General features: G+C 60.1%; 37 protein-coding genes and 4 tRNA genes (1 of these 41 only partly in view). 23 read left to right on the top strand and 18 right to left on the bottom strand.

Translation table 11 applies throughout. The features are described from left to right. Positions 1–244, top strand: a 244-nt coding sequence (locus BM131_RS01505) for a transposase (protein ID WP_139222571.1), incomplete at its 5' end; no start/stop codon positions are given. Between the two features lie 66 nt (positions 245–310). On the opposite strand, the gene BM131_RS01500 is transcribed toward BM131_RS01505, so the two are convergent. From BM131_RS01500 to BM131_RS01490, 3 genes are read right to left on the bottom strand one after another with little or no spacing between them, the layout of a single operon-like run. Next, the gene (locus BM131_RS01500; protein ID WP_090184545.1) at positions 311–970 is read right to left on the bottom strand and encodes a TadE/TadG family type IV pilus assembly protein; all 660 of its coding nucleotides are present in this window, start codon (positions 968–970) and stop codon (positions 311–313) included. Beyond that, entirely contained in the window at positions 961–1557 is a 597-nt protein-coding gene (locus BM131_RS01495; protein WP_090184543.1) for a TadE/TadG family type IV pilus assembly protein, read from the bottom strand. Before BM131_RS01495 ends, BM131_RS01500 begins: the two co-directional genes overlap by 10 nt. Beyond that, positions 1554–3116, bottom strand: a complete 1563-nt coding sequence (locus BM131_RS01490; protein ID WP_090184539.1) for a pilus assembly protein TadG-related protein — start codon at positions 3114–3116, stop codon at positions 1554–1556. The genes BM131_RS01495 and BM131_RS01490 overlap by 4 nt, the downstream gene beginning before the upstream one ends. Positions 3117–3466: 350 nt before the next feature. On the opposite strand from BM131_RS01490, the gene BM131_RS01485 reads away from it, so the two are divergent. Then, positions 3467–4906 (top strand): Glu/Leu/Phe/Val family dehydrogenase, encoded by a 1440-nt coding sequence (locus tag BM131_RS01485; protein WP_090184536.1) that lies wholly within the window; start codon positions 3467–3469, stop codon positions 4904–4906. Between the two features lie 105 nt (positions 4907–5011). On the opposite strand, the gene BM131_RS01480 is transcribed toward BM131_RS01485, so the two are convergent. Together BM131_RS01480 and BM131_RS01475 are read right to left on the bottom strand one after the other, a co-directional pair. Continuing rightward, positions 5012–6061: a quinone-dependent dihydroorotate dehydrogenase gene (locus BM131_RS01480; RefSeq protein ID WP_090184533.1), complete on the bottom strand. Its 1050-nt coding sequence runs from the start codon at positions 6059–6061 to the stop codon at positions 5012–5014. A gap of 3 nt (positions 6062–6064) precedes the next feature. Next, positions 6065–6400 carry a DUF952 domain-containing protein gene (locus BM131_RS01475; protein WP_090184652.1) on the bottom strand — a complete coding sequence of 112 codons (336 nt, stop codon included), beginning with the start codon at positions 6398–6400 and terminating at the stop codon, positions 6065–6067. A 213-nt stretch (positions 6401–6613) separates the two neighbouring features. On the opposite strand from BM131_RS01475, the gene BM131_RS01470 reads away from it, so the two are divergent. Both BM131_RS01470 and BM131_RS01465 read left to right on the top strand, forming a co-directional pair. Beyond that, positions 6614–8170, top strand: coding sequence for a bifunctional metallophosphatase/5'-nucleotidase (locus BM131_RS01470; RefSeq protein WP_090184530.1), 1557 nt, complete (start codon positions 6614–6616; stop codon positions 8168–8170). Positions 8171–8344: 174 nt separating this feature from the next. Further along, complete coding sequence (locus BM131_RS01465; RefSeq protein WP_090184650.1) at positions 8345–9007, top strand: SOS response-associated peptidase; 663 nt, start codon at positions 8345–8347, stop codon at positions 9005–9007. Between the two features lie 7 nt (positions 9008–9014). Here the strand turns inward: BM131_RS01465 and BM131_RS19895 are convergent, their stop codons facing one another. Then, positions 9015–9383 carry a hypothetical protein gene (locus tag BM131_RS19895; protein WP_139222569.1) on the bottom strand — a complete coding sequence of 123 codons (369 nt, stop codon included), beginning with the start codon at positions 9381–9383 and terminating at the stop codon, positions 9015–9017. Positions 9384–9523: 140 nt separating this feature from the next. Here BM131_RS19895 and BM131_RS01460 point away from each other — a divergent pair. From BM131_RS01460 to BM131_RS01445, 4 genes are all read left to right on the top strand, one after another. Then, positions 9524–9598 (top strand) — tRNA-Gly (locus BM131_RS01460). A gap of 125 nt (positions 9599–9723) precedes the next feature. Further along, positions 9724–11517 carry an ABC transporter transmembrane domain-containing protein gene (locus BM131_RS01455; RefSeq protein ID WP_090184527.1) on the top strand — a complete coding sequence of 598 codons (1794 nt, stop codon included), beginning with the start codon at positions 9724–9726 and terminating at the stop codon, positions 11515–11517. A 103-nt stretch (positions 11518–11620) separates the two neighbouring features. Beyond that, positions 11621–13507, top strand: coding sequence for an acyl-CoA synthetase (locus BM131_RS01450; protein WP_090184524.1), 1887 nt, complete (start codon positions 11621–11623; stop codon positions 13505–13507). A gap of 174 nt (positions 13508–13681) precedes the next feature. Further along, positions 13682–14104 (top strand): hypothetical protein, encoded by a 423-nt coding sequence (locus BM131_RS01445; protein WP_090184521.1) that lies wholly within the window; start codon positions 13682–13684, stop codon positions 14102–14104. Positions 14105–14116: 12 nt separating this feature from the next. On the opposite strand, the gene BM131_RS01440 is transcribed toward BM131_RS01445, so the two are convergent. Continuing rightward, complete coding sequence (locus tag BM131_RS01440; RefSeq protein ID WP_090184518.1) at positions 14117–14680, bottom strand: cupin domain-containing protein; 564 nt, start codon at positions 14678–14680, stop codon at positions 14117–14119. A gap of 211 nt (positions 14681–14891) precedes the next feature. Between BM131_RS01440 and gabT the strand changes: the two genes are divergently transcribed. From gabT to BM131_RS01390, 10 genes are all read left to right on the top strand, one after another. Further along, positions 14892–16298 (top strand): 4-aminobutyrate--2-oxoglutarate transaminase, encoded by a 1407-nt coding sequence (gabT, locus tag BM131_RS01435; protein ID WP_090184515.1) that lies wholly within the window; start codon positions 14892–14894, stop codon positions 16296–16298. A 149-nt stretch (positions 16299–16447) separates the two neighbouring features. Continuing rightward, on the top strand, positions 16448–17419 hold the full coding sequence (locus tag BM131_RS01430; protein ID WP_090184512.1) for a carbon-nitrogen hydrolase family protein: 972 nt from the start codon (positions 16448–16450) through the stop codon (positions 17417–17419). An 84-nt stretch (positions 17420–17503) separates the two neighbouring features. Continuing rightward, positions 17504–20272: an aminotransferase class I/II-fold pyridoxal phosphate-dependent enzyme gene (locus tag BM131_RS01425; protein WP_090184509.1), complete on the top strand. Its 2769-nt coding sequence runs from the start codon at positions 17504–17506 to the stop codon at positions 20270–20272. A gap of 13 nt (positions 20273–20285) precedes the next feature. Further along, complete coding sequence (locus BM131_RS01420) at positions 20286–21746, top strand: biotin carboxylase (RefSeq protein WP_090184506.1); 1461 nt, start codon at positions 20286–20288, stop codon at positions 21744–21746. Continuing rightward, positions 21747–22718, top strand: coding sequence for a C45 family autoproteolytic acyltransferase/hydrolase (locus BM131_RS01415; protein ID WP_090184501.1), 972 nt, complete (start codon positions 21747–21749; stop codon positions 22716–22718). 169 nt (positions 22719–22887) lie between these two features. Further along, entirely contained in the window at positions 22888–24018 is a 1131-nt protein-coding gene (locus BM131_RS01410; protein WP_425434296.1) for a Do family serine endopeptidase, read from the top strand. 175 nt (positions 24019–24193) lie between these two features. Beyond that, the gene (locus tag BM131_RS01405; RefSeq protein ID WP_090184644.1) at positions 24194–24865 is read left to right on the top strand and encodes a response regulator; all 672 of its coding nucleotides are present in this window, start codon (positions 24194–24196) and stop codon (positions 24863–24865) included. Continuing rightward, positions 24862–26226: a sensor histidine kinase gene (locus BM131_RS01400; protein WP_090184499.1), complete on the top strand. Its 1365-nt coding sequence runs from the start codon at positions 24862–24864 to the stop codon at positions 26224–26226. The genes BM131_RS01405 and BM131_RS01400 overlap by 4 nt, the downstream gene beginning before the upstream one ends. Before the next feature lie 170 nt (positions 26227–26396). Then, positions 26397–27650: an efflux RND transporter periplasmic adaptor subunit gene (locus tag BM131_RS01395; RefSeq protein ID WP_090184496.1), complete on the top strand. Its 1254-nt coding sequence runs from the start codon at positions 26397–26399 to the stop codon at positions 27648–27650. Further along, a complete protein-coding gene (locus BM131_RS01390) occupies positions 27647–30712 on the top strand; it encodes an efflux RND transporter permease subunit (RefSeq protein WP_090184493.1) in 3066 nt (1021 codons plus the stop codon). Before BM131_RS01395 ends, BM131_RS01390 begins: the two co-directional genes overlap by 4 nt. A gap of 170 nt (positions 30713–30882) precedes the next feature. Here BM131_RS01390 and BM131_RS20175 read toward each other — a convergent pair. Then, a tRNA-Tyr gene (locus BM131_RS20175) sits at positions 30883–30966 on the bottom strand. Positions 30967–31087: 121 nt separating this feature from the next. Between BM131_RS20175 and rlmB the strand changes: the two genes are divergently transcribed. Beyond that, the gene (gene rlmB / locus BM131_RS01385; protein ID WP_090184490.1) at positions 31088–31867 is read left to right on the top strand and encodes a 23S rRNA (guanosine(2251)-2'-O)-methyltransferase RlmB; all 780 of its coding nucleotides are present in this window, start codon (positions 31088–31090) and stop codon (positions 31865–31867) included. A 167-nt stretch (positions 31868–32034) separates the two neighbouring features. Continuing rightward, positions 32035–32496 carry a CoA-binding protein gene (locus tag BM131_RS01380; protein ID WP_090184487.1) on the top strand — a complete coding sequence of 154 codons (462 nt, stop codon included), beginning with the start codon at positions 32035–32037 and terminating at the stop codon, positions 32494–32496. 174 nt (positions 32497–32670) lie between these two features. On the opposite strand, the gene BM131_RS01375 is transcribed toward BM131_RS01380, so the two are convergent. Further along, complete coding sequence (locus tag BM131_RS01375; protein ID WP_090184485.1) at positions 32671–32982, bottom strand: phosphoribosyl-ATP diphosphatase; 312 nt, start codon at positions 32980–32982, stop codon at positions 32671–32673. After that, positions 32979–33740, bottom strand: coding sequence for an imidazole glycerol phosphate synthase subunit HisF (gene hisF / locus BM131_RS01370; RefSeq protein ID WP_090184482.1), 762 nt, complete (start codon positions 33738–33740; stop codon positions 32979–32981). The genes BM131_RS01375 and hisF overlap by 4 nt, the downstream gene beginning before the upstream one ends. Before the next feature lie 93 nt (positions 33741–33833). Between hisF and BM131_RS01365 the strand changes: the two genes are divergently transcribed. Continuing rightward, on the top strand, positions 33834–34280 hold the full coding sequence (locus BM131_RS01365; RefSeq protein WP_090184479.1) for a DUF302 domain-containing protein: 447 nt from the start codon (positions 33834–33836) through the stop codon (positions 34278–34280). Here BM131_RS01365 and hisA read toward each other — a convergent pair. Further along, positions 34277–34993 carry a 1-(5-phosphoribosyl)-5-[(5-phosphoribosylamino)methylideneamino]imidazole-4-carboxamide isomerase gene (gene hisA, locus BM131_RS01360; protein ID WP_090184476.1) on the bottom strand — a complete coding sequence of 239 codons (717 nt, stop codon included), beginning with the start codon at positions 34991–34993 and terminating at the stop codon, positions 34277–34279. The two genes, BM131_RS01365 and hisA, sit on opposite strands and share 4 nt — an antisense overlap. Before the next feature lie 138 nt (positions 34994–35131). Here hisA and BM131_RS01355 point away from each other — a divergent pair, with 138 nt between their 5' ends. Next, the gene (locus BM131_RS01355) at positions 35132–35521 is read left to right on the top strand and encodes a DUF2147 domain-containing protein (protein WP_090184473.1); all 390 of its coding nucleotides are present in this window, start codon (positions 35132–35134) and stop codon (positions 35519–35521) included. Positions 35522–35588: 67 nt separating this feature from the next. Here the strand turns inward: BM131_RS01355 and BM131_RS01350 are convergent, their stop codons facing one another. From BM131_RS01350 to hisB, 4 genes are all read right to left on the bottom strand, one after another. Next, complete coding sequence (locus tag BM131_RS01350) at positions 35589–36095, bottom strand: lytic transglycosylase domain-containing protein (protein ID WP_372806217.1); 507 nt, start codon at positions 36093–36095, stop codon at positions 35589–35591. A 115-nt stretch (positions 36096–36210) separates the two neighbouring features. Next, on the bottom strand, positions 36211–37122 hold the full coding sequence (locus BM131_RS01345; protein WP_090184469.1) for a glutaminase: 912 nt from the start codon (positions 37120–37122) through the stop codon (positions 36211–36213). A gap of 17 nt (positions 37123–37139) precedes the next feature. Next, positions 37140–37781, bottom strand: coding sequence for an imidazole glycerol phosphate synthase subunit HisH (gene hisH / locus BM131_RS01340; protein WP_090184466.1), 642 nt, complete (start codon positions 37779–37781; stop codon positions 37140–37142). Then, complete coding sequence (gene hisB, locus BM131_RS01335; RefSeq protein WP_090184463.1) at positions 37778–38368, bottom strand: imidazoleglycerol-phosphate dehydratase HisB; 591 nt, start codon at positions 38366–38368, stop codon at positions 37778–37780. The genes hisH and hisB overlap by 4 nt, the downstream gene beginning before the upstream one ends. 120 nt (positions 38369–38488) lie before the next feature. On the opposite strand from hisB, the gene BM131_RS01330 reads away from it, so the two are divergent. Continuing rightward, complete coding sequence (locus BM131_RS01330) at positions 38489–38728, top strand: Lrp/AsnC ligand binding domain-containing protein (protein WP_090184460.1); 240 nt, start codon at positions 38489–38491, stop codon at positions 38726–38728. Positions 38729–38775: 47 nt separating this feature from the next. Here BM131_RS01330 and BM131_RS01325 read toward each other — a convergent pair. From BM131_RS01325 to BM131_RS01315, 3 genes are all read right to left on the bottom strand, one after another. After that, positions 38776–38850 (bottom strand) — tRNA-Gly (locus tag BM131_RS01325). 137 nt (positions 38851–38987) lie between these two features. Then, positions 38988–39062, bottom strand: a tRNA-Gly gene (locus tag BM131_RS01320). A gap of 152 nt (positions 39063–39214) precedes the next feature. Next, on the bottom strand, positions 39215–40895 hold the final stretch of the coding sequence (locus tag BM131_RS01315) for a pyruvate carboxylase (RefSeq protein ID WP_090184638.1). Its footprint extends 1760 nt past the window's final position; 1681 of the gene's 3441 nt are visible here — the last part of the coding sequence; its start codon lies off the right edge, out of view; the stop codon is at positions 39215–39217.

The raw sequence follows: 40895 nt of genomic DNA, 5'->3' as shown, positions 1-40895 counted from the left end.
AGGGCCCAAACTGCGGGACGCGCTAAAGGCCCTCGGCCGATGGACCGTCCAGATCGTCAAACGCTCTGACACCGCGGAGGGCTTTGAAGTGCTGCCGCGACGGTGGGTCGTCGAGCGCACCTTCGCCTGGCTGAACCGATGTCGCCGCCTATCGAAAGATTGGGAAAAATCCATCGCAAGCGCAGAGGCTTGGATCCTCATCGCACACATCAGACGCGTCACACGGCATCTCGCAAGGGATTGAGAAGGTGCAGTTAGTTTTGAATCAGACTCTAAGACGCGGTTGGCCAACTTGGGTTTCACTGCCGCCTTAACAGTTGCGACTGTCCACATCAGCTGGCGTATTGCTAAAGCAGGTCTGTCCAAAGCGCGGCGCGTTGAAGACATAGGTCTGCATCACGATGTCTTTGATTTCCCCATCGCCCGAATTCCCGCCCCAAACGTTGCGCAAACCAAGGTTATAAGCGGACGAATAATGCGTCCAAGTCTCGACGAGGATAAGTCGATCCTCATTCCCCATCGTCGGCAGATTTGCGGTCATTGCTCTGGAGTCAGACGTGGTTAGACTGCTCTGAACGCCCGAGCCGCCACCATTGCGCGTTTCTGACCAGACAACGTGAAAGTGGTCGTCCGACGTTTCATTCGTTTCGCTGTCCTTGTCGTGATAGCGCAAGACGCTGACCCGCATTTCGGGGTTGGCATCGCTGTAGGTCAGGAATTTTAGCAGCCCATAGACCCCGTCAAGATAAGTGTCGCTGACGGCGTTCGTCTCGCGGCTCATCACGTCGGCGATCGTTATGGCGGCCTTTTCGCTGATCGCCTCGGCGCGATAGGCGTCGAAATAGGCAAGCGTGGCCAGAAACGTCCAGAACATGATCGGGGCCAAAATCAGAAATTCGATCGTCAGTGTGCCGTCTTCTTGCCGCCAGAGGCGGTAAAGCGCTGCGCGCAGGCGTGCCTTTAACTCCATTGGAATGGCTCCATCACATAGGCAGAGGTCGCGGTCAGCGAATAATAACCGCCATTGCCGTCTTGAATCAGCGCCTTCCCGAGGCCAGCAAAAGGCAGCAAAGGTTTGATCTGCATGCAGACACGCAGCATCATCAAATCGTTGTTCTTGCCGTTTACGATCTCGATTGGGCCCGGAGGGGACTCTTCTTTGTTGATGCAGGTGATCCCGCCAGCTGGTGCCGCAAATGCGGTCGGGCTGCTGGTGATCATTTCCAGCCGCAAGCTGGATTCGCAATCTACCATAATCAGCGCATTACTGCAGGTAGAGGCCACCAGTTTGTCGTGCGTTGGGTTTTCCATGATCCCCAGGCGCACTTCGCGTACCGTCAGGTCTAGTCCACGTTCCAGCATGACTTGCTGCATGGAATACATGCCCGCCTCGATCGTCATGCCAAACATCATCCAGATGGCTGGAAACAAGATGACGAATTCCACTGTCGATGATCCGGCCTCTGACCGGCGGAACCGGCGCAGAAGTCGCCCAAGGCGTGATGTTGGTGCCCCGCAATCGGTAGGGGCCGCGGTTTTGGGATGACGGCGCATCATTGTGTTAACCGCAGATCGGTGATCTGTTTTGCGATATTGGCAAAGATTTCGTCCAGCTCTTGCCCGGATGTCGCAAAAAAGTGGTTCGATGTGCTGGCGCAGTTTGCCATCTCGGTCCGGCCTGCCACAGCGTCGGCATCAGCGTCATCACCAGACATAGAGATCGTATAGATGATGATGCCTTTATCTTTGGCCGCTGTGCACATGCTTCGCATATATCCCACGCCCTGCGATGCCGTGTAGTATTCGCTACAATTAAGATAATTGCACTGTGATAGCCTTGGGCCGCTGTTTGAGGACTGCATTGCCCAAGAAAGGTTATGGTGCGCCCAGTAATACCGTTCGCTGGGATCATCGTAGTAATCATCGCGCATACGATAGGACCGATCATTATAGCCGTCGGTCATCAGCACAAGGTATTTCAGTGACCGAACCTTGGCGCTAGCCGCGTCACTCGCTTCATAGGGCTCTGGGCGGTCAGCAAAGGCAGCGTCGATGACACCGTTCGGCAGTCTGGCTGCCGTGGTCTGAAACGTAGGATCAAGCAGCGTTGTCCCCCATTTCAGCCCTAAAAAGATTGACGTACCTGCGCGCGGCTGGAATTGCCTAATCGCTGTGGTAATCTCGGAACTATTCTGGCTGATCGGAATAATCCGCTCAAATGTCTCTTTCGGGCAAACGGGTTGATCCAAGACGGGATTGGAACTGTCACGCGTGTAGCCCGATGCCGCTTTTGACGCACTACCAAACCCGTTAGCGTTGGTCTGGATGTTTTGTGTCTGCTCGTAGCCCACGCTTGCGCTGAACGACGTCGTTGTAAACGCCGAAGCTGGCAATTCGACGCAATGGGAAAAGTTGTGGGTCTGATCAACGTTCAAAAGATTGAACACATTCGGCCCAACATTCACATGTTCCGAATACGGCACGAGAGAGACCGAAATCCGGTCTTTGAATTCAGGCACCAGCAACGTTTCGACAAACTTTACCGCAGCGGTGCGCAGCTTGTCGATCCGGCGTGTGGTGGTGCCGTTGATGTAATAGTACATCGAGCCCGACAGATCGAGCACGAGGGACACTTCAACAGCGCCGACACCCTGAACAGCCGTGGAATTCGCAATGGCTGTCAGCGTTTTAAAGTCGTTTTCACTGTTGTTGGCGTAAAGGATATTGTTCAGGTGGCGCATAAAGAAGGTATCAAGTTCATAACGACCCTTCACCGACACCTCGCGCCGTTTAAAGCCTTGTTCAATAATTGGCGGGCCATCCATGCTGTCTGCCAAGCCTGACTTGGCAAAGTAGTCTGCCACGACGCTTGCCGGATCCTGCGACTGGTCCAGATTGGCCGCCGCCAGCGTGGCGCGGTCTGTCACGCCTTGCAACGTGGCGCGGCGGGATTCAAAGCGCATCAGGTCGACGGCAATGCCGCCCCATACCATCATGATAAACAGCATCGGCATAAAGACGAGGAAAAGGTTGCCGTCCTCGGACCGTACAAGGTGCAAGAGCCAGCCGCGCAAACGGTTGGATCGCTGGCTATGGGACTGGCCTGTGTGTCGCATCGTATCTTCCCCTTCAGGTGCCGTTTGGCGCATGGCAGGTCTGAAAACCCATTCCGCCAACCCGACATAAACACGGAAGGGGTGGCGAAATTACGGCAGAACTGCGCCGTCAAACTGGCTAAACCGCCGATTTGCGCCGACAATCGCGGGCAATGATGTCGATTGTGTTGACGCGCGCAACGCGATCACGCGCGCGGCAGGCGGTAAGCATGGTTGCGAACAAAGCTGCGTTAACTGTCTGTTGTGAAAGTAAGTGTTGTGTTGGGTTAAGGCTACGAATCGGTCTAGGCTTTCATCAGCCCCGTATTCACGCGGGTGGCCGTATGTCGGCGCAGTACAAGGATAGCATGATGGACCAGCAGACCCCTCCGGCAGAACCCGGCTTTCGCGAAAGCGTTGACATCATGTTTAATCGTGCTGTCAAACTGATGGACCTTAGCCCCGGGCTTGAGGAAAAAATCCGCATCTGCAACGCGACCTATGTGGTGCGGTTCGGTGTCCGCCTGCGCGGCGCGATCCATACCTTTACGGGCTACCGGTCGGTGCACTCTGAACACATGGAGCCTGTCAAAGGCGGCATCCGCTATGCCCTGAGCGTGCACCAAGACGAGGTGGAGGCGCTCGCCGCGCTGATGACGTACAAATGCGCGCTGGTGGATGCGCCCTTTGGCGGGTCCAAGGGCGGATTGTGCATCGACCCGCGCGCCTGGGACGAGCATGAGCTGGAACAGATCACCCGCCGCTTTGCCTATGAGCTGATCAAGCGCGACCTGATCAACCCTGCCCAAAACGTCCCCGCCCCTGATATGGGCACGGGAGAGCGTGAAATGGCGTGGATCGCTGACCAGTATAAGCGGATGAATACGACGGATATTAACGGCTCTGCCTGTGTGACGGGCAAGCCGATTAATGCGGGCGGTATTCAGGGCCGGACAGAGGCGACAGGCCGCGGCGTGCAATACGCCTTGCGTGAATTCTTTCGCCACCCAGAAGATATCGCCAAGGCAAACCTGTCAGGCAAACTGGCTGGCAAGCGCGTCATCGTGCAGGGTCTTGGCAATGTCGGCTACCACGCCGCGAAGTTCCTAAGCGAGGAAGATAATGCCATTGTCACCGGCATCATCGAACGTGACGGCTCGCTTTATGCCGAAGCCGGGCTGGACGTTGAGGATGTAAAGAAGTGGATCGCGACCCATGGCGGCGTGGCGAATTATCCGCACGCCACTCATGATGCCGACGGCGCAGCTTTGCTAGAACATGAATGCGACATCCTGATCCCCGCCGCGTTGGAAGGGGTCATCAACATGACCAACGCTGACCGCATCAAGGCCCCGCTGATTATCGAGGCTGCGAATGGTCCCACCACCGCCGGTGCCGACGAGGTGCTGCGCAAGAAGGGTGTGGTGATCATCCCCGACATGTATGCCAACGCGGGCGGTGTGACCGTGTCCTATTTCGAATGGGTCAAAAACCTGTCTCACATCCGCTTTGGCCGCATGCAGCGCCGCGCAGAAGAGGCGCGTCACGAGCTGATCGTGGCAGAGCTGGAGCGTCTAGACGAGATGCTAGAGCATCGCTGGTCGATGACGCCGAACTTTAAGGAAAAGTACCTGCGCGGCGCGGACGAATTGGAACTGGTGCGTTCGGGCCTCGATGACACGATGCGGACGGCCTATCAGGCGATGCGCGACGTTTGGCACAGCCGGGATGACGTGCCCGATCTGCGCACAGCGGCCTATCTGGTGTCGATCCGCAAGGTTGCCGATAGCTATCGCGCAAAGGGTCTGTAAGTCCTAACGCGCTGGGCGCAAAGGTTTTATGCCTTTGCGCCCAGCTGCGGTATTGTTGTTCGTTTGGCGAAAAGTCGGAGCAGAGCAAACGCCGCCGTAGCGGTGTTAAGTCCAGTCGCCGCGCCCAGTGCCGACGGCGTCGGCCACATTCGCGAAACCGTCGCGTTCCAGCAGTGCGTCCAACCCTTTGGCGATGTCTTCGGCCAACCGGATGCCGCCATAGACCAGCGCCGTATAAAGCTGCACCGCACAGGCACCTGCGCGAATTTTGTCATAGGCCTGCTGCGCCGACCCAACGCCGCCGACACCGATGATCGGCAATGCGGTCAACCCGGCAAGATGCGCCAGCACCCGCGTCGATTTTTCGAACAAAGGCTGGCCTGACAACCCGCCAGCCTCTGCCTTGTGCGGGCCATGCAGATCGTTGCGATCCAGCGTCGTATTGGTGGCGATGATGCCCGCGATACCAGAGGCATTGGCGACTTCGGCGACCTCTGCCACCTCGTCCAGCGACAAGTCTGGCGCGATTTTCAGGAATACGGGCACGGGCCGCTTCAGCGCATCATTCGTCGCGACGACTCCGGCAAGTAGGGCGGCCAAAGCAGCCTTGCCCTGCAAATCGCGAAGTTTTTCCGTGTTAGGAGAAGAGACATTCACGGTCGCAAAGTCGATGTGATCCCCGCAAGCGGCCAGCACCTGCGCGAAATCGCCAGCGCGGTCGCCGGAGTCCTTGTTCGCGCCAAGGTTCAACCCGACGATGCCTTTGTGGCCCTTTAGACGCGCGGCAATCGCTTCCATTCCGTCGTTATTGAACCCGAACCGATTGATCGCCGCCTGATCTTGCATCAGGCGAAACAGGCGCGGTTTGGCATTGCCGGGTTGCGGGCGGGGCGTTGCTGCGCCCACCTCGATAAAGCCGAAACCGCAGCGCGACAGCGGCCCAAGGGCGGTGGCGTTTTTGTCGAACCCCGCAGCCAGACCGACAGGGTTCGGCATGGCGATGCCCGCAACCGTCGTCCGCAACCGCGGCGAGGTGACAGGCCCGCCGCTGGGGCCAAGACCCATATTAAGCGCCGTCAGGGCCAGCCCATGCGCGCGTTCGGGATCGAACTGTTGCAGAACCGTTAGGGCCAGATCATCGAGGTGGCGAAACATCACTTAGTCCAGTTCTGGAAATTGATGCACACCGTCCTTGATCGGCAGCGGCTTGGCCCAGCGCACGTCATCATCCAGCAAGGGACGATACAGGTGCGGGAACAGATCGCCGCCGCGCGACGGCTCCCACCGCAGATCGGTGCCAAGGGCGTCCGCATCGACCGCGATCAGCCACAGGCCCGCGACATCGGCGAAATGACGCGCTGCAGTCTCGCGCGCTTGGGCAGCGGTCGAGAAGTGAATGAAACCATCGGCCAGATCCACGGGCGCACCCGCCGTCGATCCGTCCGCACGCAGGGCGTCCCATTCCGGGGCGCGAAAGATTTTATAGATCAGCATGGGCGTTAAATGACGCAGGGCAGGGGCAAAAGCAAGCGCAGGCCGGCGCTGGCAGGTGGCCTGCTGCCCCAATCTGCCCGTTTTGCGGTCATTTGCCTAAATGCACCGCCTGACCCAACGGCAAGGAGCAGCCTGTCATGCGACCTTCATTTGACTCAAGTGCAGTCAGCGGCCAATCTTTGACCATCAAATTAAAAATGACAGGGACACGACATGAACTTTCGCATTCTGGGAACCTCTTGCGCGCTTGCGCTTTTGGCCGGGGCTGCCAGCGCTGATTACAGCCTGACCATCCTGCACACCAACGACTTTCATGACCGGTTCGAGCCGATCAGCAAATACGACGGCCCCTGCGCTGTTGAAGATAACACCGCTGGCGATTGCTTTGGCGGCTCTGCCCGTCTGGTGACAGCACTGGAAGAGGCGCGTGCCAAGACCAACAATTCGATTCTGGTGGATGGCGGCGACCAGTTTCAGGGCACGCTGTTTTACACGCAGTACAAAGGCACGATGACGGCCGAGTTCATGAACAAGCTGGGCTATGACGCGATGACCGTGGGCAACCACGAATTCGACGACGGCCCCGAAGTGCTGGGTGCCTTTGTCGATGCTGTCGATTTCCCGATCCTGATGTCGAACGCCGACGTCTCGGGCGAGGCGCTGTTGTCCGGCAAGATCGCCAAGTCCGCGATCATCGAACGTGGCGGCGAAAAGATCGGCCTGATCGGCCTGACCCCTGTCAATACACCGGAAATCGCCAGCCCCGGTCCGAACGTCACCTTTACCCAGCCGGCCGATGCGGTGCAGGGCGAGGTCGACAAGCTGACAGCGGAAGGCGTGAACAAGATCATCGTGCTGTCCCACTCTGGCTACATGGTTGACCAAGACGTCGCGGCAAACACCACCGGCGTTGATGTGATCGTCGGCGGCCACGACAACACGCTGCTGGGCGATATGGAGGGGGCCAAGGGCAAGTACCCCACCATGGTTGGCGACACCGCGATCGTGCAGGCCTATGCCTACGGCAAATATCTAGGCGAGCTGAACGTGACCTTTGACGACGCTGGCGTCATCACCGAAGCCTCTGGTCAGCCGCTGGTCATGGACGGCGCTGTCGCCGAAGACCAGCCGACCGTGGACCGGATCGCTGAACTGGCCGCACCGCTAGAAGCGATCCGCTCTCAGGTTGTGGGTGACGCGGCCGAGGCGATCGAGGGCAACCGCGATGTGTGCCGCGAGATGGAGTGTTCCGGCGGTAACCTGATTTCCGATGCCATGCTGGCCCGCGTGGCCGATCAAGGCATTCAGGTCGCGATCTCGAACTCTGGCGGTATCCGCGCCAGCATCGATGCGGGCGAAGTCACCAAGGGCGAAGTCCTGACGGTACTGCCGTTCCAGAACACCTTGTCCACCTTTGAAGTCACCGGCGCGGTTCTGGTAGAAGCGCTTGAAAACGGTGTCAGCAAGGTTGGCGAAGGCGATGGCCGCTTCCCCCAAGTCGCTGGCATCACCTTTGACGTGACCGCCGCAAACGAGGCAGGCAGCCGCGTGTCCAACGTCATGGTCGGCGACGCGCCGCTTGATCCCGCTGCGACCTACGGCGTTGTGTCCAACAACTTCGTGCGTAACGGCGGCGACGGCTATGCGATGTTCAAGACTGCCGATAACGCCTACGACTTCGGCCCCGATCTGGCTGACGTCGTGGCGGATTACATCGCAGAGGTCGGCAGCTACACGCCGTACACCGATGGCCGCATCAACATGAACTGATGATATTGCACCGCCCCGGACGTGTTCCGGGGCGGTGCACCTTGATACCCGAAAAATCTTCCTCGAAGATTTTCCCCCGCTTAAAGCTTTTCGTACGAAACGTTTTTGCCGCTGACCGCCGCGCACATTTGCCTGCATCTGGTCAGCTGCCGCGATCCACCTTATGTCTTTGGGATGTGTGGACGCATGGCAATTACCCTACCTCATGACGCGATGGCGCAGGTGTTTTCTGCTGTGCCCGCAAATGATTTGCCCGATACACCCAATTACAACGTCTGCCCGACGGTGCCGGTGCATGTCGTCACATCGGATCAGGGCAGCCGGCGGCTGCGCGCCATGCGATGGGGTTTTGTGCCGCAGTGGTACGACACGCCCACAAACGGGCCGCTGCTGATTAATGCGCGCTCTGAAACGATTGCTGACAAGCCTGCCTTTCGCGCCGCTGTCCGCGCGCGGCGCTGTCTGATCATAGCCAGCGGTTTTTATGAATGGAAACGAGAGGCGGGGCAGGTGCCGCAACCTTGGTTCATTGACCGCAGTGACGGCGCGCCCATGGCAATGGCCGGAATTTGGCAGGCGTGGGATAAGGGCGATGCGCCCCTTGTGTCCTGCGCTGTTGTGACCTGCACTGCCAATGCGGCGATGGCCCCTATTCACGACCGTTTGCCGGTGATCCTAAAGCCCGATGACTGGCCGCTTTGGTTAGGGGAAGCAGGGCACGGCGCGGCGGTTTTGATGCGGCCCGCGCCAGATGACGTGCTACGTTTTACGAAAGTATCGCGTCAGGTGAATTCAAACCGGGCCAGCGGCCCGGCTTTGATCACGCCAGTAAGCTAATTTACGGTTAGTAGCTATCGGGCGCAGTTCCGGATCTCACAGACGCATTTGCTAATCTGTAAGTTTGACGGTCTCTTGTGTAAGTTGAGTTGTAGATCGACACCGACGATGAAATCCAGATCCACGAACCGTGCCGCAAGTCGGTTTGCTTTGTCGTGCGACCGTAAGCGTCTGTGTAGTAAAAGGTGACGTATTGACCCGTTTGGTTATAGATCGCCACGGACTGACCACTGCAGATATAGTGGATGTCCGGCACATAACCATAAGGTTCGATCCGCATGATCTTGGTGACACTACCGCAATCACCGGCTGCCGCCGCTAGGGGGGCCAGCAGGGCGAAGATAGTTAGGCACGAATTCATTAGCAGTTTGCGCATTGGCACGTCCTCCGGTCGGATCACCACGATTGTTAAGAAGGTCTTGCTGCAAAAAAGTGGCGCGACTAAGGCGAAATGATGCACGAAAATGGGCTTGCACCTGCGCGTGGGGCAGGGCTATACCCAAACCTGCAAAGCGCGCGGGCGTTGTGTAATGGTTAAGACCTCAGTTTTCCAAACTGAAGATACGGGTTCGATTCCCGTCGCCCGCTCCATGCTCCCCCCCCTTATGCTAATCAGTCGATGCTATGCCGCTTTGGCATTTGTGTAGCAGCGCCTTTCGCTTGTGCCCCGGCTGTCACAGTTTTATGTGCGATGCAGCTTAAGCAGGATGAATGATATGGCCGATGCGCCCCCAGTCACCGACGCAGAACGCGCCAAATCAAAAAACATGGGCGCGCTGCGCCAGCTTTGGCCGTTTCTTGCGCCCTATCGCCGCCTGATGGCGTTGGCGCTGGGCGCGCTAACGTTGACGGCTTGTGTATCGTTGATATTGCCGCTGGCGGTGCGCCGGGTGGTGGATAACTTCGACGTGCAAGCGGGCCAGTTGCTGGACCGTTACTTTGCCGCCGCCCTTGGTATCGCAGCGCTGCTCGCTGTGGGCACGGCCCTGCGCTATTACCTTGTGACGCGCCTTGGCGAACGGGTCGTCGCCGACATCCGCACCGCTGTCTTTGACCGCATGATCGGGATGTCGCCCGCGTTTTTTGAAAATATCATGACCGGTGAGGTGCTGTCGCGCATCACCACCGACACAACGCTGATCCTGTCCGTGATCGGCAGTTCGGTCAGCATCGCCTTGCGCAACTTCTTGATTTTTATCGGTGGTCTGATTCTGCTGATGATCACGTCGTTCAAATTGACAGCGCTGGTGCTGCTGTTGGTACCTGCCGTTATCGTGCCAATCGTGGTGCTGGGCCGCCGCCTGCGCGTGCTGAGCCGTGAAAACCAAGATTGGATCGCCCAGTCGTCCGGCAACGCGTCAGAGGCGCTTTTGTCTGTGCAGACCGTGCAGGCCTTCACCCACGAGGACCTGAGCCGTAAAAAGTTCTGGACCGTGACAGAGAAAAGCTTTGACGCTGCCCGCACCCGCATCGCGGTCCGCGCTTGGATGACGGCCATCGTGATTTTTCTGATCTTTGCTGGCGTTGTCGGCGTGATGTGGATCGGGGCCCATGACGTGCGCGCTGGCACCATGACCGTCGGAGAGCTGGTGCAATTCGTGATCTATGCTGTGATGGTCGCCGGGGCCGTCGGGGCCTTGACCGAAGTTTGGGGCGAATTGCAACGCGCCGCTGGCGCAACCGAACGTCTGGTTGAACTGCTGAATGCCGACGACGCCGTGCGCGATCCGGTTGCGCCCGTCGCTGTGCCCGATGTGGCCAAAGGCCAGATCAGCTTTGACGATGTGACCTTCCGCTATCCTTCGCGCCTTAGCATTGCGGCCCTTGATCATGTGAACCTGACCGTACAGCCGGGCGAAACGATCGCGCTGGTTGGCCCGTCCGGGGCGGGCAAGACGACGATCATCCAACTGCTGCAGCGGTTTTATGACCCGACCGAAGGCGCGATCCGTCTGGACGGTGTGGATCTGCGCGATATGAAACGCGCTGATTTCCGCAAAATGATCGCGCTCGTGCCGCAAGATCCGGTCGTCTTTGGCGATACCGCGCGGGAGAACATCCGCTTTGGCCGCCCCGATGCGACCGACGCACAGGTAGAGGCTGCTGCAAAGGCGGCTGCCGCGCATGACTTCCTGATGGCGTTGCCTGACGGCTACGACAGCTATGTCGGAGAGCGCGGCGTGATGCTGTCTGGCGGTCAAAAGCAGCGGATCGCCATCGCCCGCGCGATTCTGCGCGACGCGCCAATCTTGCTGCTGGACGAAGCGACCAGCGCGCTGGATGCGCAAAGCGAAAGACTGGTGCAGGCTGCCGTCGATGATCTGGCCAAAAGCCGTACCACACTAATCGTGGCGCACCGTCTTGCGACCGTGAAAAAGGCAAATCGCATCGTCGTTTTTGACGGCGGACGCATCGTGGCCACCGGCACGCACGACGAATTAGTCGCCGAAGGCGGGCTATATGCGCAGCTGGCGCGCCTGCAATTTACCGACGGTATCGCTGCAGAATAGGAAATATCGTGGCGTCAGTCTTGCGACGCTACGCCTTTTCCGTTCAGTGTTGGCAGGTAATAACAGGCCGTTGAGCGGCCGAAGACGTTCTGGGAGGGACATCATGGGATATGCAGGCCGGGCCGACGCCGCAGCCATCGAAGCGGAAACACCCTGGGCCAATCGTGACGTACCCGTCACGACGTTCGCGCAACTGACGCAAACGGCTGGGAAATTTCCAGATCGCCCTGCGGTCACGTTCCAACTGGAATCGGGCCCCAAAGACCCAGCAGAGACGCTGACGTGGTCGCAACTGCTGGACCGCACCGTGCAGAGCGCGAACCTGTTTCGCAGCCTTGGCATCCGCGAAGGCGACGTCGTCGCCTTTATGCTGCCGAACTGCACCGAAGCCGTCCTGACCTATCTGGGCGGGCAGATTGCGGGCATCGTAAACCCGATCAACCCGCTGCTGGAACCCGAACAGATCGCTGCGATCCTGCGCGAAACCGGGGCCAAAGTGTTGGTCACGATGAAATCCTTCCCTAAATCCGACGTCGCGCAAAAAGCGGCTGCCGCCGTGGCGCTGGCGCCGAATGTGGGCCACGTGATCGAGGTTGACCTGCTCCGCTATCTGACCGGCGCAAAAAAGCTGATCGTGCCGTGGATCCGCCCCAAGAACGTGGCGAACCACAAAGCCAAGATCATGGATTTCGACAAATCCGTGAAAAAGCAGCCGACATCGCTGCAATTCATCGACAGCCCGACCGACCGCGTCGCCGCCTATTTCCACACCGGCGGCACGACGGGCATGCCCAAGGTCGTGCAGCATCTGTATTCCGGTATCATCTACAACAACTTTCTTGGCGCGCGCCTGCTGTTCACCGAACACGACGTTCAGATTTGCCCGCTGCCGCTTTTCCACGTGTTTGCGACCATCGTGTCACTGGGATCCTCGCTAGGCTCTGGCGCGCATGTCGTGTTTCCGACGCCGCAGGGGTATCGCGGGGCAGGGGTGTTCGATAACTTCTGGAAGCTGATCGAGCGTTACAAGGTCACCTTTGTTATCACCGTGCCAACTGCGATGTCGGCCCTGATGCAGCGCCCGGTCAACGCCGATATCTCTTCGCTAAAACTTGTGTTCTGCGGCTCTGCGCCGTTGCCGCTTGAACTCTATCGCCGCTTTGAAGAGGCCGCAGGCGTCACAATCTGTGAAGGCTACGGCCTGACAGAGGCGACTTGCCTCGTGTCGATCAACCCGCCGCATGGTGAAAAGAAGGTCGGCTCGATCGGCATTCCCTTCCCCTATACCCGCGTCAAGATCATGGACGTCGAAAGCCATGTCGAATGCGGCCCCGATCAGATTGGCGAAATCTGCGTGTCTTCGCCCGGTATTTTCAACGGAAATACCTACACAGAGGCCGACAAGAACAAGAACCTTTACTATGCGGGCGACGATCACGCTGCGCAGTTCCTGCGGACTGGCGATCTGGGCCGCGTCGACGAAGACGGTTACGTCTGGATCACAGGCCGCGCCAAGGACCTGATCATTCGCGGCGGCCACAATATCGATCCCGCCGAGATTGAAGAAGCGCTGGCAGGCCATGACGCCATCGCCTTTGCTGGCGCTATCGGTCAGCCCGATGCCCACGCAGGCGAGCTGCCATGCGTTTATGTCGAACTCGTCGACGGTGCCAAGATCACCGAGGAAGAGCTGCTGGAGTATGCTAAGGCGCACATTCATGAACGCGCCGCACACCCCAAGTATCTGGAAATCTTGGACGAGCTGCCAAAAACTGCCGTCGGCAAGATCTTCAAGCCGGATCTGCGCAAAAAGGCCATCGCCCGCGTTTATGACAAAGCGCTCAAGGACGAAGGCGTCGCCGCCCATGTGGAAACGGTGACCGAGGACAAAAAACTCGGCCTTGTCGCCCATATCGCGGGCACGGCCACCACCGAGGATATTTCGGCGGTCCTGTCGCACTATACCGTCGCTTGGAACCAAGCGAATTAACGGGGGCCAGCCGCACCTTCACTTGGCTCAATAAACTCCCGCCGGAGGCATCACACGATGCCTTCGGCGCTTTGCTATCTGCCACGCGCCAAGCCGCCGATACAGTCCAATCCCCCTTGATTGCAGTCCGCGCAGCATCGATGATCGCGTCATACCGCTTGGAAAGGCCGCCCTATGCTTTGGTTCGCGATTGCCTGTCAGATGGGCCTCTGCACCGACCGCAGACCGCCCCCGACAGCAGAGCCCTACATGATCGTAAACGACGGCGGAGGTCAGTTGATCAGCGCCGAGGCGGATCGCGCCGACTTGCTGGCTTGGGGTGGTAGGGTAGAGGTGCGTGGCTTTTGCCGCTCGGCCTGTGTGATTTTCACGACCTTGCCAAACGCCTGTGTCGGACCCGCCGCGACGATCGGCTTTCATGGATCGAATGTGAACAAGGGCCCCATCGGTAATCAACAGATGGCGCGCTATCTGCGCGGTGCGGCAAAGCGTAAATTTCTGGCGGAATGGCAGTTCATTCCCCCAACTGAAATCCACAAGATCACAGCCCGCCGCTACGCCGCGCTTGATCCGCAGATCAAGCTTTGTGACAATTAATGAACGAACCGCCTAAAACGTCGGCGGCGTGCAGGCGCTGATGACTTCGCAGACCTGATCGCTGGCGTTGCGAAATCGGTGGGGCAGGCGGCTGTCGAAGATATATCCGTCGCCGGGCACCAGCACGGACACTTCGCCGTTCACTGTGACCTCGATCTGCCCCTTTACGACAATGCCAGCCTCTTCGCCGGTATGGCTTAAAAACTCTGGCCCCGTGTCCGCGCCGGGCGGATAGGATTCGTGCAGCAATTGCAGCGCGTGTTCCGATGCCCGGCCCAATTGGCGCAGCGATACATGGGGGCGCGGATCGGCGTCTTGCGGCGCGATTTCGTGGAATTCGTGCGCTTTGAAAAAGTATGCTGGCTTGTCCTCAGCCGCCGCAGGGGGCGTAAAAAAGTCCGCCATACTGATCGGGATCGCATCCAACAAAGACTTAAGCGACGCGACAGACGGCGATGTCTTGTTCTTTTCAATCAGACTGATGGTACCATTCGTCAGCCCCGCCCGGGTGGCCAGTTCACGCTGTGACAGCCCATGTTCTTCGCGCAGGCTGCGCAGCCGCTCTCCGATGTCCAACGCCTGTCTCCCTTTCGGTGGCCGCCCGTGCATGTGCCGGGTGCAGGAAATATTAAGGGGCGTTGCGCGGCAAAGTTTCAAGCGAAATCAACGAAAGGTCGTTGCACGACAAAAGGTGACGCAAAATGGAACGAAAACTCCGTTTGACAATTATATTAAACACGAGGCAATGATTTATTATACACCCCTTGGCCCGCAAAGGACCGCGCGCATGACCCAGAAAAGCAAGACATCTAAGACCAAGATCAAACCTGCGACCGCTGCAGCCGAGGCACCGCGCACCCCCCTGACTGTCGTGCCTGATCTGCCCATTGAACAGCAGTCGAACGCCGCCCTTCTGCGCCGCCGTACGCAGGCCGTGCCCCGCGGCGTTGCCTCTGCCACGCCGATCTTTGCCAGCTACGCCGAAAACGCAGAGCTGTGGGACGTCGAGGGTAACCGCTTTATCGACTTCGTCGGCGGTATTGCTGTGCTGAACACCGGCCATCGCCACCCGCGCGTTGTTGCCGCCGCCAAGGCGCAAGAAGACCTGTATACGCACACTTCTTTTCAGGTCGTGCAGTATGAACCCTATGTTGCGCTGGCCGAACGCCTGAACGCGCTGGCCCCCGGCGATCATCCGAAAAAGACGCTGCTGGTCACAACTGGCGCTGAAGCTGTGGAAAACGCAGTCAAGATCGCCCGCGCCGCCACAGGCCGCCCCGGCGTTATCGCTTTCACCGGCAGCTATCATGGCCGCACCCTGCTGACGCTGGGCCTGACCGGCAAGATTAGCCCTTACAAAAAAGACGTCGGCCCGTTCCCGTCTGACATCTACCGCGCACCGTTCCCGAACGCCCGCGACGGTATTTCGGTGCAGGACGCCCTGACCGCGCTGAACAACCTGATGCTGACCGACGCGCAGCCAGAACGCATCGCCGCGATCATCATCGAGCCTGTGCTGGGCGAGGGGGGCTATACCCCTGTTCCGTTCGAAATGATGCAAGCCCTGCGCGCCCTGTGCGACAAGCATGGTATCATGTTGATCGCGGACGAGATTCAGGCGGGCTTTGGCCGGACTGGTAAATGGTTCGCGATTGAACACTCTGGCGTCGTGCCTGACCTGATCACCGTCGCGAAATCCATGGCGGGCGGCTATCCGATCGCTGGCGTCATTGGCCGCGCCGATGTGATGGACGCGATGATCCCCGGCGGCCTTGGCGGCACCTACGGCGGCAACCCTGTCGCCTGCGCCGCAGCGCTGGCCGCGATTGACGTCATCGAAGAGGAAGGCCTTCTCGCGCGTTCGACCGAAATCGGCGACCACTTCAAGGTGCGCTTTGCCGAAATCGGTGCACGCGCAGCGCCGTTCCGCCTGTGGGACATCCGCGGCCTTGGCGGCATGGTTGCCGTTGAATTCGTGACCGACTTCTCGACTGCTGCACCCGATGCCGACCTGACAAAGCGCGTTGTGGCGCACGCCTTGCAGCGTGGCCTGATCCTTCTGTCCTGCGGCCTGCATGGCAACGCCCTGCGGATCATGGTGCCGCTGACGGCGTCTGATGCGGTGATCGACGAAGGTCTCGCGATCTTTGAGGCCGCCCTGACCGCTGCCGTGGCCGAGCAGCAGCAGGCCTAAATATCTAAAAAGCAATGAAATGGCGGACCTTTCGGTTCGCCATTTTTTGCCACCAAATTTGCCTTGCAGGGGACGCCGTTCCTTTTTCGTACGCGACCTGTTAGACATACGGCCTCCCGGATTTTCCCGGCCCTCAGGAAGAAATAGAAATGACTCCCTTCGCAATCGCCGGTGTTCAGATGTACGTGAACCCGCTTCATTCCAACGTGGATGGCATGATCCAGCGCCTTGATGTGCTGATGCTACGCTTTCCTTGGACCCAAATGGTGCTGTTTTCGGAACTCGCGCCATTCGGCCCGCTGGATAAGTTCGCGCAAGAACCGCAGAACGAAACCCTTGATCGGTTTTGCGAAGCCGCGCGCAAGCACAAGGTCTGGCTGATCCCCGGCTCGATGTTCATCCGCCACGCGGACGGGCGCATTCTGAACACATCCTTTGTGATCGACCCCGACGGCAATATCGTCAAACGCTACGCCAAGATGTTCCCATTCCGCCCCTACGAGGCTGGCATCGCCGCAGGCACCGAATTTTGCGTCTTTGACGTGCCGGATGTGGGCCGGTTTGGCCTGTCGATTTGCTATGACATGTGGTTCCCCGAAACGACCCGCCAGCTGACCGCCCAAGGGGTCGAGGTGCTGTTGCACCCCGTGCTGACCGGAACCACCGACCGCGACGCCGAACTGGCCATCGCGCGCGCCACGGCGGCGCAATTCCAGTGCTACGTCATTGACGTAAACGGTCTGGGATCGGGCGGCATCGGGCGGTCGTGCGTCGTCGATCCGACGTCCATGGTGCTGCACCAAAGCCAAGGTCAAGAGGACATGTTCCCGATTGAAATCGACCTTGATATGGTCCGCCGCCAGCGCGAAACTGGCATGAAGGGTCTGGGGCAAGTCCTGAAATCCTTCCGTGACCGGGACGTCGATTTCTCTGTCTATGATCGCACCAGCGGCGTAGACAGCTTCCTTAACACCTTGGGGCCATTGGCAATTCCACATCAGGGCACACGCGCCGGTCTGATGGTCGACGTGCCAGGAGAGGCCGAGATGGAGATCGAATATAAAACTCCGACGGGCACTGTTGCAGTCCCGCCAATCGTCCCCCACACTGACGTTATCTAACGCCACCTTGGCGACTGGCCCGGGTTTCACCGGACCAGTCCGCCCAATCGGCGTCCCGCGTAACAATACCGAGGACCGACCGTAATGCATTCCGTGACCGACTATTATTCTGCGACCCAGTTGCGTGCCGACCGTTGGAGCGAATTGCGAGAAGTCACAGCGCAACTGGCCCGCGAGGCACCAGCAAAGATCGACCCGACGCTGCGCAGCCAAGCTTCTGAACTGTTCGATGGCTTGGCCGAGATCGAGGCCTATTGGGCTTTCCCCGGCATGCAGGTGTTCGACCACATGCGCCGCCAGTTCGAGCATAACAGCTTTACCGAACTGTCCTACAGCGTTCACCGCGTCGCCCGTGCCCTGACCACCGGCGCATACCGCCGCCGCCACATTCCGCTGGACCACGACAGCGACGACCGTGAAGAGCATGACGACGAGGCGCTGCTGTCCCCCGAAGTGCGCGCCATGACCAAGCCCTATTTCGAGGTGCTGATCGTGGACGAGGTGTCCGACGCGCAGGAACACTGGCTCAAGGCCAATGTCCACGCCATGCGCCGCGCCGAAGATCCGTTTATCTACGAGGCTTTGGTTGTCCCATCGGTCGAGGATGCGCTGATCGCGGTGCTGTTTAACCATAACATTCAGGCCATCGTGGTGCGCCCCGGCGTGACCCTACGGTCCAAGTCCGACCATCCCATTCTGGCGCGTTTTCTTGAAGGCGTTGCTGGCACCGACAAGCTGAACGACCTGCAAACCAAGGATTATGGCCCCGCCCTGTGCCGTCTGATCGATGACGTGCGGCCAGAACTGGACGCCTATTTGGTGACGGAACGGTCGGTCGAGGATATCGCCGGCACCGAACTCGGCATCTGCCGCCGTGTTTTCTATAACCAAGAAGACTTCATGGAACTGCACCTGAACATCCTGCGCGGTGTGCAGTCGCGCTATAAAACGCCGTTCTTTACGGCTTTGGTTAACTATTCCAAGCAGCCGACAGGCGTCTTTCACGCCATGCCGATTTCACGCGGCAAGTCGATTACGCGCAGCCATTGGATTCAGGATATGGGCGCGTTTTACGGGCCTAACATCTTCCTCGCCGAAACCTCTGCCACGTCGGGCGGGCTGGATTCCTTGCTGGAACCGCACGGCCCGATCAAAGAGGCGCAGGAACTGGCGTCGCGCGCTTTTGGGTCCAAGCAGACGTTTTTCGCGACCAACGGCACTTCGACCTGCAATAAGATCGTCGTGCAAGCGCTTGTTCGACCAGGAGATATCGTTCTGGTCGACCGCGACTGCCACAAGTCGCATCATTACGGCATGGTGCTGGCGGGCGCGCAGGTTTGCTACCTCGATAGCTATCCGCTGAACGAATATTCCATGTATGGCGCTGTGCCGCTGCGCGAGATGAAGCAGCAGCTGCTGGACCTCAAGGCCGCTGGCAAGCTGGACCGCGTGCGGATGCTGCTGCTGACGAACTGCACCTTTGACGGCATCGTCTATAACGTCGACCGCGTCATGGAAGAGTGTCTGGCCATCAAGCCCGACCTGATTTTCCTGTGGGACGAGGCATGGTTCGCCTTTGCCCGCTTTAACCCGACCTACCGCAAGCGCACCGCGATGCGGACCGCCAACAAAATGCGCGCGCGGTTTAAGACCGAAGAGCACGCCGAGGCCTATGCCGCGCAGCAGGAAATGCTCAAAGGGGCCGACACCGAAACCATTCTGAACACCCGGTTGATCGCCCCGCCAACGGCACGCATCCGCGTCTATGCCACGCAATCGACGCATAAAACGCTGACATCGCTGCGGCAGGGATCGATGATCCACGTCAACGATCAGGACTTCAAAGGCGAGGTCGAACAGGCCTTCCACGAAGCCTATATGACGCACACGTCAACATCGCCGAATTATCAAATCATCGCCTCCCTTGATGTGGGCCGCCGCCAAGTCGAACTTGAAGGGTTCGAATTTGTTCAGCGCCAGCTAGAAGCGGCCATGTCGATGCGCCGCGCTATATCTACGCATCCGCTGCTTAAGAAATACTTTAAGGTGCTCAGCCTGGCGGAAATGATCCCGTCCGAATACCGCGAAAGCGGGACCGAGAGCTATTACGATCCCGACCGCGGTTGGATCGACATGCTAGAGGCGTGGGAGGACGACGAATTCGTCCTTGATGCCACTCGCGTGACGCTGGGCGTTGGCGGCACGGGCTGGGATGGCGATACCTTTAAGACGCAGATCTTGATGGATAAATACGGCATCCAGATCAACAAAACCTCGCGTAATTCGGTGCTGTTCATGACGAACATCGGCACCACGCGGTCCAGCGTCGCTTACCTGATCGAAGTGCTGGTCGAAATTGCCCGCGGGCTGGATGACCTGCTGGATGACGCGTCAAAGATGGAGCGTCTTGGCTTTGAGCGCCGCGTCGCCAACCTGACGGAAAAGTATCCGCCGCTGCCCGATTTCAGCCGCTTCCACGATGCTTTTCGCGCCGACAATGTCACGTCAGAGGGCGATATCCGCACGGCCTATTACATGGCTTACGACGAAAACAACTGCGATTACATGGACCTAGACGGATCGCTTCAGCACGCCCTAGACGCGGGCGAAGAGGTCGTCAGCGCCAGTTTCATCATTCCTTACCCACCCGGCTTTCCGATCCTCGTGCCGGGGCAGGTGATTTCGTCTGAAATCCTCGCCTTCATGCGCGCTTTGGACGTGAACGAGATCCACGGCTACCGCGCCGACCTTGGCCTGCGCGTCTTCACACCCGAAGCCTTGGCAGCCCAAACGCCGCAAAAACGACTGACAGCAGCGAAGAAGCTGACATCAAATAAAACCGCCGCAGAATAACAAAGGACGATTCATGACCACGACAGTTCTCAAGAATATCTCCGAAATTCGCCGGTTCTTTCACCGCAACGAAGAGCCCGTCTACTTTATCTCTGCGACCAACTTTAACCTGCTCGGCCTTGATGAGTGGGTGAAAAACTTCAAGTATATCTGCTACATCGACTGTTACGGTGGCAAGCACCCCAACGTGTTCTGCCCGTCCGAACAGCCCCACGCAGAATTCCAGTCCATCGAGGACATCAACAACTATCTGCTGCAGCACAAAGAGGTCATCGACTTCATTAAGCGCCGCGGCGGCAAGCCCAAGTTCGTGTTCCTGATGTTCGACGAGGAAACCGAACGCCTGTCCAAGGAACTGGGCGCCGACGTCTGGTTCCCCAAGGCCAAGCTGCGCCAATCGCTGGATAACAAGATCGAAACTGTGCGTATCGGCAACAAGGCGGGCGTCCCGTCGGTGCCGAACACGCTGGCAGAGGTCAAATCCTACGAAGAGCTGCGCCGGATCGCCGAAAAGGCCGGGATCGGTCACGATCTGGTTCTGCAATCGGCCTTTGGCGATAGCGGGCACACCACGTTCTTTATCAAATCCGAAGAGGATTTCCGCCGCCACGAGCATGAGATCGTCGGCGAGGGCGAGATCAAGATCATGAAGCGGATCGACTGCCGCGGCTCTGCGATCGAGGCTTGCGCCACGTCTCAAGGCACGATCGTTGGCCCGTTGATGACGGAACTTGTCGGTTTCAAAGACCTGACGCCGTATCGCGGCGGCTGGTGTGGTAACGAAATTCTGGCCACAGCCTTTCCGCCCAAGGTGCGTCAGCAAGCGCGCGACATGACTTTTAAGTTCGGCGAACAGCTGCGCAAAGAAGGCTATCGGGGCTACTTCGAACTCGACTTCCTGATCGACAAAAAGACGGGTGATCTGTGGCTGGGGGAATTGAACCCACGCATCACCGGCTGTTCATCCATGACGAACCACGCCGCGTTTGCGCATGCCGACGCGCCGCTGTTCCTGTTTCACCTGCTGGAATTCAGCCGAAAAAAGTTCCAGCTGGACGTGGACGAGCTAAACAATCGCTGGGCCAACCCGGACATGATCGACAGCTGGTCGCAGATGGTGATCAAGCACACGGCTGATACGGTCGATATCTGCACCGAGTCGCCTGAGACTGGCATCTACAAAATGCTGGAAGACGGCCGCGTTGTTTATGACCGCTTCGACTATCACCGCCGCGCGGTGGAATCGGAAAACGAGGCGTTCTTTCTGCGCATCCTGCAGCCCGGCGATTACCGCTATGAAGGTGCCGACATCGGCATCCTTGTGACGCGCGGACGGTCCATGACGAAGTCGTTCCAGTTGAACGACCGCGCCGCCAAGTGGATCCACGGCATTAAGAAGTGCGTCTCGGGCAAGCCGCTTCCCGTCGCCTCCGCAGGGCCAGCGCTGGCAGAACCTGCCTTCAAGATCATGTAAATGCTCTGGCGCGCGCTATCAGAAGAACAGCCCGGTCCCCGGTGGGCCGGGCTGTTCGCCGAATACTGGCCCGCCTACCGCAAGTGGTGGTTGCGGGACGGCGAAAGCGCGCGCCCGACCTATCTGGAATGTCACCGCGCCTTGGCATCCAACATGCCAGAGCTGGTGCCACTTTACGATTCCCTGTGCGAATTGGCTGGCGGCGGCGATATGGCCGCCCGTTTCTTGTCCTTTTACAACCCGCCACCTTATCTCAGCGGGTGCAGTCAAGCGATCTGGCCCGGCACAGAACCCGTGCTGGTGCGCAACTACGACTACAACCCGAACGCCTTTGACAGCCTGATCCTGAACACCAATTGGAACGGCCGCCGCGTCATGGGCATCAGCGACGGGCTTTGGGGCCTTGTCGACGGCATCAACGACGCGGGGCTGGCGATCTCGCTGACCTTTGGTGGTCGGCGCATCGTGGGGCAGGGGTTCGGCGTGCCGCTGATCCTGCGCTATATTTTGCAAACCTGCACCACCACAGAAGAGGCGGGCGAGGTGCTGATGCGTATCCCGACCCATATGTCCTACAACGTCACGGTGCTGGACGAGCACCGCAACTATTTGACGGCGATGATGGGCCCGGACCGCAAGACGCTGCTGACCCGCAACGCCGTCGCGACCAACCACCAAGAACAGGTCGAATGGGTCAGCCACGCCCGCTTTACCGCCACGGTCGAACGCGAACGGTTCTTGCTGCACCGCCTGACCCTGCACCGCGACCCGCAGGATGTGTTCATCGACGCCTTCCTGAAACCGCCGCTCTACTCCACCGCTTTCGCGCAAGGCTTCGGCACGCTTTACACGACTGTCTACCGCCCAAGGCTACGCGAGATGGAAGTCCGCTGGCCCGGCACCGTTTGGCCCATGTCGATGCATCATTTCCAAGACAGCGCCCGCCGCGTTGCAATCCCCGGCGTCGCATAACAGCCCCTTTGGCATTCATCTTGCCAAAAATACTCAAAATCAGTGCCCGCCCGCAGTGGGGCAGATGCCCAACGCACTGCCAATCCAAACCTTACAAATCTGTATAGCGCGCGTCAGGCAATCGTCAGGGCAGGGGTGCATCTAAGGTTCATAAAGACGCAACCAAAGGATGCTGCCCATGACCCCCTCGATCCGCCGCTCTGCTGCCGCGCTGACGATGTTTGCCGCTTTGGCCGGCTCCACCGCCATGACTCTCGCCCCGACCGCCGCGCTGGCTGTTCCCGCTGGCGGCTATGGGGATCTGGTCGAAACCCTGTCCCCCGCCGTGGTCTTTATCGAAGTGACGGAAAAGGCGCAGGACGCGCAGTCGCTGGCCGACGCCTTGCCGCCCGGCTTTCCGCGTGAAGAGCTAGAGCGCCGCTTTGGCCCCATGTTCCAGACTCCGCAAGGCGGCCAGGCAGAGCCGATGCACGCGCTGGGGTCCGGTTTTATCGTGTCCAAGGACGGCTATATCGTCACCAACAACCACGTTGTTGACGGTGCCCAGACGGTCAAGGTCACGCTCAGCGACGATAAGGAATACGATGCCGAGGTGATCGGCGTGGACCCCTTGACCGATATCGCGCTGATCAAGATCGACACCGGCGCCGACCTGCCAATCGTGCCTTGGGGCGACAGCAATACCGTGCGCCCGGGTGACGAAGCGCTGGCCATCGGAAACCCCTTTGGCCTTGGCGGCACCGTGACCTCTGGCATCGTGTCCGCCGTGTCCCGCGACATCCACTCTGGCCCCTATGACGACTACATCCAGACCGATGCCGCGATCAACAAGGGCAACTCTGGCGGTCCTCTGTTCAACGCGGATGGTGAAGTTATCGGCGTGAACACGATGATTTTCAGCCCCGGCGGCGGGTCCGTGGGCATCGGCTTTGCTGTGCCATCTGATCTGGTGCAAAAAGTCGTCGCCGATCTGCAAGATGACGGCACCATCGCGCGTGGCTGGCTGGGCGTTCAGATTAAGCCAATGACAGAGGAAATCGCCTCTGTGCTGGGGTATGACAGTCCCAAAGGGGCCGTGATTGAAGACGTCTCTGCAGACAGCCCCGCCGCAAAATCTGGCCTGAAGAGCGGCGATATCATTCTGACCTTCGCGGGCAAAGACATCGCGGACATCGGCGATCTGACCCGCGCTGTGGCTGACGTGACCCCCGGCACCGAAACCGTTGCGACGGTTTGGCGCCAAGGGCGCGAGATGTCGATTGACGTGACCGTCGGCGATCTGGCGAAAAAAGCCGCCTAAGGCGACCCTATAGGCACGGCCCGATGCACCGGGCTGCTGTCCTTGGCTCTGATTGATGCACCAGCTGAGCCTTGGCCCCGCCGTTCCTGCCTTGGGACGCGCGGGGCCTTTTTCTTGCCAAGCGGGCGCGCACGCCCCATCTGTCAAAGGATCAGGCATGACGCATGGAAACACGATGAAGATACTCGTGGTCGAAGACGACCGGACGACTGGCCAATACATCACGCGCGGTCTGCGCGAAGAGGGGCATACGGTCGACTTGGTGGAAAATGGCCGCGACGGCTTGGTGCAGGCCACAAGCGCAGAGCATGACGTGATGATTATCGACCGGATGCTGCCGGAAATTGACGGGCTGACGCTCGTGAAATCCTTGCGCGGCGCCGGCAACCGGACGCCGGTTCTGATGCTGACCGCGATGGGATCAGTGGATGACCGCATTGGCGGGCTGAACGCGGGTGCGGACGATTATCTGGTCAAACCGTTTGCCTTTGGCGAACTGTCAGCCCGGATCAACGCCCTTGGCCGCCGCCCGCGTGCGCTGGCGCAGGACGTGACGCTGACCGCTGGCGATCTGGTGATGGACCTTGTCACCCGCGACGTCACCCGCGCGGGGCAAAAGATTGATCTGCTGCCGCGTGAATTCGCGATCCTTGAACACCTGCTGCGCCGCAAGGGCCGCATCCAGACCCGCACCATGTTGCTGGAAAACGTCTGGGGCATTTCATTCGATCCGCAAACCAATGTCGTCGAGACCCATATCAGCCGCCTGCGGGCCAAAGTGGACAAGCCATTTGATGTGGACCTGATCAAAACCGTGCGCGGCTCTGGCTACCGGATCGAGGGATGAAGACCTTCTTGCACCGCCTTATCGCGCTGCTGCGTGCCAGCCCCGTACGGCTGGCCTTGGGGCTGGTTGCTGTCTTTGCGCTGATTAGTATCGCCAGCCTGACCGCCAGCTATACCGCCAGCCGGAAATCGCTGGATGCCACCATGCGCAGCGACTTGCAGCAGGACGTTGCAGGCTTTCGCGCCGCGCCGTCTGCCACCGCGTTGGCCGCATTAGTCGCGGCAGAGGCGCGGGTCAGCGATCCTGCGCGCATTGTGTTGTCCTATGTTTCCCCGCGCGGGCGGCACTATGGCAACGGCGTGCTAGCGCAGGATCAAGACGGTTATTTCCTGACGACGCTGGACGGCGAAGGCACGCGCATCGGCGGCGAATATCTGGCGCTGACCACGCGGCTTTATGGGGGCCAGCTCAGCATCGCGCGCAGCCGGGCCGAGATTGACCAGCTTTGGACGGTGTTCCGCAACATTGTGCTGCTGTCCCTGCTACCGACGCTTGTGATCGCGCTGGGGGCCGGGCTGGTGATGGCGCGGCGGTCTGCGCGGCAGGTGAATGCGCTGGGGCGCACGCTGGACCAGCTGACCAGCGGCGATTTGGCGGCCCGCGTGCAGCCCACGGCGCAATGGTCCGACGATTTTCGCCGCATCGGCACGCGCATTGACCGGATGGCGGCGGCGCAAGAAACCTCAGTGGATGCGCTGCGGCAGGTGTCGTCGGACGTGGCCCATGATCTGAAAACCCCGATCCAGCGCATTTCCGTGCATCTGGATGATCTGTCCGGCCTGCCGCTGCCGGATGACGCGGCGGCCCTTGTCGACCTTGCGCAGGCAGAGGTCGCGGGCGTTGTGTCCGTCTTTCACGCCTTGCTACAAATCGCCCAGATCGAGGCAGGCACGCCCAAGTCGCGCTTTGCCCCTGTCGATCTGACAGCCTTGGTCGCCACCTTTGCAGAGCTTTACGATCCCGCTGCGACCGAAGACGGCCGCGATTTGATCCTTGATGTCACCGCGCCGCAAGCAATGGTGTTGGGCGACCGGGATTTGCTGGGGCAGATCCTTGCTAACCTGATCGAAAACGCCCTGCGCCATACCCCCGCTGGCACGCCGATCACCATTGGTCTGCACCGGCGGGGCGGCGATGTGATCCTCACCGTCGCCGACAAAGGCCCCGGTATTCCCCAAGACGAGCGGAGCCGCGTTTTGCAGCGCCTCTACCGCCTTGACCGCAGCCGCGCCACGCCGGGCAGCGGTCTGGGGCTTAGCCTTGTCGAGGTGATTGCAGACCTGCACGATGCCACGTTGACCCTATCGGATCACGCGCCGGGGCTGATGGTGTCGTTGCGAATGGCCGCGCTGAAACAATAGCCTTCTGCGCATAAATCCATCGCCCGTGCGCGGCTGTGATATTCTGCGCACTTGCTTTAGCGCCGCGCTGCCGTCAGATCATTGACACAAGAAATTCAATCTGGGCGCGATCCTTTGCATTGCCGATGGCAGTGCTGACTGGCCCTTGACGTATTAAAGGGCCTCTCGCGATGAAAAATAACGCTGTCCAACTGCCGCTGTTGTCCCTGCGCCCAGCGGGGACGTGCCTTGCTATGGTGGCCGCGCTTTGCCTGACGGGCCTGCCCGCGATGGCGCAAGACACCGCCGCGGCCCCGCAGGATACCGCGGCCAGCGTCGCGCCGCCGTCGGTCACTGTCGTACCCGTCCAGCAAACGCAGGTGACGCAGATCGTCAGCGCATCGGGCAATCTGCTGGCGCGTGAAGACGTTGTCGTATCGGCCCGCGTGTCCGGCACGGAAATCGTCGAATTGCTGGCCGATGTTGGCGATACAGTCAAACAGGGCGATATTTTGGCCCGGCTGAACGATCAGACCCTGACCGCGCAACTGGCGCAAGCCGATGCCAACCTTGCCGCCGCGCAGGCGACGATTGCGCAGGGCGAAGGGCAGCTTGCCTCGGCCAATGCGACGGCCAAGCAGGCGACAACGGCGTTGGAGCGCAACACGCAGCTGCGCCGGGATGGCGCTGTGTCGCAGTCCGCGTTGGATCAGGCGCAGGCCACCGCCGACAGCGCAAATGCAACTATTCAAACAGCGCAGGCTGCAATTGCGGCAGGCAATGCGCAAATGGCGCAAGCGATGGCAGCCCGTGATATTGCAGCGCTCAATCTGTCTTGGGCCACGGTGACCGCGCCTGTGGACGGCATCATTGCAGACCGCTCTGCGCGTTTGGGGGATTTGTCGTCCGCTGGCACTGCGATGTTCGACATGATCCGCGACGGTGTGATCGAGGCTGAGTTTCAGATCGTCGAAACCGATCTGGTTAAGATCAGCGTCGGCAACGCCGCCAGCGTGCAGGTCGCAGGCCTGCCGCCGCGCAGCGGGATCGTGCGCCGCATCAGCCCGCAGGTCGACCCGGTCAGCCGGCTTGGTACTGTGCGCGTGTCCGTCGACGATCAATCCGGTCTGCGTGCAGGTATCTTTGCCAGCGCTGCCATCCAGACGGCGCAGCGTTTGGCGCTGACCGTGCCCGTGTCCGCTGTCACCACAACGGGCGGCGACAGTGTCGTGCAAAAGGTCGTCGACAACACGGTTGAACAAACCAGCGTGTCGCTTGGCGTTGTGTCAGCCGGTCTGCGCGAAATCACGCAAGGCTTGGTGGAGGGCGACAGCGTGCTGCTGCGCGCCGGTGCGTTCTTTCGGACCGGGGATAAGGTGACGCCCGTTGCCCCGCTGGCCGCAAATGCGCCGCCCACAACCGACAGCGCAGAGGTTTCCGAATGAATATGTCCACCTGGGCGATCCGGAACCCCGTTCCGTCGATCGCCGCCTTTCTGGTCTTGGTCATCGTTGGCCTATTCGCGTTTCGCAGCCTGCCGGTCACGCAATTCCCCAATATCGACGTGCCGATCATCAACGTCAGCGTCGGGCAGGCCGGTGCCGCCCCGTCAGAACTGATTTCTCAGGTCACCAAACCGATTGAAGACAGCATTTCTGCGATCACGGGCGTCAAACATATCACATCTGTTGCGACGGACAGCAGCAGCGTGACCACCGTCGAATTCGAACTGTCGACCGACAGCGACCGCGCGCTCAATGACGTCAAAGACGCCGTGACGCGCGTGCGGGCCGAACTTCCCGACAGCATATCCGAGCCGCTGGTGCAGCGGCTGGATGTGACGGGGCAGGCGATCATGACCTATGCCGTCGCCGACCCCAGCCGCAGCATCGAAGACCTGTCCTATTTCGTGGACGAGGTCTTGAACCGCGAACTGCAGGGCGTCACCGGACTTGGTAAAATCACCCGCCTTGGCGGCGCCGACCGAGAGATCAAGGTAGAGCTTGATCCCCAGCGATTGCTCGCCTTTGGTATCTCTGCCGCGTCGATCAGCCGTCAATTGTCGGCGACCAATATCGACCTTGGCGGTGGCCGCGGCGATATCGGCGGGCAGGAATTTTCCATCCGCGCCCTTGGCGGCGCGGACACCATTGAACAACTTGCCGCCACGCCGTTGTCGTTGGCGGATGGCCGTACGATCCGCCTGTCTGACGTGGGCGAAGTCATCGACGGCCCGTCAGAGGCGCGCAGCTTTGCGACCCTCGACGGGCAGCCCGTCGTGGCCTTTGGCGTGTTCCGTGCAACGGGTGCGTCGGACCTGTCCGTGGCAGAGCGCGTGATCGAACGGCTGGACGAGGTGCGCGCCGCCTATCCCGGCGTTGAAATCACGCTGATCGACGATGCCACCGAATACACCGCTGGCAACTATCATTCGGCAATGGAAACCCTTTATGAGGGTGCCGCGCTGGCGATCATCGTGGTGTTCCTGTTCCTGAAAAACTGGCGCGCCACCCTGATCACCGCCGTGGCCTTGCCGCTGTCGATCATCCCGACGTTCTTTGTCATGCAGATGCTGGGCTTCTCGCTCAACACCGTGTCTTTGCTAGGGATCACGCTGGTGACAGGCATCTTGGTGGACGACGCGATTGTCGAGATCGAGAATATCGTCCGCCATATCCACATGGGCAAACCCGCCTATGAGGCGACCGAAGAAGCCGCCGGAGAGATCGGCCTGACCGTGATCGCGATTAGCTTTACCATCGTCGCCGTCTTTGCGCCCGTCAGCTTTATGTCTGGCATCGCGGGGCAGTATTTCAAACAGTTCGGCCTGACCGTCGCGGTTGCTGTGCTGTTTTCCCTGCTTGTCGCGCGCCTGATTACGCCGATGATGGCGGCCTATATCCTAAAGGATGCGCCGAACCACGTGGCGGAAAAAGACGGCTTTATCATGCGCGGCTATATGCGCCTGCTGACGTGGACGCTGCATCATCGCCTGATCACGATGATCCTTGGCCTTGGGATTTTCGCGGGCTCTATCTATTCCGCGACCCTGCTGCCGTCCGAGTTTATCCCAGAGGCAGACGAGGGCCGTTTGCAAGTCAGTGTAGAGCTGCCACCGGGCGGGACGTTGGCCGAAACCCGCACGATCACCAACGAAATCGCAAGCCGTGCCCAGGATATCGCAGAAGTGCAAAATGTGCTGGTGCAGGGCGGCGCGGGTGGCAATGTGGCCAAAGCCAATGTCACGGTCACACTCGGGGCGAAAGACACGCGCGAACGCAGTCAGTTCGATATCGAGGACGATCTGGTCGCCCGCCTTGCCGATATTCCCGATGCACGAATCAACATGCTGGCGGCAAATGGTGAAAGGGCCGTGAATGTCGCCGTGCTGGGCGATGATTTGGAAACGGTCACACAGGCCGCGCAGGAATTGGCCAGCCAGATGTCCGGCGTCGCGACCATCAAAAACATCACCAACGCGGCCAGCTTGGAACGGCCAGAACTGCGCATCACCCCGCGTCCGCAAATCGCGGCAGAACTGGGCATTACCGCGTCCGACCTCGCCTCGACCATTCGGGTGCTGACCATCGGTGATACGGATGCGAATCTGGCGAAGTTCAGCATTGATGGGCGTCAAATTCCGATCGTTGTGCGCATCGCCGAAGACAGCCGCCGCAATCTGGAACTGCTGACCAGCCAGCGTATCCCCACGCAGGCAGGCGCGCCCGTGCCGCTGTCGGTTGTCGCGGACGTGACGCTGGCCAACGGCCCGTCGTCCATCGAACGCTATGACCGCGAAACACGGATCACCCTGCAGGCCGACCTCGCTGACGGTGCGGTGCTGGGGCAGGCGACAGGCAGCATCTTTGCGCTGCCCGCCGCCGGGTTCGATCTGCCGACGGGCGTGCGCGTGCAGCCCACCGGCGACGCCGAGGTGCAGGGCGAAGTCTTTGCATCCTTTGGCACGGCGATGGGGGCGGGCGTGATGCTCGTCTATGTTGTGCTGGTGCTGCTGTTCGGCAGCTTTGTGACGCCATTTACCATCCTGATGTCACTCCCCTTGGCCATCGGCGGGGCGATTCTGGCGCTGTATCTGACCGGATCGGCGATTGGCCTGTCGGTGATCATCGGCTTCTTGATGTTGATGGGAATCGTCACCAAAAACGCGATCATGCTGGTCGAATTCGCGCTAGAGGCGATGAAGGCAGGGGCAACCCGGACCGAAGGCATGATGGATGCAGGTCACAAACGAGCACGGCCGATTGTCATGACCACCATCGCGATGGCCGCAGGCATGGTGCCGTCGGCACTGGCGTTTGGGGCAGGGGGCGAATTCCGCTCTCCGATGGCGGTTGCGGTGATTGGCGGCTTGCTGCTGTCGACGCTGCTATCGCTCATTTTTATCCCGTCGCTGTTTTCAGTGATCGACGGCGGGCGCAGCAGGGTGTCCCGGCTGTTGATGCGCGGCTTGAACGTCAACAAGCCGCAGGATGCGCCGGCTGAGTAACGATAAAGGGGCTGTGTCATGCAGCCCCTTTTTTTGTGTCAAAAAGGGGCATGCCATCTGTTAATCAACAAATCGACCAGCGCAGTGATGTGTATGATTTCGCGAAATAACGAAGCATCATTTTCCAGCGGAAAATCGTATGCTTCGATCAAGACTGTCTCGCGGTAAAATGGTGGGCGACCCTGGAATCGAACCAGGCGTGCGTCTCCGCGAGAGAGTTACAGTCTCCTGCCACACCTTGCGGCCTGTCGCCCACTTGCGGTCGAGATAACCTTGCCCCATGGGGCCGTCAACCGCAAAAAAGCACCTTTGTGCGCTTGCTTCACACTCGCTGCGATTCCCTGTATCGGGGGGCCAACAGTCAGGAGCGTGAAGATGCAAAAGCCGAAGTGGGTGATCGAAAAAGAACAGGCCAAGCGGCTGGCCTCAGCAGAGACGATCTGGCTGTTTGGCCTGCATGCCGTGCGCGATGCGTTGCTGAACCCCAAGCGGGAAAAGCTGCGTCTGGTCGTGACGCGCAATGCGCTGGATAAGTTGGCCGACGCCGTGGCCGAAGCGGGGATCGAGCCAGAGATCAGCGATCCGCGCAAATTCGCCGCCCCCATTGACCCGCAGTCCGTCCACCAAGGGGCCGCGATGGAGGTTAAGCCGCTGGATTGGGGCAGCTTGCAGGATATCGCGCTGGGTGACGGCCCACAGCCGCCGCGCATCGTGCTTTTGGACCGGGTGACCGATCCGCATAACGTCGGCGCGATTCTGCGCTCTGCCGAAGTGTTCGGCGCGCGCGCCGTTGTCGCCGTGCAGCGCCATGCTGCGCCCGAGACGGGCGCACTGGCCAAGACCGCCTCTGGCGCGCTGGAACGTCAGCCTTATCTGCGGGTGCGTAATCTGGCGGATGCGATGACGCAACTGCAGGACATGGGCTATATCGTGCTGGGTCTGGACGGCGAGGCCGAGCAGACGATTGGCGAGGCGCTTGTTGGCAAGCATGACCGCCCCGTGGCGCTGGTCATGGGCGCTGAAGGCCCCGGCCTGCGCGAAAAAAGCATGGAGACCTGCGATGCCGTGGTGCGCATTGGTGCGGCGGGCGGTTTTGGTTCGCTGAACGTGTCCAACGCGGCTGCTGTGGCGCTTTATGCCAGCAAGGGCGACTAAGCCGGCAGTTCACACTTTGGCGAGCGGGACTTGGGGCGGCTGATTTTGCCCCCATGTAAGGGGTCAGAGCGGATCACTGGAACCGATCCGCGCCTTTGACTGTCCCTCGTTCCACACCTTTACGCCCGGGCTTGACCCGGGCGTTTTTTTGCCCTGATGATGGCGCTATGACAGATGCAGAGCTGAAATCCATTCTGACCCGCGTCAAGCGGATCGCCATATTGGGGGTGTCCGCCAATCCGGTCCGCCCCAGCTATTTCGTAGCGCGCTATCTTAAGCTGAAGGGCTTTACGATTGTGCCGGTCAATCCGGGACTTGCAGGGCAGGATTTGCTGGGCGAGCGGGTTTACGGCAGCTTGCCCGAGGTGCCGGGGGACGTGGATATGGTCGATGTTTTTCGCAGGTCCGACGCGGTGCCCGGTATCGTGGATGAGGCGCTAGCCCGCTGGCCGCAGCTGGATGTGATCTGGCTGCAGCTTGGGGTGCATCATGACGCGGCAGCGGCGGTCGCGACTGCGCGCGGTGTCACGGTGGTGCAAGACCGCTGCCCGAAGATCGAATATCAGCGGCTTTTCGGCGAGCTGCGGATGGGCGGATTCAATACGGGCGTGATTTCGTCAAAGCTGTAAGGTGCGTCATTTGACGCGGTGGCCCGTGCCGGGCCAGCTGGAGGCTCTGCCTCCAGACCTCCGAGGTATTTATGACCAGAAGAAGGGGCCACTTTAGGGCGCCGCAGGCGGAAGTGTTGACCCGGGCCAGCCCCGGACCCCGGAATATTTGAGGCGAGAAGAAAGGGACGGCTTTTAGGGCTGGCGGGCCGCTTTTTCAGCGATGCCGGAGGTGCCTTGGCGGCGGGCGAGTTCATCCATCACGTCGGACAGGGGCACGTCGCAGGCGGTCAGCATGACGAGCAGGTGATAGAGGGTATCTGCAGCCTCTGACGTCAGCGCCGCTTTGTCGCCGCGCACGGCCTCGATGATGGCCTCGATTGATTCTTCACCGAATTTTTCGGCGCATTTCGCGGGGCCTTTGGCCAGCAGTTTTGCGGTCCAGCTGGTATCCGGGTCAGCGCCTTTGCGAGCGGCAATCGTTGCGGCCAGATCATCAAGGGTCATGACAGCCTCATGGGGATGCCCGCGTCGGCCATATGCTGTTTGGCCTGCGGTATTGTGTAGGTGCCGAAGTGAAAGATCGACGCGGCCAGCACGGCGCTGGCGTGGCCTTCGGTGACGCCTTCGACAAGGTGATCCAGCGTGCCGGCCCCGCCAGAGGCGATGACAGGGACGTTGACCGCATCGCTGACAGCGCGGGTCAGGGGGATGTTGTATCCCGTCTTAACGCCGTCGTTGTCCATCGCGGTCAGCAGAATTTCACCTGCGCCTTTTTCCACCACGGTGCGGGCGAATTCCACAGCATCGATGCCTGTCGCGCGGCGCCCGCCATGGGTGAAGATTTCCCACCGGCCGGGGGCCACGGTTTTGGCGTCGATGGCCACGACGATGCACTGGCTGCCAAAGCGCAGCGCGGCCTCTGTCACGACATCGGGGTTGGTGACGGCGGCAGAGTTAAAGCTGACCTTGTCCGCCCCCGCCAGCAGCAGGGCGCGCACGTCGTGGTGGGTGCGCACGCCGCCGCCGATGGTCAGCGGCATAAAGCACGCCTCGGCTGTACGGGTGGCAAGTTCGAACATGGTGCCGCGATTTTCTTCGGTGGCCATGATGTCGAGAAAGCAAAGCTCGTCCGCGCCAGCCGCGTTATAGGCGATGGCCGCGTCGACGGGGTCACCCGCATCGCGCAGACCGACGAAATTCACACCTTTGACAACGCGTCCGTTGGCGACATCAAGGCAGGGGATGATCCGGGTTTTCAGCATATGGGCGTGATACCGCGCAGCGCCGGGCAGGGGAAGGGGAACCTGACCGGGATTTTAAGGTTAGACTATGGTCACATCACAAAGGACCTATCCATGATTCGCACAACACTTGCCGCCGCCGCGCTGGCCTTGCCCGCTTTGGCCGCCCCGGCGTCTGCCGAGGTCATCACCAAAACGACAGATCGCACCGTGTATGACGCAATGAACGCGCTAGAGACGGCTGTGACCGACGCAGGCGCTACCGTTTTTGCCCGCGTCGATCATGCAACCGGTGCGGCCAGCGTCGATATGGAACTGATGCCGATGGAACTGCTGATCTTTGGCAACCCGCAGCTTGGTACGCCCGCGCTGCAGGCCGACGGTCTGGCCGGGCTTGTTCTGCCGCTCAAAGTGCTAGTCTACGAGAAGGACGGCCAGACGCTGATTGCATATGAGGCGGTGCCGGACATGTTCGACGGTTTGAACATCCCCGCAGATGCGGAATATGCCGCGAAAATGGCCGGCGCGCTGGATATGTTGACCGAAAAGGCCGCGAATTAAGCCAGCAAATCCATCGCCGCGCGCAGATCGATAGCCCCATCGTAAAGCGCGCGGCCCGAGATCGCGCCAGAGATGACGCCCGTGTCGCGCAGCGCGGTTAAATCCGCTAGCGACGACACGCCGCCAGAGGCGATGACCGGGATGTCGACGGCGCGGGCCAAATCGGCTGTGGCGTCGATGTTGGGACCCTTCATCGCGCCATCGCGCAGGATGTCGGTGTAGATGATCGCGGCAATGCCTGCGTCCTCGAAGGATTTCGCAAGATCGGTGACCATGACGTCGGTTTCCTCGGCCCAGCCGCGGGTGGCGACGCGGCCATTGCGGGCATCTAGGCCGACGGCGACTTGGCCGGGGAACGCCTTGGCGGCTTGGCGCACCAGATCGGGATTTTCGACAGCGACGGTGCCAAGGATCACGCGGGCAAGGCCCAAATCAAGCCAGCGTTCGATCGTCGCCATATCGCGAATCCCGCCGCCCAGCTGGGCAGGAACCTTGCAGCGCTTCAGGATCGCCTCGACCGGGGCGGCGTTGACGGGGGTGCCGGCAAAGGCACCGTTCAGGTCAACCAAGTGCAGCCACTGGCAGCCCGCATCGACAAATTCCTGCGCCTGCGCAGCCGGATCGTCGTTGAACACCGTGGCCTGATCCATTTCGCCATGCACAAGGCGCACGGCCTGGCCGTCTTTCAGGTCAATCGCGGGATAGAGGATCATGGCAGGCTCCTTAAGGCGCATCAGTTCGCTGCGTTTTGCGGCGATCTTAATGAAAAGGCAACCGACGTGGCGTCAGTCTTGCGTGGAATCGCGCGCGCCTTGCAAGGTAGCGCAGTTCAATCGGGGAGGAGACCCAATATGAAACACCTTATCGCAGCTCTTGTGGCCGCAACCTTTGCCACAGCGGCATCCGCACAGGACGCCGCAGTCGGCGTCTGGCAGACCGAAGTTGACGACGGCGCATTCGCCTATGTCACGATGTCGCCCTGCGGCGCGGCCGTCTGCGGCACGATCACCAACACCTACAAGGCTGACGGCGCACCTTATCAGTCTGAAAACATTGGCCGCCAGATCGTGATCAACATGGCAGCGAACGGCGACGGCACATACGGCGGGCAGGTGTACCGCCCGTCCAATGGCAAGACCTATGTCGGCAAGATGCAAGTGAACGGCAATGCGCTGCGCCTGCAGGGTTGCGTTGCTGGCGGTCTGCTGTGCGCCAGCCAGAACTGGGCGCGCATCCAGTAAGCTGAAAACAAAACACGCCGGGGCATTGCTGCACCGGCGTGTTTCTTAGGCAAAAACGCGAAAAAGGTTACGCCTTGCGCAGGCCCGTTGCGACCAACATGCCACGGCGCTTGGCCTCGTAGTAGTAGCCTTGGCTGTACCACTTTACGGCCGTCGCTTCCGACCCGTCGGACAGCATCCACGCCCCGCGCAGATATTTACCCGCATATTTCAGGTTGGTTTCCGCATCGAGCAGATCAGCGTTACCGCCCTTGAACCCCATGCTGCGCGCTGTTGCGGGCAGGATCTGCATTAGGCCATAATACGGGCCATTGCGGGCACCCGGGTTATGGGTGCTTTCGCGGATAATCACGCGGTGCAGCAGGCTTTCGGGGATATCATAGATGTCGGCGTATTTCCGGATCAGGGCGCGCAGCTCGCGCGTCTCGTTCGGGTGCATTGGGATCGTCGATTCCATCTGCGGTGCGGTGCCCATAAAAGACATAGCGTCTGGCGGTGTCGCGGTGGAATTCATGCAGGCCGACAGGCCCACCAAAGTCATCATCGCGCATGTGCCGCGCAGTAGCTTAAGCATTTTTTTGGCCTGTTGATGTTGTCCCTAAGGACGGGCTTAGCCTGCCGCCGCGTCATTGGTAAACAATGCGATAATCCGTCGGCAGATTGTTGCCGCAGGCGGTGCGATTTGGCGCTTAGTCAAAAACCGACCAGCCCGTCGCGCGGGCAAACATTTCGACAGCGTCAGTGCCCAGCTTGGAATTGCCCTGCGCGTTCAAACCCGGCGACCATACCGCAATCCCTGCCTTGGCCGGGGCCACGACCATGATGCCGCCGCCCACACCGCTTTTCCCGGGCAAACCAACGCGGTAGGCAAAATCGCCAGAGGCGTCGTAATGCCCGCACAGCATCATCATCGCATTGATCCGCCGCCGGCGGGCAGGGGATACCAGCCGCGGCGCGCCTTCGGTTCCGGTCAGGAATAGCGCCGCTTTCGCAAGCTGGATGCAGGACATTTCGACCGCGCATTGATGGAAATAGGCCCCCAAGGTTTGTTCAACAGGGTTCACCATATTGCCGTGGGCGGCCATGAAATAGGCAAGCGACCGGTTCAGATCGCCGGTCGCTTGCTCTGACGCGGCGACTTTTTCGTTGATATGGATTGATTCGTCGCCCGCCGCGGTGCGGATGAAACGCAGCAATTCGCCCAGAAACTCGCGCGGTGCGTGGCCCGCCAGCGCGGCATCAGTGGTCGCGATGGCACCCGCGTTGATAAACGGATTACGGGGAATGCCGCCTTCATGTTCCAGCTGCAGGATAGAGTTAAAGGCTTGCCCCGACGGTTCGCGCCCGACGCGGGTCCAAAACTGATCGCCCATACGCCCCAGCGCCAGCGCGAGGGTAAAGACTTTGCTGATGCTTTGGATCGAAAACGCCGCCGCCGCGTCACCGGTGCTGAACATCCGGCCGTCGGGCAGGGCGACCGCCATACCAAAACGGCCGGGGTCAACGCCCGCAAGCTCTGGGATATAGCTGGCCACGCGGCCCCGGTCCGGCGCGCGGGCCATGGCTGCGCCGATGTCGTCCAGGATCGCAGCGATATCCATGGCAGCGGTCCTTTGGGTCAGGGTTTCCAGTTCAGAAAGTTGGCGATCAGGCGCAGACCGGCATCTTGGCTTTTCTCTGGATGGAACTGCGTGCCGACGATGTTGTCGCGGCCAACAATGGCCGTCACATCGCCCGCATAATCGACATGCGCCAGCAAATGCGCGGGGTCCGTGACCTGCATCGCATAAGAGTGCACGAAATACGCGTGATCACCCGTCGCCAGCCCCGCCAGCACCGGATGCGGCTGGTCAATAACCAGATCGTTCCAGCCCATATGCGGGATCTTTAGCGCGGGATCGGCTGGGGTAATGCGGCGGATTTCACCGGGGATCCAGCCAAGACCCTGCACCGATTCGTACTCGAATCCGGTGCTGGCCAGCATCTGCATCCCGACACAAATCCCCATAAAGGGCACGCCGCGCTGCTCTACTGCCTGGGTCAAGGCCTCGGCCAGCGCGCCATGCTCGAACAGTGAATTGCGGCAATGGGGAAAGGCCCCGTCGCCCGGCAACACAATGCGGTCCGCCTTAGCCACGGCATCAGGATCGCCCGTCACAACGATCTGCCCGGCGTCCGTTTCCCGCGCCATCCGCTCGAACGCTTTTTGCGCCGAGTGCAGATTGCCGCTGTCGTAGTCAATCAGAACGGTGGTGGTCACAGGCTACCCTTGGTCGATGGAATGGCGTCAGCTTTGCGCGGATCAACTTCGATCGCCATGCGCAACGCGCGGGCAACGGATTTGAACGCCGCCTCGGTAATGTGGTGGGCGTTAAAGCCGTGCAGCCGATCGATGTGCAGCGTGATGCCGCCATGGGTGGACAGCGCCTGAAAGAATTCGCGCACCAGCTCTGTGTCAAAGCTGGGCCCGATCTTGCCAAACGGCAGATCCAGATTGCAGATCAAATAGGGGCGTCCCGACAGATCCAGCGCACAGCGCACCTGCGCGTCGTCCATTGCAAGGTGGCAATCGGCGTAGCGGTTGATGCCGCGCTTATCACCCAGCGCCTGCACAAGCGCCTGCCCGATGGCGATGCCCGTATCCTCGACCGTGTGGTGGTCGTCGATGTGCAGATCGCCTGACGTGCGGATGGTCATGTCGATCAGCGCGTGACGTGACAGCTGGTCCAGCATGTGGTCGAAAAAACCAATACCGGTCTGGTTGTCGTAAACTCCGGTGCCGTCCAAATTCAGCGTGACGCTGATCTGCGTCTCGGCGGTCTGGCGGGTGATAGTGGCGGTGCGCATCGGCGTCTCCCTTATGTCTTGGGGCCTTATAGGCAGGGGCGGGGCCTGCGCCAAGGCACCGATTGCGCGCCGCGCCCCTGTGGTGCAAGTTCGGCGCAACTCCAAAGAAAGGCCAAGCCTATGACCACCTGCGTTTTCGTCCAGATTCGCTGCACCCCCGGCACCACCTACGATGTCGCCGACGCCATTGCCCTGCGCGAAATCCATTCAGAGCTTTATTCCACCAGCGGCGATTTCGACCTGCTGATGAAGGCCTACGTGCCAACAGATCGTGACGTCGGCCATTTCATCAACGAAAGCGTCGCTGGCATCAAAGGGATCGAACGCACCCTGACAACGCTCACCTTTAAAGCGTTCTGAAACGCGAAAGGGCCGCCCAACAGGGCGGCCCTTTTCGTTTTGACCGATGGAGCGGGCGAAGAGATTCGAACTCTCGACCCTAACCTTGGCAAGGTTATGCTCTACCCCTGAGCTACGCCCGCGTCCGTCGGTGAGTGGGGATTTACAAAAGCCGCGCGGCAGTCGCAAGGGGCAATCGCACAAAAATCTGCAAGATTTTTCAAGACCCTGAAACGCGAAAGGGCCGCCCAACAGGGCGACCCTTTTCGTTTTGACCGACTGGAGCGGGCGAAGAGATTCGAACTCTCGACCCTAACCTTGGCAAGGTTATGCTCTACCCCTGAGCTACGCCCGCGTCCCGTCGGTAGGCGTGATCTATAAACACTGCACGCCCGCCGCAAGAGGAAATGTGCCCCGAAACCGTAATTTCTTATCCGGGCCACAGTCTTCATCTTGCCCCAAATACTCCCGCCGGAGGCATCCGCCCCCATCAGGGGGCGGATTAACTCATTCCAGCTCGATCAGCAGATCTTTGGCGTCGATCTGGCTACCAGCGCCAACCAACACGGCCTTGATCACAGCGTCGCGGTCGGCGTGGATGCCGGTCTCCATTTTCATCGCTTCAATCGTCAGCAGCAAATCGCCTTCTTTGACCTTTGCACCGACAACAGCAGCGACAGTGGCCACAACACCGGGCATTGGCGCGCCGATGTGGTTGGGGTTGCCCAGCTCTGCCTTGCGGTTCTGCACGCGGTCGGCAGCGGCCAGACGGTTGAGCACACGGATGGTGCGGGGCTGGCCGTTCAATTCAAAGAACACCTTCACCTCGCCGTCCTCATTCATGTCGGACACGGCCTGCATACGTACTTCCAGCGTTTTGCCGGGGTCGATTTCGGCGCTGATTTCCTCGCCGGGTTCCATCCCGTAAAAGAAGGTCTTGGTCGGCAGCGTCCGCACCGGGCCATAGATATCGTGGCGTGCGGCGTAATCGGTAAAGACCTTGGGATACATCAGATATCCGTTCAGATCCTCGCCATCGACCTCATGTCCGACTTTCTCGGTCAACTCTGCCTTCACAACGGCCAGATCGACAGGCTTCAGGTGCTTGCCGGGGCGATCAAGGTTCGGCTTTTCGCCCTTAAGCACCTTTTTCTGAATGCCCGCAGGCCAGCCGCCCGGCGGTTGGCCCAGGCTGCCCTTCATCATATCGATCACCGAATCCGGGAAGGACACGTCAACCTTAGGGTCCTCGACCTGCGACCGGGTCAGGTTCTGTGACACCATCATCAGGGCCATGTCGCCAACGACCTTGGACGATGGCGTGACCTTTACGATATCACCAAACATCTGGTTCACATCGGCATAGGTCTGGGCGACCTCATGCCAGCGATCCTCTAGGCCAAGGCTGCGGGCCTGCGCCTTAAGGTTGGTGAACTGGCCGCCGGGCATCTCGTGCAGATAGACCTCTGACGCGGGGGCCTGCAGGCCAGATTCGAACGCCAGATAATGCGCGCGGACCTGTTCCCAATAGTTGCTGATCTCGCGGATCGCCTTGATATCAAGGCCCGTATCGCGGTCAGTGCCGCGCAGCGCCTCGACGATTGATCCCAGCGTCGGCTGCGATGTGTTGCCCGAAAAGCTGTCCATCGCGGCGTCAATACAATCAACGCCCGCCGCCGATGCGGCTAGCACGGTGGAAATCGCAGCGCCAGATGTATCGTGCGTGTGGAAGTGGATCGGCAGGCCGACCTCTTCTTTGAGCGCTTTGAACAGTTGCGCTGCGGCTGGGGCTTTCAGCAGGCCAGCCATGTCTTTCAGACCCAGAACGTGGGCACCTGCGGCCTCTAGCTCTTTGGCCATCGCGACGTAGTATTTCAGGTCATACTTGGCGCGGTCCGGGTCCAGCATGTCGCCGGTATAGCAGATAGACGCTTCTAGCACCTTGTTCGATTCGATCACCGCATCCATGGCGACGCGCATGTTTTCGACCCAGTTCAGGCTGTCGAAGACGCGGAACACGTCAACGCCGGACGTTGCCGCCTGCGCGACAAAGCTTTGCACGACGTTATCAGGATAGTTGGTGTAGCCGACGCCGTTCGATGCACGCAGCAGCATCTGCGTCATGACGTTCGGCATCTTTTCGCGAATATCGCGCAGACGCTGCCACGGGCATTCCTGCAAAAAGCGG

The sequence above is a fragment of the Loktanella salsilacus genome (assembly GCF_900114485.1).
Lineage (GTDB): Bacteria > Pseudomonadota > Alphaproteobacteria > Rhodobacterales > Rhodobacteraceae > Loktanella > Loktanella salsilacus.
This window is presented reverse-complemented; position numbering and strand designations above follow the sequence as displayed.

Excerpts from the sequence above, each read along its gene's own strand:
- BM131_RS01500 (WP_090184545.1), bottom strand. The coding sequence starts at position 970 with ATGGAGTTAAAGGCACGCCTGCGCGCAGCGCTTTACCGCCTCTGGCGG.
- BM131_RS01495 (WP_090184543.1), bottom strand. The coding sequence starts at position 1,557 with ATGATGCGCCGTCATCCCAAAACCGCGGCCCCTACCGATTGCGGGGCA.
- BM131_RS01490 (WP_090184539.1), bottom strand. The coding sequence starts at position 3,116 with ATGCGACACACAGGCCAGTCCCATAGCCAGCGATCCAACCGTTTGCGC.
- BM131_RS01485 (WP_090184536.1), top strand. The coding sequence starts at position 3,467 with ATGGACCAGCAGACCCCTCCGGCAGAACCCGGCTTTCGCGAAAGCGTT.
- BM131_RS01480 (WP_090184533.1), bottom strand. The coding sequence starts at position 6,061 with ATGTTTCGCCACCTCGATGATCTGGCCCTAACGGTTCTGCAACAGTTC.
- BM131_RS01475 (WP_090184652.1), bottom strand. The coding sequence starts at position 6,400 with ATGCTGATCTATAAAATCTTTCGCGCCCCGGAATGGGACGCCCTGCGT.
- BM131_RS01470 (WP_090184530.1), top strand. The coding sequence starts at position 6,614 with ATGAACTTTCGCATTCTGGGAACCTCTTGCGCGCTTGCGCTTTTGGCC.
- BM131_RS01465 (WP_090184650.1), top strand. The coding sequence starts at position 8,345 with ATGTGTGGACGCATGGCAATTACCCTACCTCATGACGCGATGGCGCAG.
- BM131_RS19895 (WP_139222569.1), bottom strand. The coding sequence starts at position 9,383 with ATGCGCAAACTGCTAATGAATTCGTGCCTAACTATCTTCGCCCTGCTG.
- BM131_RS01455 (WP_090184527.1), top strand. The coding sequence starts at position 9,724 with ATGGCCGATGCGCCCCCAGTCACCGACGCAGAACGCGCCAAATCAAAA.
- BM131_RS01450 (WP_090184524.1), top strand. The coding sequence starts at position 11,621 with ATGGGATATGCAGGCCGGGCCGACGCCGCAGCCATCGAAGCGGAAACA.
- BM131_RS01445 (WP_090184521.1), top strand. The coding sequence starts at position 13,682 with ATGCTTTGGTTCGCGATTGCCTGTCAGATGGGCCTCTGCACCGACCGC.
- gabT (WP_090184515.1), top strand. The coding sequence starts at position 14,892 with ATGACCCAGAAAAGCAAGACATCTAAGACCAAGATCAAACCTGCGACC.
- BM131_RS01430 (WP_090184512.1), top strand. The coding sequence starts at position 16,448 with ATGACTCCCTTCGCAATCGCCGGTGTTCAGATGTACGTGAACCCGCTT.
- BM131_RS01425 (WP_090184509.1), top strand. The coding sequence starts at position 17,504 with ATGCATTCCGTGACCGACTATTATTCTGCGACCCAGTTGCGTGCCGAC.
- BM131_RS01420 (WP_090184506.1), top strand. The coding sequence starts at position 20,286 with ATGACCACGACAGTTCTCAAGAATATCTCCGAAATTCGCCGGTTCTTT.
- BM131_RS01415 (WP_090184501.1), top strand. The coding sequence starts at position 21,747 with ATGCTCTGGCGCGCGCTATCAGAAGAACAGCCCGGTCCCCGGTGGGCC.
- BM131_RS01410 (WP_425434296.1), top strand. The coding sequence starts at position 22,888 with ATGCTGCCCATGACCCCCTCGATCCGCCGCTCTGCTGCCGCGCTGACG.
- BM131_RS01405 (WP_090184644.1), top strand. The coding sequence starts at position 24,194 with ATGAAGATACTCGTGGTCGAAGACGACCGGACGACTGGCCAATACATC.
- BM131_RS01400 (WP_090184499.1), top strand. The coding sequence starts at position 24,862 with ATGAAGACCTTCTTGCACCGCCTTATCGCGCTGCTGCGTGCCAGCCCC.
- BM131_RS01395 (WP_090184496.1), top strand. The coding sequence starts at position 26,397 with ATGAAAAATAACGCTGTCCAACTGCCGCTGTTGTCCCTGCGCCCAGCG.
- BM131_RS01390 (WP_090184493.1), top strand. The coding sequence starts at position 27,647 with ATGAATATGTCCACCTGGGCGATCCGGAACCCCGTTCCGTCGATCGCC.
- rlmB (WP_090184490.1), top strand. The coding sequence starts at position 31,088 with ATGCAAAAGCCGAAGTGGGTGATCGAAAAAGAACAGGCCAAGCGGCTG.
- BM131_RS01380 (WP_090184487.1), top strand. The coding sequence starts at position 32,035 with ATGACAGATGCAGAGCTGAAATCCATTCTGACCCGCGTCAAGCGGATC.
- BM131_RS01375 (WP_090184485.1), bottom strand. The coding sequence starts at position 32,982 with ATGACCCTTGATGATCTGGCCGCAACGATTGCCGCTCGCAAAGGCGCT.
- hisF (WP_090184482.1), bottom strand. The coding sequence starts at position 33,740 with ATGCTGAAAACCCGGATCATCCCCTGCCTTGATGTCGCCAACGGACGC.
- BM131_RS01365 (WP_090184479.1), top strand. The coding sequence starts at position 33,834 with ATGATTCGCACAACACTTGCCGCCGCCGCGCTGGCCTTGCCCGCTTTG.
- hisA (WP_090184476.1), bottom strand. The coding sequence starts at position 34,993 with ATGATCCTCTATCCCGCGATTGACCTGAAAGACGGCCAGGCCGTGCGC.
- BM131_RS01355 (WP_090184473.1), top strand. The coding sequence starts at position 35,132 with ATGAAACACCTTATCGCAGCTCTTGTGGCCGCAACCTTTGCCACAGCG.
- BM131_RS01350 (WP_372806217.1), bottom strand. The coding sequence starts at position 36,095 with ATGCTTAAGCTACTGCGCGGCACATGCGCGATGATGACTTTGGTGGGC.
- BM131_RS01345 (WP_090184469.1), bottom strand. The coding sequence starts at position 37,122 with ATGGATATCGCTGCGATCCTGGACGACATCGGCGCAGCCATGGCCCGC.
- hisB (WP_090184463.1), bottom strand. The coding sequence starts at position 38,368 with ATGCGCACCGCCACTATCACCCGCCAGACCGCCGAGACGCAGATCAGC.
- BM131_RS01330 (WP_090184460.1), top strand. The coding sequence starts at position 38,489 with ATGACCACCTGCGTTTTCGTCCAGATTCGCTGCACCCCCGGCACCACC.